This window comes from Pseudomonas sp. MYb193 (genome assembly GCF_002966775.1).
Lineage (GTDB): Bacteria > Pseudomonadota > Gammaproteobacteria > Pseudomonadales > Pseudomonadaceae > Aquipseudomonas > Aquipseudomonas paracarnis.
The window spans coordinates 5,532,501-5,589,452 of sequence record NZ_CP023269.1 but is presented as its reverse complement, the minus strand read 5'-3'; the positions used below and the strand labels follow the sequence as shown (position 1 = coordinate 5,589,452).

At 59.4% G+C, this 56,952-nt stretch carries 49 protein-coding genes, 1 tRNA gene and 1 rRNA gene (2 of these 51 running past the window's edge); 19 read left to right on the top strand and 32 right to left on the bottom strand.

What is annotated here, in order from left to right:
- From pqqF to rpsU, 9 genes are all read right to left on the bottom strand, one after another.
- On the bottom strand, positions 1–1,738 hold the 5' portion of the coding sequence (gene pqqF, locus CLM72_RS25680) for a pyrroloquinoline quinone biosynthesis protein PqqF (protein ID WP_105228757.1). It extends 638 nt beyond the left edge of the window; the window shows 1,738 of its 2,376 coding nt (coding positions 1–1,738); it begins with the start codon at positions 1,736–1,738; the stop codon falls past the left edge of the window.
- A 48-nt stretch (positions 1,739–1,786) separates the two neighbouring features.
- Positions 1,787–2,581, bottom strand: coding sequence for a carbon-nitrogen hydrolase family protein (locus tag CLM72_RS25675; RefSeq protein WP_105228756.1), 795 nt, complete (start codon positions 2,579–2,581; stop codon positions 1,787–1,789).
- A 10-nt stretch (positions 2,582–2,591) separates the two neighbouring features.
- A complete protein-coding gene (locus CLM72_RS25670; RefSeq protein ID WP_105228755.1) occupies positions 2,592–4,295 on the bottom strand; it encodes an NAD(P)/FAD-dependent oxidoreductase in 1,704 nt (567 codons plus the stop codon).
- 147 nt (positions 4,296–4,442) lie between these two features.
- Positions 4,443–4,889, bottom strand: coding sequence for an Lrp/AsnC family transcriptional regulator (locus CLM72_RS25665; RefSeq protein WP_105228754.1), 447 nt, complete (start codon positions 4,887–4,889; stop codon positions 4,443–4,445).
- Positions 4,890–5,001: 112 nt separating this feature from the next.
- Positions 5,002–5,078, bottom strand: a tRNA-Ile gene (locus CLM72_RS25660).
- 15 nt (positions 5,079–5,093) lie between these two features.
- Complete coding sequence (locus tag CLM72_RS25655) at positions 5,094–8,837, bottom strand: bifunctional diguanylate cyclase/phosphodiesterase (RefSeq protein ID WP_105228753.1); 3,744 nt, start codon at positions 8,835–8,837, stop codon at positions 5,094–5,096.
- A 134-nt stretch (positions 8,838–8,971) separates the two neighbouring features.
- Positions 8,972–10,819 carry an RNA polymerase sigma factor RpoD gene (gene rpoD / locus CLM72_RS25650; protein WP_105228752.1) on the bottom strand — a complete coding sequence of 616 codons (1,848 nt, stop codon included), beginning with the start codon at positions 10,817–10,819 and terminating at the stop codon, positions 8,972–8,974.
- Between the two features lie 67 nt (positions 10,820–10,886).
- A complete protein-coding gene (gene dnaG, locus CLM72_RS25645; protein WP_105228751.1) occupies positions 10,887–12,857 on the bottom strand; it encodes a DNA primase in 1,971 nt (656 codons plus the stop codon).
- Positions 12,858–13,299: 442 nt separating this feature from the next.
- Positions 13,300–13,515 carry a 30S ribosomal protein S21 gene (gene rpsU / locus CLM72_RS25640; protein WP_002551877.1) on the bottom strand — a complete coding sequence of 72 codons (216 nt, stop codon included), beginning with the start codon at positions 13,513–13,515 and terminating at the stop codon, positions 13,300–13,302.
- A gap of 203 nt (positions 13,516–13,718) precedes the next feature.
- Between rpsU and tsaD the strand changes: the two genes are divergently transcribed.
- Positions 13,719–14,744: a tRNA (adenosine(37)-N6)-threonylcarbamoyltransferase complex transferase subunit TsaD gene (gene tsaD / locus CLM72_RS25635; RefSeq protein WP_003194748.1), complete on the top strand. Its 1,026-nt coding sequence runs from the start codon at positions 13,719–13,721 to the stop codon at positions 14,742–14,744.
- A gap of 31 nt (positions 14,745–14,775) precedes the next feature.
- Here tsaD and plsY read toward each other — a convergent pair whose 3' ends face one another.
- Positions 14,776–15,345: a glycerol-3-phosphate 1-O-acyltransferase PlsY gene (gene plsY / locus CLM72_RS25630; protein WP_105228750.1), complete on the bottom strand. Its 570-nt coding sequence runs from the start codon at positions 15,343–15,345 to the stop codon at positions 14,776–14,778.
- A gap of 74 nt (positions 15,346–15,419) precedes the next feature.
- Here plsY and folB point away from each other — a divergent pair, with 74 nt between their 5' ends.
- Both folB and folK read left to right on the top strand, forming a co-directional pair.
- The gene (gene folB, locus CLM72_RS25625) at positions 15,420–15,773 is read left to right on the top strand and encodes a dihydroneopterin aldolase (protein ID WP_032895029.1); all 354 of its coding nucleotides are present in this window, start codon (positions 15,420–15,422) and stop codon (positions 15,771–15,773) included.
- Positions 15,764–16,282, top strand: a complete 519-nt coding sequence (gene folK, locus CLM72_RS25620; protein ID WP_105228749.1) for a 2-amino-4-hydroxy-6-hydroxymethyldihydropteridine diphosphokinase — start codon at positions 15,764–15,766, stop codon at positions 16,280–16,282. Before folB ends, folK begins: the two co-directional genes overlap by 10 nt.
- A gap of 134 nt (positions 16,283–16,416) precedes the next feature.
- Here the strand turns inward: folK and CLM72_RS25610 are convergent, their stop codons facing one another.
- The 11 genes from CLM72_RS25610 to CLM72_RS25560 all read right to left on the bottom strand — a co-directional run bounded on the left by CLM72_RS25610 (position 16,417) and on the right by CLM72_RS25560 (position 30,552).
- Positions 16,417–17,646 (bottom strand): multifunctional CCA addition/repair protein, encoded by a 1,230-nt coding sequence (locus tag CLM72_RS25610; RefSeq protein ID WP_105228747.1) that lies wholly within the window; start codon positions 17,644–17,646, stop codon positions 16,417–16,419.
- Positions 17,647–17,709: 63 nt separating this feature from the next.
- Complete coding sequence (locus CLM72_RS25605) at positions 17,710–19,275, bottom strand: SpoVR family protein (protein WP_003194736.1); 1,566 nt, start codon at positions 19,273–19,275, stop codon at positions 17,710–17,712.
- Positions 19,272–20,543 (bottom strand): YeaH/YhbH family protein, encoded by a 1,272-nt coding sequence (locus CLM72_RS25600; RefSeq protein ID WP_034116083.1) that lies wholly within the window; start codon positions 20,541–20,543, stop codon positions 19,272–19,274. The genes CLM72_RS25605 and CLM72_RS25600 overlap by 4 nt, the downstream gene beginning before the upstream one ends.
- A 113-nt stretch (positions 20,544–20,656) precedes the next feature.
- Complete coding sequence (locus tag CLM72_RS25595) at positions 20,657–22,579, bottom strand: PrkA family serine protein kinase (protein ID WP_105228746.1); 1,923 nt, start codon at positions 22,577–22,579, stop codon at positions 20,657–20,659.
- A gap of 285 nt (positions 22,580–22,864) precedes the next feature.
- On the bottom strand, positions 22,865–23,194 hold the full coding sequence (gene glpE / locus CLM72_RS25590) for a thiosulfate sulfurtransferase GlpE (RefSeq protein ID WP_105228745.1): 330 nt from the start codon (positions 23,192–23,194) through the stop codon (positions 22,865–22,867).
- A 9-nt stretch (positions 23,195–23,203) separates the two neighbouring features.
- Positions 23,204–24,055 (bottom strand): symmetrical bis(5'-nucleosyl)-tetraphosphatase, encoded by an 852-nt coding sequence (locus tag CLM72_RS25585; RefSeq protein WP_105228744.1) that lies wholly within the window; start codon positions 24,053–24,055, stop codon positions 23,204–23,206.
- Entirely contained in the window at positions 24,055–24,435 is a 381-nt protein-coding gene (gene apaG / locus CLM72_RS25580) for a Co2+/Mg2+ efflux protein ApaG (RefSeq protein WP_003194726.1), read from the bottom strand. Before apaG ends, CLM72_RS25585 begins: the two co-directional genes overlap by 1 nt.
- Before the next feature lie 232 nt (positions 24,436–24,667).
- Positions 24,668–25,480 carry a 16S rRNA (adenine(1518)-N(6)/adenine(1519)-N(6))-dimethyltransferase RsmA gene (rsmA, locus tag CLM72_RS25575; RefSeq protein WP_105228743.1) on the bottom strand — a complete coding sequence of 271 codons (813 nt, stop codon included), beginning with the start codon at positions 25,478–25,480 and terminating at the stop codon, positions 24,668–24,670.
- The gene (gene pdxA / locus CLM72_RS25570; protein WP_096144471.1) at positions 25,477–26,466 is read right to left on the bottom strand and encodes a 4-hydroxythreonine-4-phosphate dehydrogenase PdxA; all 990 of its coding nucleotides are present in this window, start codon (positions 26,464–26,466) and stop codon (positions 25,477–25,479) included. The genes rsmA and pdxA overlap by 4 nt, the downstream gene beginning before the upstream one ends.
- Positions 26,463–27,797, bottom strand: coding sequence for a peptidylprolyl isomerase (locus CLM72_RS25565; RefSeq protein ID WP_136624693.1), 1,335 nt, complete (start codon positions 27,795–27,797; stop codon positions 26,463–26,465). The genes pdxA and CLM72_RS25565 overlap by 4 nt, the downstream gene beginning before the upstream one ends.
- The gene (locus CLM72_RS25560) at positions 27,778–30,552 is read right to left on the bottom strand and encodes an LPS-assembly protein LptD (protein ID WP_105228742.1); all 2,775 of its coding nucleotides are present in this window, start codon (positions 30,550–30,552) and stop codon (positions 27,778–27,780) included. Before CLM72_RS25560 ends, CLM72_RS25565 begins: the two co-directional genes overlap by 20 nt.
- Positions 30,553–30,682: 130 nt before the next feature.
- Here CLM72_RS25560 and CLM72_RS25555 point away from each other — a divergent pair, with 130 nt between their 5' ends.
- The 3 genes from CLM72_RS25555 to CLM72_RS25545 are packed head-to-tail and all read left to right on the top strand — an operon-like array spanning position 30,683 to position 33,148.
- On the top strand, positions 30,683–31,708 hold the full coding sequence (locus CLM72_RS25555; RefSeq protein ID WP_105228741.1) for an aminoglycoside phosphotransferase family protein: 1,026 nt from the start codon (positions 30,683–30,685) through the stop codon (positions 31,706–31,708).
- Positions 31,705–32,379: an N-acetylmuramate alpha-1-phosphate uridylyltransferase MurU gene (murU, locus tag CLM72_RS25550; protein ID WP_105228740.1), complete on the top strand. Its 675-nt coding sequence runs from the start codon at positions 31,705–31,707 to the stop codon at positions 32,377–32,379. The genes CLM72_RS25555 and murU overlap by 4 nt, the downstream gene beginning before the upstream one ends.
- Position 32,380: 1 nt before the next feature.
- Positions 32,381–33,148, top strand: a complete 768-nt coding sequence (locus CLM72_RS25545; RefSeq protein ID WP_105228739.1) for a TerB family tellurite resistance protein — start codon at positions 32,381–32,383, stop codon at positions 33,146–33,148.
- Positions 33,149–33,224: 76 nt separating this feature from the next.
- On the opposite strand, the gene CLM72_RS25540 is transcribed toward CLM72_RS25545, so the two are convergent.
- Positions 33,225–34,199 carry an alpha/beta hydrolase family protein gene (locus CLM72_RS25540; protein ID WP_105228738.1) on the bottom strand — a complete coding sequence of 325 codons (975 nt, stop codon included), beginning with the start codon at positions 34,197–34,199 and terminating at the stop codon, positions 33,225–33,227.
- A gap of 213 nt (positions 34,200–34,412) precedes the next feature.
- On the opposite strand from CLM72_RS25540, the gene CLM72_RS25535 reads away from it, so the two are divergent.
- From CLM72_RS25535 to trpE, 4 genes are all read left to right on the top strand, one after another.
- Positions 34,413–35,561, top strand: coding sequence for an iron-containing alcohol dehydrogenase (locus CLM72_RS25535; RefSeq protein WP_003194705.1), 1,149 nt, complete (start codon positions 34,413–34,415; stop codon positions 35,559–35,561).
- An 84-nt stretch (positions 35,562–35,645) separates the two neighbouring features.
- Positions 35,646–36,320 (top strand): ribulose-phosphate 3-epimerase, encoded by a 675-nt coding sequence (gene rpe, locus CLM72_RS25530; protein WP_003194703.1) that lies wholly within the window; start codon positions 35,646–35,648, stop codon positions 36,318–36,320.
- Positions 36,317–37,135, top strand: coding sequence for a phosphoglycolate phosphatase (locus CLM72_RS25525; protein WP_034128815.1), 819 nt, complete (start codon positions 36,317–36,319; stop codon positions 37,133–37,135). The genes rpe and CLM72_RS25525 overlap by 4 nt, the downstream gene beginning before the upstream one ends.
- A gap of 69 nt (positions 37,136–37,204) precedes the next feature.
- Positions 37,205–38,686, top strand: a complete 1,482-nt coding sequence (gene trpE, locus CLM72_RS25520; RefSeq protein ID WP_105228737.1) for an anthranilate synthase component I — start codon at positions 37,205–37,207, stop codon at positions 38,684–38,686.
- Positions 38,687–38,808: 122 nt separating this feature from the next.
- On the opposite strand, the gene estP is transcribed toward trpE, so the two are convergent.
- Positions 38,809–40,731, bottom strand: a complete 1,923-nt coding sequence (gene estP, locus CLM72_RS25515) for an esterase EstP (protein ID WP_105228736.1) — start codon at positions 40,729–40,731, stop codon at positions 38,809–38,811.
- 411 nt (positions 40,732–41,142) lie between these two features.
- Between estP and CLM72_RS25510 the strand changes: the two genes are divergently transcribed.
- Genes CLM72_RS25510 through CLM72_RS25495 form a run of 4 tightly spaced genes read left to right on the top strand, consistent with a single transcriptional unit; the run spans position 41,143 to position 44,374 of the window.
- Positions 41,143–41,736 carry an aminodeoxychorismate/anthranilate synthase component II gene (locus CLM72_RS25510; RefSeq protein ID WP_032895052.1) on the top strand — a complete coding sequence of 198 codons (594 nt, stop codon included), beginning with the start codon at positions 41,143–41,145 and terminating at the stop codon, positions 41,734–41,736.
- 9 nt (positions 41,737–41,745) lie between these two features.
- On the top strand, positions 41,746–42,795 hold the full coding sequence (gene trpD / locus CLM72_RS25505; RefSeq protein WP_105228735.1) for an anthranilate phosphoribosyltransferase: 1,050 nt from the start codon (positions 41,746–41,748) through the stop codon (positions 42,793–42,795).
- Positions 42,792–43,628 carry an indole-3-glycerol phosphate synthase TrpC gene (trpC, locus tag CLM72_RS25500; RefSeq protein ID WP_034128811.1) on the top strand — a complete coding sequence of 279 codons (837 nt, stop codon included), beginning with the start codon at positions 42,792–42,794 and terminating at the stop codon, positions 43,626–43,628. Before trpD ends, trpC begins: the two co-directional genes overlap by 4 nt.
- 50 nt (positions 43,629–43,678) lie before the next feature.
- The gene (locus tag CLM72_RS25495; protein WP_105228734.1) at positions 43,679–44,374 is read left to right on the top strand and encodes a lipoate--protein ligase family protein; all 696 of its coding nucleotides are present in this window, start codon (positions 43,679–43,681) and stop codon (positions 44,372–44,374) included.
- Here CLM72_RS25495 and crp read toward each other — a convergent pair.
- Positions 44,371–45,015 carry a cAMP-activated global transcriptional regulator CRP gene (crp, locus tag CLM72_RS25490; RefSeq protein WP_054920677.1) on the bottom strand — a complete coding sequence of 215 codons (645 nt, stop codon included), beginning with the start codon at positions 45,013–45,015 and terminating at the stop codon, positions 44,371–44,373. The genes CLM72_RS25495 and crp overlap by 4 nt on opposite strands.
- A 247-nt stretch (positions 45,016–45,262) precedes the next feature.
- On the opposite strand from crp, the gene CLM72_RS25485 reads away from it, so the two are divergent.
- Entirely contained in the window at positions 45,263–45,685 is a 423-nt protein-coding gene (locus CLM72_RS25485; RefSeq protein ID WP_003194686.1) for an OsmC family protein, read from the top strand.
- 46 nt (positions 45,686–45,731) lie between these two features.
- Here CLM72_RS25485 and coq7 read toward each other — a convergent pair whose 3' ends face one another.
- The 6 genes from coq7 to hemJ form a co-directional block, all read right to left on the bottom strand.
- A complete protein-coding gene (gene coq7 / locus CLM72_RS25480; RefSeq protein ID WP_003194684.1) occupies positions 45,732–46,379 on the bottom strand; it encodes a 2-polyprenyl-3-methyl-6-methoxy-1,4-benzoquinone monooxygenase in 648 nt (215 codons plus the stop codon).
- A gap of 85 nt (positions 46,380–46,464) precedes the next feature.
- On the bottom strand, positions 46,465–46,803 hold the full coding sequence (locus CLM72_RS25475) for a histidine triad nucleotide-binding protein (protein WP_003194682.1): 339 nt from the start codon (positions 46,801–46,803) through the stop codon (positions 46,465–46,467).
- 45 nt (positions 46,804–46,848) lie between these two features.
- Positions 46,849–47,637: an SDR family oxidoreductase gene (locus tag CLM72_RS25470; RefSeq protein ID WP_003194680.1), complete on the bottom strand. Its 789-nt coding sequence runs from the start codon at positions 47,635–47,637 to the stop codon at positions 46,849–46,851.
- A gap of 61 nt (positions 47,638–47,698) precedes the next feature.
- Positions 47,699–48,652, bottom strand: coding sequence for a DUF805 domain-containing protein (locus tag CLM72_RS25465; protein ID WP_105228733.1), 954 nt, complete (start codon positions 48,650–48,652; stop codon positions 47,699–47,701).
- 68 nt (positions 48,653–48,720) lie between these two features.
- Positions 48,721–49,683, bottom strand: coding sequence for a nitronate monooxygenase family protein (locus CLM72_RS25460; RefSeq protein WP_105228732.1), 963 nt, complete (start codon positions 49,681–49,683; stop codon positions 48,721–48,723).
- Between the two features lie 24 nt (positions 49,684–49,707).
- Positions 49,708–50,136 (bottom strand): protoporphyrinogen oxidase HemJ, encoded by a 429-nt coding sequence (hemJ, locus tag CLM72_RS25455; RefSeq protein ID WP_003194674.1) that lies wholly within the window; start codon positions 50,134–50,136, stop codon positions 49,708–49,710.
- 134 nt (positions 50,137–50,270) lie between these two features.
- Here hemJ and argC point away from each other — a divergent pair, with 134 nt between their 5' ends.
- Together argC and erpA are read left to right on the top strand one after the other, a co-directional pair.
- The gene (gene argC, locus CLM72_RS25450) at positions 50,271–51,305 is read left to right on the top strand and encodes an N-acetyl-gamma-glutamyl-phosphate reductase (RefSeq protein WP_060764004.1); all 1,035 of its coding nucleotides are present in this window, start codon (positions 50,271–50,273) and stop codon (positions 51,303–51,305) included.
- 165 nt (positions 51,306–51,470) lie between these two features.
- Positions 51,471–51,821, top strand: a complete 351-nt coding sequence (erpA, locus tag CLM72_RS25445; protein WP_003176443.1) for an iron-sulfur cluster insertion protein ErpA — start codon at positions 51,471–51,473, stop codon at positions 51,819–51,821.
- A gap of 64 nt (positions 51,822–51,885) precedes the next feature.
- On the opposite strand, the gene CLM72_RS25440 is transcribed toward erpA, so the two are convergent.
- Entirely contained in the window at positions 51,886–52,977 is a 1,092-nt protein-coding gene (locus CLM72_RS25440) for an anhydro-N-acetylmuramic acid kinase (protein WP_105228731.1), read from the bottom strand.
- A gap of 3 nt (positions 52,978–52,980) precedes the next feature.
- Positions 52,981–54,393: a peptidoglycan DD-metalloendopeptidase family protein gene (locus CLM72_RS25435; RefSeq protein WP_105228730.1), complete on the bottom strand. Its 1,413-nt coding sequence runs from the start codon at positions 54,391–54,393 to the stop codon at positions 52,981–52,983.
- A 209-nt stretch (positions 54,394–54,602) separates the two neighbouring features.
- Here CLM72_RS25435 and tyrS point away from each other — a divergent pair, with 209 nt between their 5' ends.
- Entirely contained in the window at positions 54,603–55,802 is a 1,200-nt protein-coding gene (tyrS, locus tag CLM72_RS25430; RefSeq protein WP_005791998.1) for a tyrosine--tRNA ligase, read from the top strand.
- A gap of 496 nt (positions 55,803–56,298) precedes the next feature.
- A 16S ribosomal RNA gene (locus CLM72_RS25425) occupies positions 56,299–56,952 on the top strand (it continues 883 nt past the right edge of the window).

Below are 56,952 nucleotides of genomic sequence, written 5' to 3'. Positions count from 1 at the left end.
TCGCGGCTTCACAGGCGGGGGGCAGGCCAGCGCCCAGCGCCTGCCAGCGCGCGGTAGCCCATGATGCTGTTGTCTCCTGAGGCAGGGGCTGAACACCCGCGCAGCAAGCGGGGAACGCCTTGAGCAGTTCCCGGATGGCGATCATCGGCACGGGAGCGGTCGGTGGCAAAGGCTCATCCGAGTCACTCAGACACCGCGCCAACGCTTCGAGCACCGCCGGCATGGGCTCGTGAAGGCCGTGCATCTTCACTTGCCAGTCAGTGGCGATCGTTTCGCAAGACAACTCGACGCCCGCCTGCCGTGCCTGTTCGCGCAACGGCCGCAACAGGCTTTCCAGCCCGGTGGGTACCGCCGAGTCAAACCGCCACTGCAGGTACAGCGCGCCTTCGCCAGTGTCATCCGCCAACGCCTGGCTGAAGGTCAACGCTGACAGCTCCCGTCGGCCCCGTGAGCGATCCTGGGCAAAGGTACGCAAGCCACGGTGGGCGCTGGTTTGGCCGCGAATCAGGCCAGCGCGTTCTTCCTTGGCGGGAGCACGAAGCAAGGGGTTATTGGGCGGCAGTTGCCAAGGGCGGCGGGAGGTAGGCAGGTGCAGTGAGTCGAGCATGGCCTTGAGGGCTACGACGCCTTGTTCCGACAGGTCTTGGGCATCGTTGCGCGCCAACGCCAGGGCGCCTTGGACCTGTTGCTGGCGAGCATTGAGCAAGGCGAACTCTTCGCGTAACGCTGTCCAGTCGCTGTGTGCGAAGAAACTCAGCCAGTCGTGCAGCAACTCTTCGATCGACGTGGCCGGTTCGCGCGCGCTGCCGAGAGTAAAGTCGATATCCAGCACGGCTTGATCCGCGAATTGGTACAGCACGGACGCCTGAAGCGCGGTGGCCAGTCGTCGTGCTTGCAGTTCAGCGAGCAACCCGCCGGGGGCCGAGGCGTTGAGCCAGGTGCAGAGAAACGCCAGCGCTTCCCGTGGCACGTTACAGGTAATGACCTGATGCAGGTGTTGGCCGGCGACGTGCTGATAACGGCGTGCCGGGCCATGCATCAAGGCCGGTGGAGCGGCCTGCGGGTGCAATGGGCCGGGCGTCAGTTGGTCACTGAACTGCTGGGCCAAGGCCTGCAGGTCGGCCAGCGATTGTGGACCGGCGAGGCTCAAGGTCATCTGTCCGCTTTGATAAAAGCGTGCGTGGAACCCTCGCAAGGCATGCTGAAAGTCGTCGCTTTCCACCGGCAGGCTGTCGCGGTTGCCGGCATGAAAACCGCGCAGGGGATGATCCGCCGCCAAGCCTTGCAGCAGCGTAACTTGCTGTTGGGCCTTGGCATCCTGGGACCAGGCGATGAACTCCGCCTCCAGCACTTCGCGTTCACGTTGTTGATCGTCGAGGGCCAGGCGCGGGTGAGCCAGCATATCCGCCAAACGCGCCAGCCCGTCTGCAAAAACCGGCACCGGCAGTTCAAAGAAGAACTCGGTGGTGCGCTCACGGGTGCTGGCGTTGACCTGCCCACCGTGGCGCTGCACGTAGGCCATCAGCCCTTCGCCGGCTGGAAAACGCTCGGTACCGAGAAACAACAAGTGCTCAAGAAAATGCGCCAGCCCAGGCCAGGCCAATGGCACGTCATGGCTGCCGGCAGCCACGTGTAAAACGGCGGCGCAGCGTTTCAAGCGTGGCGCATGGCGCAGGCAAACCCGCAGGCCATTGGCGAGGGTCAGGTGAAGGGGATGAGGGTGAACCGGCGCAGGCATGGGCACTTCCGAGGCGTGGGAAGTGCCTATGCTAGCAAACCCAATGGGTCAGGGCTTGTGCAGTGCGCCGTAGAGTTCGGCGCGACGGTCTTGCAGATAGTGGTTGGCGACGCGGGCGTCGACAATAGATTGGTGATTCAGGGTGCCGACGATCAAGGCTTCATCCAGGCCGGCCTGGGCAATTCGCTGGCCGTCCGGCGCGGCAATGCTGCTTTGCCCGCAGTAGTGAATCTCGCCTTCGTGCCCGCAGTAGTTGGCATAGGCCACAAAACACTGGTTTTCAAAGGCTCGCGCCCGCACGGTGACGTCGGCAACAAAGTCGAACGGCACCATATTGGCGGTGGGCACCAGAATCAGTTCGGCACCGGCGAGGGCCAGGCGCCGGGTGTTTTCCGGAAACTCCAGGTCGTAGCAAATCAGCATGCCTACCTTCCAACCGTTCAATTCCACCACCGGAAAATCATCGGGGCCGGCGCTGAACATCGAGTGGTCAAGATCGCCAAACAAGTGGGTCTTGCGGTAATTGCACAGGCGCGTGCCCTGAGCATCGATCAATTGCACGGCGTTGTAGACCTGGCCGTCTTCGGCCCGTTCCGGGTAGCCATACAGGATCGCCAGCCCGGCACTTTGCGCCAGTTCGGCAATCGCCTGCGCCGATGGCCCATCCTGTGCCTCGGCCAGTGCGCCAACGGCTTCGGCGCCAATGTTATAGCCGCTGAGGAACATCTCTGGCAGCACCAGCACATCGGCGCCGTGTGCCTCATGGGCCAGTTGGTGCAGGCGCTGCAGGTTAGCGGCCACATCCAGCGGCAGCGGCGGGCATTGGTACAGGGCGACACGCATGCTCAACTCCTTATTCTGCCAGGGCGATTGGCCCTATTTCATCGAACACGTCGCCTGGGCCTGGGTTCTCCGGGTGGGTGCTGCCACCGAAGTGGTTCATGATGCCCCATACCGCGTTGAGCGAGGTTTGTACCGCGCCTTCGACCCAGGCAGGCGTCCACGATACATCATCACCCGCGATGAAGATCCCGCGTTGTTCGGCAGGCATATCCTTCTGCATGAAGTGCGCATACATCCGTTGGTTATAGCGATAGTGACCGGGCAAGGCGCCTTTGAAGGCCCCGAGGAAATGCGGGTCGGCCTCCCAGGACACGGTGATCGGGTCGCCGATGATGCGCGCCTTGATGTCGACCTTGGGGTAGATCTTCTTCAGTGCATCGAGGGCCAGTTTCACCCGCTTGTCGATAGGCTGGGGCAGCATCTTCAGTGCGTCGCTCATCCACGAGTAGGACAGGCAGATCACCCCCGGCTTGTCGTCACCGTTATCGAACAGGTAGGTGCCACGGGTCAGGCGGTCGGTGAGGGTCATGCTCATCAGGTCGCGCCCGGTTTGCGGGTCTTTGTCTTTCCAGAATGGGCGATCAACCATCACGAAGGTTTTCGAGGACTGCATGTAGCGAGTGCGGTCCAGGGCCATCCACATTTTTTGCGAGAACAGGGTTTCGTCGCATTCGATCTGGGTGGTCAGCAGCCAGCTTTGGCAGGTGGTCAGCACCGCCGCGTATTCGCGGGTGTCGCCATAGTTGTCGGTAACGGCGAAACGGCCATCGGCGGCGTGGGCAATGCGCTTCACGCCGGCCCGTGGTGCGCCTCTATGCAACGAGCTCAGGCTGGTGCCGGCCGGCCAGTGGGCGCAGCGTTCCGGCACATGGCGCCAGATGCCCATGGGCACTTGTGCCACGCCACCGACGATCAAGTGTTGATGATCATCGCAGTTGGTCATCACCACGCGGAAGATTTCCAGCATGGAGTTGGGGAAGTCCGAGTCCCAGCCGCCGGTGCCGAAACCGACCTGGCCAAACACCTCGCGGTGGTGGAAGGACAATTTGGCGAAGGCTTTGGAGGTGGCGACGAAGTCGTAGAAGGTACGGTCATCCCACAGCGGCACGAGCTTGTTCCACAGCTCCTTGAGCCGTGGCACGTCGCGGTCGCGGATTGCCTGCTGGATATCGCCGAACTGCGAACCGGCCTCCAGGGCGTCGGCCCAGGCATCGGCGACTTCCTGGAACAGTGCCGGTAAATCGGAGAGTTTTTGCGCGTAGTGAGTCTGGCCTTCCAGATCGATCACAGTGCTGCCAGACGCCGGCGTCAGCGGGTTGGGAAAGGGCTTGGTTTCCAGTCCCAGCTTGTCCACGTAATGGTAGAACGCCGTGGACGACACCGGGAACCGCATGCCGCCCAGCTCGGCGATGATGCCTTCGGCGCCTTCAAAGGCCTGCGAGCGCAAGCGGCCACCCATCTTCGAGGCTTCATACACCACGGGCTTGAGCCCGAGTTTCATCAGCTCGTAGGCCGCCACCAGGCCCGCGATCCCGGCACCGACGATCGCCACTTCGGCGCCGTGATTAGCCGCAGGAATACTGCCCAGTCCTGCGGGGTGTTCAATCCAGTCATCAAAGGCAAACGGGAAATCCGGGCCGAAGATAGTGATGGGGTTCTTGCCGTCGCCCGGGTGGCGATTGGGTTTGCTGAGGGTGCTGGACGGAATGCTCATGGCTGACCTTACTGACGGCTCGGCGGGAGGAGGGCCCGTTGAGTATAGGAAAAGATGGCAGCCAGTTTAGGGAACGTTGCGCGCGTTAATAAGGCGCAATATGTCGTCGAATTGCGCTAGTTTTAGTCAATGTGACGAGTTAGGCGGTCAGATTGGTTGTCCGCGATCCAATTTGTTACTGAGGATGATCGAGGTGGTGGTTTTCTCCACGCCGTCGACACTGCCGATCTGGTCCAGCAATTGGTCCAGTTGCTCCGGCGAATCGGTTCGCAGCCAAGCCACGTAATCGAACTCCCCACTCACCGCACACAACTGCTGCACTTGCGCCATGGCGCTCAGCCTGCGCAACACCTCTTTGCCCGAACGGGGTTGCACGGTAATGCCCACATAAGCCTGCAACCCACCATCCGCAACGCGCTGGCCCAGGCGCACGCCGTAACCGGTGATGACCTGGGTTTTCTCCAGGCGTGACAGACGCGACGTGACGGTGGTGCGGGCGATGCCCAACTGCCGGGCGAGCATGGCCACGCTTTCACGGGCGTTGAGCTGCAGGGCGGCGATCAGTTGGCGGTCGATTTCGTCTAGGGCGGGCAAGGGGAGAGCTCCAGTGCGGGAGGGCAGTGAGCAGGCATGTTACAGGCTTGGCCCTGCGGACAAAATCACTCGGCCAGATACGCAAAAGCCGCGCAATGCGCGGCTTTGAGTATGGTGGGCCCAGTAGGACTCGAACCTACGACCAAGGGATTATGAGTCCCCTGCTCTAACCAACTGAGCTATAGGCCCTCAGTAGGTCGCGGATTATAACGATGGTTTGTTCACTGTGCCATCCGAAAAATCCTCCAGCTTCGTGCGAAGGAAGCTGGCGGCAAAAAGCTCCGGCGGCAGGGGCAGGCTGACGATGTAGCCTTGCATCTGTTCACACCCCTCGCTTGCGAGGAATGCTTGTTGTGCCGGGGTTTCCACGCCTTCGGCGATGATGGTGAATTGCATGCTGTGGCCGAGGGCGATGATGGCGCGCACGATGGCTGCATCGTGAGGGTCGTCGGGCAAGCCGCGGACGAAAGATTGATCGATCTTGAGGAAGTCCAGGGGCAGGCGTTTGAGGTAGCTGAGGGACGAGTAGCCGGTGCCGAAATCATCGATCGCCAGCTGTACGCCCAGGCGCTTGAGTTGGTGCAACACCGCCAGTGCTTCTTCGGCTTGGCTCATGATGAAGTTTTCGGTGATCTCCAACTGCAGGCAGCCAGGTTCGAGGCGGTAATCGCGCAGCAGTTGTTCGATGCGTGACAGCAGGTTGGGGTGACGCAGTTGCGCGCCTGCGAGGTTGACCGACAGGGGGCCGAAATCCTCGAAAGCCGCTTGCCAGGCGTGCAGCTGCCGGCACGCCTGTTCCAGTACCCAGTCGCCGATTTGCAGGATCATGCCGTTCTCTTCGGCCAGGGCAATAAAGTGTTCGGGCGGGACCTCGCCCAAGGTCGGGTGGTGCCAGCGGATCAAGGCTTCGGCGCCGATCAGTTGTTGGGTGACCAGGCTGCGTTTGGGTTGGTAATACAGGCTCAATTCTTCACGTTCGATGGCGCGGCGCAGTTCGTGCTCCAGCGCTACGCGTTCATTGGCCTGGGCCGTCAGGTCGCGGGTGTAGCGCTCGACCCGGTTGCGCCCCTTGGCTTTGGAGCGATACATCGCGGCGTCGGCATTTTTGACCAGGGTGGCGACGTCGGTACCGTCTTGCGGATACAGACTGGTACCGATACTGGCGCTGATAAAGAACTCATGCTCGCCGGCCTGGAATGGCGGGGTAAAACAGTCGAGCAGTTTGTTCGCCAAGTGCTGGGCGTCGCTGGCCTGTTGCAAGCCGGGCAGCAGGATGATGAATTCGTCGCCGCCCAAGCGAGCAACGGTGTCCACGTCCCGCAACTGGTCCTTGAGGCGTACGGCGATGTCTTTGAGCAGCAGGTCGCCGACCGGGTGGCCGAGGCTGTCGTTGATGTGCTTGAAGCGGTCGAGGTCGAGAAACAGCACCGCGCCCTGTTTACCACTTTCCTGCTGGCCGTTGAGTGCGGCCTGCAGCCGGTTTTCAAACAGGGTGCGGTTGGGCAGGCCAGTCAATGGGTCGTGGTGGGCCTGATAATCCAGGCGGGCCTGGGCCAGCTTGAGGCTGGAGATGTCGGCAAACACAGCAACGAAATGCGTGACCAATTGCTCGCGGTTACGCACAGCGCTGATGGTCAGCCAGCTCGGATACACCTCGCCGTTCTTGCGGCGGTTGGAGATCTCTCCTTGCCAGTGGCCATGGCTCGTCAACTGGTACCACATCGCCGCATAGAACGCGCTGTCATGCAGGCCGGAGGCAAGCAGGCGCGGGGTATGGCCAAGGGCTTCAACCTCGCTGTAGCCGGTTATCTCCGTGAAGGCGCGGTTGACGGCGCTGATGTTCTGCCGTGTGTCGGTGATCAAGACGCCTTCGGCGGTGCTTTCGAACACCGTGGCGGCCTGCTGCAGTTTTTCCTGCATCAGCTGGCGTTCGGTGATGTCCCGGGCGATGGTCAGCATGCAATCTTCGTCGCCAATCGGCAGTGGGCGGCTGGACACTTCGCAGAGGCGAATCTGGCCATCGGCACGACGGATATGACAGATGAAATCGCGGACAAAGCCGTCGCGCTGCATCAATTCCAGCATGTGCTTGCGTTCGTTGAGGTCGACCCAGATGCCCAGGTCCAAGGCTGATTGGTCGAGTGAAGAGGCGCTGGTGAAGCCGGTCAGGTGGCTGAAACCCTCGTTAACTTCGATCAGCAGGCCGTCGCTCTGGCGGCTTAGCAGTAAGCCATCTGGGGAGGCATGGAAGGCTTTGGCAAACTTTTCTTCGGAGGTTTGCAGTCGCTGTTGGGTTTCCTTGAGCTGAGTGATGTCCCGCACCACCACCACCAAGGCTTCGGTGGTGTCGAGTTGGAATGGCTCGGCTGAGATCAGCCCGGTAAAGGCCTGGCCATTGCTGCGCAGAAAGGGCATTTCCAGGTTACGGATACTGGTGGTCTGTACCCGCTGCAGCAAATCCGGACCGACACCCTGAATGCCCCATATATTCAGATCTGAGGCGGTTTTGCCCACGACCTCATCAAAGCTCAGGCCAATCTGGTCCTCGAATGCCTTGTTGACCTCCAGCAAACAACCATCAGACAACCGAGCAATCACCAGGATGTCCGGACACTGCTGAAACACCGAGGCAAATTTCTGCTCGGACAGTTGCAGGGCTTCCTCGGTGCGCTTGGCTTCGCTGATGTCGATCATCAGGCCGCGCAGCACTGGCTCGTGGCCGTGTTCGATCAGGCTGACAATGTCACGTACCCACAGGCAGCGGCCATCGGCGGTGATGACCCGGTAATCAATACTGTGATCACGGTTAGCACGAGTTTCCCGATAGCAATAGGCCTCGGCGCGGGTCAGGTCAGCGGGATGGATGATGTTGCGCCAGAAGCCTGGAATCAGCCAATGGGCGCGGGGATAGCCGAGCAGGTCTTCGGCATGGGGCGACACATAGCTGTAGGTGAAATCGCTGATGCTTGCTTCCCAGGCAATGGCGGACAAGCTCTCCACCAAGCCTCGATAGTGGTACTCGCTGCTTCGCAGTTCTTGCTCAAGGGCGACCCGACGGGAAATTTCCGAGCTGAGCCGGCGATTGATCCGAATGACGATCGCCAGCACCGTACTCAACAACAGCACCGCTGGCAGGCCGTACGTGAGCAGGTCAGCCCAGAAGGTGCGGTGATCGGTGAAGCTGCCGACCCAGTGTTGCTGGATCGCATCAGTTTCGGCTGAACTGAGATCGGCGAGGACTTTGTCCAGGATGCCCACCAGGATTTTCTCATCCCGCGGCACGCCCATCGCCAGTTGGTAGCGGTAGGGCGTTTCGCCGCTGACGTACAGGCCGTCGAGCTTGAGTTGGCGCAGGCTCCAGACGCTGGAGGCGAGGTCGCCGACGACAGCATCCACTTCATCGGTGGCCAGGGCTTGCAGCGTCGAACTGACGTTGGGCAGGGCGACCAGATTCAGGTCCGGATGGTGGGTACGCAGCAGTTCATGGGGCGCGTAGTTCTCCACCACGGCAATTTTCAGCCCGTACAAATCCTTGAGGCTGCGTGGTTTCGCGCCGCCTTCATGGGCCAGGATGACGATGGGAAAGTCGAGATAAGGGCGTGTGAAGGCCAGGAAGTTTTGGCGCTCGGGGGTGGACATGATGCCCGGCAGCAGGTCGAGCTGATTATTGCGGGCTTGTTCAAGCACCGCGGTCCAGTTAACCGGTTCGATCAGTTTGATTCGCACACCCAGGCGGTCCTGGAGCAGGCGTACGTAATCGGCTGCCAAGCCCTGATATCGTCCATTTTCATCGCGATATTCAAAAGGTGGCCAAGACGCATCCACGCCTAGGCGCAGCTCCTGATGGTCCGCCAACCAGCTACGCTCATCATCCGTAAGAGTCAACGCGCCAGCCGTTGCGGTCCAGGTCAGCAGCGACAGCAGTATCACGGTCGGCAATCTGGGCATAACGGTCTCGTTATGGCACGGGGAATGTCTCGAGTGTAGACGGGCATTGCGAGGGTGGGGTGGTGCGGGGCAGTTAATCTGTCAAAGCAATCGGTAGAAAGCAAAACCCCCGGCCTGGGCCGGGGGTTCTGGTATCACTCGTCGAGGAAGGAGCGCAGATGCTCGCTTCGCGTCGGGTGGCGCAACTTGCGCAGCGCCTTGGCTTCGATCTGACGGATCCGCTCACGGGTCACGTCAAACTGCTTACCGACTTCCTCAAGGGTGTGGTCGGTATTCATGTCGATGCCGAAACGCATGCGCAGTACCTTGGCTTCACGGGCAGTGAGGCCGGACAGTACGTCGCGAGTTGCTTCTTTCAAGCTCTCAACAGTGGCTACATCGATTGGCGACTGCATGGTCGAGTCTTCGATGAAGTCGCCCAGATGGGAGTCTTCGTCATCACCAATCGGCGTTTCCATGGAGATCGGCTCTTTAGCGATCTTTAATACCTTGCGGATTTTATCCTCAGGCATTTCCATGCGTTCGCCTAGCTCTTCCGGGGTCGGTTCGCGACCCATTTCCTGCAACATCTGCCGGGAAATTCGGTTGAGCTTGTTGATGGTCTCGATCATGTGCACCGGAATACGGATGGTGCGGGCCTGGTCGGCGATCGAGCGAGTGATCGCCTGACGGATCCACCAGGTGGCATAAGTCGAGAACTTGTAGCCGCGACGGTATTCGAACTTGTCCACCGCCTTCATCAAACCGATGTTGCCTTCCTGGATCAGATCAAGGAATTGCAGGCCACGGTTGGTGTACTTCTTGGCGATGGAGATCACCAGACGCAAGTTCGCTTCAACCATCTCTTTTTTCGCGCGGCGGGCCTTGGCCTCACCGATCGACATGCGACGGTTGATGTCTTTGATTTCTGCAATCGTCAGGCCGGTTTCGGTCTCAAGCGCGGTCAGTTTCTGCTGGCAACGGATGATATCGGGCTGCAGGCGACCGATGGCTTCGGCGTATTTCGCCTTGCCCTTGGCCAGTGCGTCGCTCCAGCTTTCGTCAACTTCGTTGCCCGGGAACTGGCGCAGGAAATCGGTACGCGGCATGCGCGCATCACGCACACAGAGCTGCATGATCGCACGCTCTTGGGCACGCAGACGCTCAAGAGCACTGCGAACACGCTCAACCAGGCCTTCGAATTGCTTGGGCACCAGCTTGATCGGCATGAACAGCTCAGCCAGGGCCACCAGCTCGGCAATTGCCTGCTTGTTGCCGCGACCGTGCTTCTTCAGGGCCTTGCGGGTGATTTCCATTTGATCGGAAACCGCACCGAAGCGTTGGGCCGCGATGACCGGGTCTGGACCGCTTTCGGCTTCTTCTTCGTCGTCGCTGCTTTCAGCTTCGTCGTCGTCGGAGTCGTCGTCCGCTTTTGCGGCTTTCGCATCAACAGGCGGCGGTACTTCGGCGGCAGGCGGCGCAATGCCGTCGTCCGGGTCGATATAACCGCTCAGGACGTCGGACAGGCGGCCACCTTCGGTGGTGACGCGGGTGTACTCGGCGAGAATGTGGTCAACCGTGCCAGGGAAGTGCGCAATGGCGCCCATCACTTCACGGATACCCTCTTCGATACGCTTGGCGATTTCGATCTCGCCTTCGCGTGTCAGCAGCTCGACGGTACCCATTTCGCGCATATACATGCGCACAGGGTCTGTCGTGCGACCGATATCGGTCTCCACCGCAGCCAACGCGGCGGCAGCTTCTTCAGCGGCGGCTTCGTCGGTATCGGCGTCGGCCAGCATAAGGGAATCCTTATCTGGCGCAGTTTCGAATACGTTGATCCCCATGTCGTTAATCATGCGGATGATGTCTTCCACCTGCTCAGGATCTGAAATATCCTCAGGCAGGTGGTCGTTGACCTCCGCGTAAGTCAGGTAACCCTGCTCACGACCAAGAAGTATCAACTCTTTGATACGAGACTGCTGTTGCGCTTTTCCGGACATAACACCCTATCCACTGAAGGTCTTGGCGGGCAAAAAACAAGCCGAGGATTATACCCGAGCTATGACCTCACACGCCAGCTGAGGTCGGGTTTGATGCGTAAACATTCTGTTTTAAGAGGTCGCGCATCTGTTTTGCTATCTGAATCTGCTCTTCAGCCGATAATCCCGGCTGCCTTGCTCTCTTGATAAGTTCATCGAGGGTCTGAGTGTGTTGACCCGCGGATAACCTATTAATGGTGTCTAAAAACTGTTGTTCAAGGTTGTCGCCGTCAATTAGCCACTCCTTTTCCGCCAGTGCCCGCAATAAACGGCCCTGTTCCGTGCCATGCCAGCGAGCCATCAACTGGATTGAGTTTAGCTTAGGGTTTTTCTGCACGGCTTCGATCAGTGCGATAAGCACCTGAGCATAGGTATTGCTCTCGTTGGCAAAGTGGTCGGCACTTTCAACCTTGCCGGCCAATTGCGGGTGGTGAATCAGTGTGCGCAGTGCAATCAATGTGGGGGCTTCCACCGCTACGGGCGTGCGTGGTGCGTAGGCTTCATCGCGATCACCGCGTTTGCCGTTTTTGCTCCAGGGCTTTTTGTCCCACTTCTTGCCGCCGGCGCCGGGCTTCTTCGGCGTCCATTCCTGCTGGGGGGCGAAGGCCTCCTGAGGTTGGTGGAAGTCGGCATAGTCCGGCATGGCGTCGTAATCCATGCCGGGGTCGTAGACTGGCGGTGCATCCTGCGGGGCGCTGTGCACCAGCTGGCTTACGGCTTCACCGCTTAAACCAGTGATCTCCAGCAGGCGTTGGCGCATCAGCGTGCGCAAATTAGCGCCCGGGACTTTGTCGATCAGCGGCGCCGCGAGGGTGGCCATATGGGCCTTGCCCTCGAGGGAGCGCGGGTCGGCTTCTTCGGTCAGTTGCTGGAAAAAATAATCCGCCAGCGGCTGCGCATGTTGATTGATACGTGCACGGAACGCGTCGGTACCTTCCGAACGCACCAGGGTGTCCGGGTCTTCGCCTTCGGGCAGGAACAGGAAGCGTGCGCGGCGCCCATCCTGCAGGCTCGACAGCGTGGCTTCGAGCGCACGCCAGGCGGCGTTGCGGCCCGCCTGGTCGCCGTCGAAGCAGAACAGCACGCTGGGCACGACACGGAACAGGCGCTTCAGATGTTCTTCGCTGGTGGCAGTGCCGAGGGTCGCGACCGCGTTGCGCAAGCCTTGCTGGGCCAGGGCGATGACGTCCATATAGCCTTCAACCACGATGATCTCGTCGAGGTTGCGATTATTCTTGCGTGCTTCGAACAGGCCGTAGAGTTCCTGGCCCTTGTGGAACACCGGGGTCTCCGGAGAGTTCAGGTACTTGGGCTTGTCATCCCCGAGTACACGGCCGCCGAAGGCGATGATGCGGCCACGGCTGTCGCGGATCGGGAACATCACCCGGTCGCGGAAGCGGTCATAGCGCTTGCCGGTCTCGGCGTTTTCCACCAGCAGGCCGGCATCGATCATGGCCTTTTGCTGGAGGGTGTCGCTGCTCAGGTGTTTATACAGATTGTCCCAGCCCGGCGGAGCGAAGCCGAGGCCGAAGTCCCGAGCGATTTCGCCGGTGAGGCCGCGCCCTTTAAGGTAATCGACAGCGGCCTTGCGCTGCGGATGGCTCTTGAGAGCCTGGCGGTAAAAATCGGCAGCAGCGGTGAGCAACGGATACAGCGGCGAATCGGTGGGTTGCCGCGGTTTGTGCGGCCGGCCACTTTCTTCGCGGGGCACTTCCATGCCGGCGGCTTTCGCCAGGTCCTCGACAGCCTGGGGGAAGTCCAGGTTGTCGTGGTCCATCAGGAAGCCCAGGGCATTCCCGCCCGCCCCGCAACCGAAGCAGTAATAGAACTGCTTGTCGGGGCTAACGCTGAAGGATGGGGTTTTTTCTTTATGGAAAGGGCAGCAGGCGGTGTAGTTTTTGCCGGCTTTTTTCAGCTGTACGCGTGAGCTGACAACATCGACGATGTCGGTGCGGTTCAGAAGGTCGTCAATAAAGCTCTGGGGAATCAGCCCGGCCATGGCGTTCTCGTCATCACTGCGTGTAAATGAGGGCACGTGACGTGTTCAAGCGCACGTATGGAGTGCTCGATCATCATCGTCTGCGTGGGTCATCAGGGAGTGTATCTGCCGAATATTTACTGAGGATAGTTTCTGATCAGTCTTCGGCATGGAAATGTTGCCCGGGCGTCCGGTCTAGGCCAATGGCGGCCTCGGAAACGCATCGTTGGGCACAGCCGATACAGTTGATCGTCTGTTTGAAGAATAGGTGTGCTCGTCAGTAGCCTTGTTAGGCTCGTCAGAAGAGACGTGCACCGCTGGCAAAAGAGCCAGCCCTGACGTGTGAAGCAGTGTCTCGGTCGCATGTGCGGCGTCGACGGTGAAGCATCAAGCGATATCCGCAAATGCCAACAGCCCGGCTGAAGGCCGGGCTTGGCAGAAGCTTGCTACGAACGTCTGTGTATTAGTACAGACGAACGGCGCGGCGCTGTTCGCGCTGAACTTTCTTAGCGTGACGCTTAACAGCGGCTGCTGCTTTGCGCTTACGCTCAGAAGTTGGCTTCTCATAAAATTCGCGGCTACGAACTTCAGCCAGAACACCGGCTTTTTCGCAGGAGCGCTTGAAACGACGCAGAGCTACGTCGAAGGGTTCGTTCTCTTTTACTTTGACGGCTGGCATCCAGAGCTACCTTCTTTCATTACCGGGAATCAACGTTCTCGTCGCAAAAAATTCGCGGCTGAGGTCGTCGGTTTTTAAGGGTTGCGGATGTTAACCCCTCATTGCCCGGAATGCAAAGCCTCTGATCGAAAACCGCTAGTCGGGAGGGGGAGTGGCGACTATTATGCGCGCCTTCGAATTCAGCCTCTACAAGGCGCAAACCCATGCTAGTACTGGGACTTGAAACCTCCTGCGACGAAACCGGAGTCGCACTATACGACAGTGAACGCGGGCTTTTGGCCGATGCACTGTTCAGTCAGATCGACCTGCATCGCGCCTATGGTGGCGTGGTGCCGGAGCTTGCCAGCCGCGATCACGTCAAGCGCATGCTGCCGCTGATCCGCCAGGTGCTGGATGAGGCCGGCTGTGTGGCAACCGAGATCGATGCCATCGCTTACACCGCCGGCCCCGGATTGGTCGGAGCCCTGCTGGTTGGGGCCTCTTGTGCCCAGGCGTTGGCGTTTGCCTGGGGCATTCCTGCCCTTGGTGTGCACCATATGGAAGGCCATTTATTGGCGCCCATGCTGGAAAAAACACCGCCGGAGTTCCCGTTCGTCGCTTTGTTGGTTTCGGGGGGGCATACGCAGCTGGTTCAGGTGGACGGGATCGGCCAATACACACTGTTGGGCGAGTCGCTGGACGATGCCGCCGGTGAAGCGTTCGACAAAACCGCGAAGATGATGGGACTTAATTATCCGGGGGGGCCGGAAATCGCCCGCCTTGCCGAGAACGGCGTTGCCGGTCGCTACACCTTCCCGCGGCCGATGTGTGATCGTCCTGGCCTGATGTTCAGTTTCAGCGGCTTGAAAACCTCTGCCTTGAACACCTGGCAGCAGAGCGTGAGCGCCGGGGACGACGGCCAGCAAGCCCGTTGCGACATCGCGCTGGCGTTCCAGCAGGCTGTGGTGGAGACTTTGACCATCAAGTGCAAGCGCGCCCTGAAACAGGCGGGCATGAAGCGGCTGGTGATCGCAGGCGGCGTCAGCGCCAACAAGGCGTTGCGCAGTTCCCTGGAAAAAATGCTCGGCGACATGAATGGCAATGTGTTCTACGCACGCCCTGAGTTCTGCACTGACAACGGCGCAATGATCGCCTATGCCGGTTGCCAGCGCTTGCAGGCCGGACAGCACGAAAGCCTGGCGATCAGCGTGCAGGCGCGCTGGCCGATGGAACAATTGCCGCCGTTGTAAGGTTCAAGGGCGCCGAGTCCAGGCGGGATATTTAAAAATGCCGTTCGCGCCCGGCAAACAGGTCGCGTAGATTGCCGCGGTGGCGCCAGACGATCAGCAGTGTCAGCACGCTCATCGGTAACAGCGCTTGCGGTTCCTGCCAGGCCAGCAGCGGCAGGGTCAGCGGCGTAGCAATCAGCGCGGCCAGCGAGCTGGTGCGGGTCAGGTAGAACGTCAGCAGCCAGGCGAGCATGGCCAGTAACGCCGCAGGCAGGTAAATGCCCAGCAGCATGCCGGCCGCTGTGGCGACGCCCTTGCCGCCGCGAAAACGGAAGTACAACGGGAACAGGTGGCCCAGGACGGCACATAGGCCTACCCAGGCTTGCTGCTGCAAGCCAAGGCCGACGAGGCTGGCGATCAGCACGGGCAGCAGGCCCTTGCAAACGTCGCCCAGCAAGGTCAGGACGGCGAGTTTCTTGCCGGCCAGGCGCAACATATTGGTGGCGCCGGCATTGCCTGAGCCACTCATTCGCGGATCGGGGTTTCCCGTCAAGCGGCTGAGCAAAATGGCGAAGGACAGCGAGCCGAGCAGGTAGGCGAAAATCGCCAGTGACCAAAACATGCTAACTATTCCGGGCGAGGACGCCCTGATTCTAACGGGGCATCGCGCCCTTGTCGTGCTGCGGAGAAAAGTGCTTGGACAGAGTGTTTATCGAAGGCCTGGAAGTCGACACCGTGATCGGGGCTTACGACTGGGAGCGCGGAATCCGGCAATGCCTGCGCCTGGACCTGAGCTTCGCCTGGGATAATCGCCCAGCTGCGGCCGGTGATGACCTGACCCTGGCACTGGATTACGCCAGGGTGTCTGCGCGTATCCAGGCCTTTGCCGAGCAGTCCCAGTACCAACTGGTGGAAACCTTTGCCGAGCGTCTGGCCGAAGTGCTGATGAGTGAATTCCAGATTCCCTGGCTGCACCTCAAGTTGACCAAGCCCGGCGCGGTACCGGCTGCCAAGGGCGTGGGCGTGGAGATCGAGCGCGGATGTCGTTGACTCAGGTTTACCTCGGGCTTGGCAGCAATATCGACCGCGAGGCTCGTCTATGTGCCGGCTTGGATGCGTTGGCGGGTTTCTTGACGGATATGCGCTGTTCGGCGGTGTTCGAAAGCCAGCCGGTGGGGATCAAAAGTGGGCCGTTTTTCAATCTGGTGGTGTCGGCTTATACCGACCTGACGTTGATGGAGTTGGATCGTCGCTTGAAATCCATCGAGGCTGACAATGGCCGCTACGCGCCAGACCGCAAAGGCCTGCCGCTGGATATCGATGTGTTGTTGTATGGCGATCTGGTGGGCAATTTCGATGGATTGATCTTGCCGCGAGCCGAAATCCTGAAAAACGCCTTTGTGTTGTGGCCGCTGTCGATGATGGCGCCGGACCGTATGCACCCTGAGGCGGGCAAGACAATGGCCGAATTATGGCGAGACGCGCAGATTGCTCAGGTATTGGCACCTGTTGCGTTCGAATGGCAGGGTCAGCCACTCACGCCACGAACTCTTTTGTAGGCGCCGAGCTTGTTGTGGCGAGGGAGCTTGCTCCCGCTGGGCTGCGCAGCAGCCCCACTATCTTGGGAGCGCTTCGCACTGGAGCGCCAGCCCGGTCCCGCGGGAGTAAGCTCCCTTGCCACAACGGCCATCGCCTAAGGAGAGGGGTTTTCCTTGTAGGCTTTCAATGCGCTTAACCGTTCGCGCTTGAGCGCCTCGCCCAGTTCGGGGCCTTTGAAACCCTTTTCTAGCAGCGGCGCGACCGGCACTTCGCGTGCAGCCTTTGCCGCTGCGCGCAAATAATCGGCCTGTGGATAACTGCGCTGTTCAAAACCCTTGCGGCCACGAGCGTCCATTTCGCAGGCCACCACGAACTCTTCAAAGCGTTGTGGCCGACGGTACACGTCGAAGCTTTGCAACAACTCCAGCAATGTCGAGGCCTTGAGCTCAAGCGCACGATGACCGTGGGTATGATATTGCCCCACCAGCAAGGCCAACTCCTGGCAATCCCTCGGCACCTTGAAACGCTCGTTCACCGCTTTGATCAGCTTCAGGCCGCGTTGCTCGTGTGCAATATGCTGCGGCAACTTATCCACAGGTGTCAGGCCTTTGCCCAGGTCGTGCAGCAGGCAGGCCCAGCGCACGCTCAGCGGTTGCTTGTGCAGGGCAGCTTGTTCCAGCACGCTCAAGGTGTGCACGCCGGTGTCAATTTCCGGGTGGTGAGCTGCGGGCTGCGGCACGCCGAACAGCCCATCCACCTCCGGCATCAAGGTTTTCAGCGCGTCGCAGTCACGCAGTACTTGGATAAATACCTGGGGTTGATCTTCCATCAGCGCCCGTGAGATTTCCTTCCAACTGCGCTCGGGGGTAAGGGCCTCCAACTCGCCGGACTCACTGAGTTGGCGCATTAACTCCAGGGTCTCAGGGGCGACTTTGAAGCCAAGAGGCGCATAGCGCGCGGCGAAACGCGCAACGCGCAATACACGGAGTGGATCTTCGGCGAACGCGGGGGAAACATGCCGTAAAATACGCGCTTCAAGGTCGCGTTGGCCCTGATAAGGATCGGTCAGGTTACCCTCGTCGTCCTCCGCCATGGCATTGATGGTCAGGTCACGCCGGATCAGGTCTTCTTCCAGCGTAACGTCGGGGCTCGCATGGAATATAAAGCCGCCGTAACCCCGGCCATTCTTGCGTTCGGTGCGAGCGAGGGCGTATTCGTCACCGTTTTTCGGATCGAGAAATACCGGGAAATCGGCGCCCACCGGTTTATAACCCTTGGCGAGCATCTCTTCGGCCGTCGCGCCAACGACGACGCGGTCTATATCGGTGACCTTGATGCCCAGTAGGCGATCACGCACGGCGCCGCCGACTTTGTAGATTTTCATGAAAAAGCCTCCATTAGCGGCACAGGATAACGCCTGAGCTTGGCCAATGGAGGCTTTGCTGTTTCAGAGATGAACGACAGCCATGTCCAGGCGGCCGTAGTCGTTGTCGTTATGATCGCTGCGCGGTGGCACATGATGGGTTTTCATCACTTGGTCGCCCTGCAGGGTTTCCAGATGAATATCAAAGCCCCAGAGCCGATGCAGATGCTTGAGCACTTCCTCAGTGGATTCGCCCAAGGGTTTGCGGTCGTGCTGCTGGTGACGCAAGGTCAGCGAACGGTCGCCACGCACATCGATGCTGTAGATCTGCACGTTAGGTTCGCGGTTACCGAGGTTGTATTGCGCGGCCAGGGTTTCGCGAATGATGCGGTAGCCGGGTTCGTCGTGGATGGCGGGTACGACCAGATCGTCCTTGAGGTCGTCGTCCAGGATACTGAACAGCTTGAGGTCGCGGATCACCTGGGGCGACAGGTACTGCAGGATGAAACTCTCATCCTTGAAGCTGCTCATGGCGAACTTGATGGTCGATAGCCAGTCGCTGCCGGCGATTTCCGGGAACCAGCGGCGGTCTTCCTCGGTGGGGTGCTCGCACATGCGGCGGATATCGCGGTACATGGCAAAACCCAGTGCATAGGGGTTGATGCCGTTGTAGTACGGGCTGTCGAAGCCTGGCTGGAAGACCACGCTGGTATGGGACGTGAGGAACTCCATCATGAAGCCGTCAGTGACCAGGCCCTCGTCGTACAGGTCGTTCATCAGGGTGTAATGCCAGAAGGTTGCCCAGCCCTCGTTCATCACCTGGGTTTGACGCTGTGGATAAAAATATTGCGCGATCTTGCGTACGATCCGCACGATTTCACGCTGCCAGGGCTCCAGCAGCGGTGCGTGTTTTTCCAGGAAATACAGGATGTTTTCCTGAGGTTCGGCGGGGAAGCGTGCATTGTCTTTGTCGCTGTTCTTGTCGGCGCGCTTGGGGATGGTGCGCCACAGGTCGTTGATCTGTTTCTGCAGGTGCTCCTCGCGTTCCTTCTGGCGCAGGCGCTCCTCTTCGGCGGAAATCGGATAGGGACGTTTATAGCGGTCAACACCGTAATTCATCAGCGCATGGCAGGAGTCCAACAGGTCTTCTACCGCATCGATACCGTGGCGCTCCTCGCACTGCATGATGTATTGCTTGGCGAACACCAGGTAATCAATGATCGAACTGGCATCGGTCCAGGTTCGAAACAGGTAGTTGCCCTTGAAGAAACTGTTATGCCCATAGCAGGCATGGGCCACTACCAGCGCCTGCATGCAGATGGTGTTTTCTTCCATCAGGTACGCGATGCACGGGTCGGAGTTGATCACGATCTCGTAGGCCAGGCCCATCTGGCCGCGTGTGTAGGACTTCTCGGTACTGAGGAAGTGTTTCCCGTAGGACCAATGGTGATAGCCCAGGGGCATGCCCACCGAGGCATAGGCATCCATCATCTGTTCAGCGGTGATGACTTCTATCTGGTTGGGATAAGTGTCCAGGGCATAACCCGCCGCGATACGGCTGATTTCCCGGTCATAGGCCTGGATCAGTTCGAAGGTCCACTCGGAGCCAGTGGAAATGGGTTGGCGCTTGTTCTCTTTTTTGGCGGTCATGTCACTAACCTGCGCTGGAAGAGTTCACGGAAGACCGGGTAGATATCGCCGGCCGAGACCAGTTGCTGCTGGGCGAACGTGTCGGCAAAGGCTTCGCCGATGCGCTCGTATTCGAACCACAGGGCCTGGTGCTCACGGGGGGTGATTTCGACGTAAGTGTAGTACTGCACGAACGGCATGATCTGGTTGATCAAAATGTCCCGGCAGATCGGCGAGTCGTCGTTCCAGTTATCGCCGTCGGAAGCTTGGGCGGCGTAGATGTTCCAATCGTTGGCGGGGTAGCGCTCGGCCATGATCTCCTGCATCAGCTTCAGTGCGCTGGAAACAATGGTGCCGCCAGTTTCCCGCGAGTAGAAAAACTCCTCTTCGTCCACTTCCCGGGCACTGGTGTGATGGCGGATGAACACTACGTCAATCTTGTCGTAGTTCCGTTTCAGGAACAGGTACAGCAGGATAAAGAAGCGCTTGGCGATGTCCTTGGTGGCCTGGGTCATGGAGCCGGAAACGTCCATCAGGCAGAACATCACAGCCTTGGAGCTGGGGTTGGGTTGCTTGACCAGCAGGTTGTATTTCAAGTCAAAGGTATCGAGGAACGGCACGCGGTGGATGCGCGCGCTGAGTTTTTCGATTTCCGCCTCTATTTCCTGGATATCGCCGAAGTTGTCCGGTTCTTCGCGCTTCAAGCGTGCCAACTCTTCCTTGGCCTGCTTGAGTTTGGCGCGGCTGCTGCCGGACAGGGCGATACGCCGTGCATGGGCTGAGCGCAGGGTGCGGATGATGTTGATGCGCGACGGGTTGCCCTCGTTGCTGATCCCTGCACGTACGGTCTTGAAGGTATCGGTGCCGGTCAGGTTGCGTTTGACCAGGTTGGGCAGTTCGAGGTCTTCGAACATGAATTCGAGGAATTCTTCCTGAGTGATCTGGAATACGAATTCATCCATGCCTTCGCCAGAGTTGCCGGCTTTACCCGGGCCTTTGCCGCCGCCACCGCCTTGTGGGCGCTGGATATGTTCGCCGGTGGTGAATTCCTTGTTGCCGGGGTGCACCACGGTCTGTTTGCCGCCGCGGCCATGGTGAAGCACCGGTTCGTCGATGTCCCGTCCGGGAATGCTGATTTGTTCGCCATGCTCCATATCGGTGATGGAGCGGCGGCTGACGGCCTCTTCTACCGCCTTTTTGATGTGGTCACGGTAACGCCGCAGGAAACGCTGACGGTTTACCGTGCTCTTGTTCTTGCCATTGAGGCGTCGGTCGATCACATAGCTCATGGGGAGCCCTCCGGGCAGCTTCACGTTACAAGCTTCAAGCCGCGGGCTGGAAGCTTAGAGACAAGCGGTCAACTGCCAGGCCGGATGCCTGGCAGTGCGCGCTTGCCGCTGCCTTACTGCGATTTGCGAACCCGCAGGTACCACTCGGAGAGCAGTCGTACCTGTTTGTCGGTGTAGCCTCGCTCGACCATGCGTGTGACGAAGTCGTTGTGTTTTTGCTGATCCTCCTTGCTGGCCTTGGCGTTGAAGCTGATGACGGGCAGCAGGTCCTCGGTGTTGGAGAACATTTTCTTCTCGATGACCACCCGCAGCTTCTCGTAGCTGAGCCAAGTGGGGTTCTTGCCGTTGTTGTTGGCACGGGCGCGCAGTACGAAGTTGACGATTTCGTTGCGGAAATCCTTCGGATTGCTGATGCCGGCGGGTTTCTCGATTTTTTCCAGCTCTTCGTTGAGGGCCACGCGATTGAGGATTTCGCCGGTTTCCGGGTCGCGGTATTCCTGATCCTGGATCCAGAAATCGGCGTACAGGACGTAGCGGTCGAAGATGTTCTGGCCGTATTCGCTGTAGGACTCCAGGTAGGCGGTCTGGATTTCCTTGCCGATGAACTCAATGTAGCGCGGCGCCAGGTATTCCTTGAGGAAGCGCAGGTAGCGCTCACGGGTTTCGGCCTGGAACTGCTCTTGTTCAATCTGCTGTTCCAGCACGTAGAGCAAGTGCACCGGGTTGGCGGCAATCTCGTGGGGGTCGAAGTTGAAAACCTTGGACAAGATCTTGAACGCAAAGCGCGTCGACAGGCCATTCATGCCTTCGTCTACACCCGCCGTGTCACGGTATTCCTGGATCGACTTGGCCTTGGGATCGGTGTCCTTGAGGTTCTCGCCGTCATACACGCGCATTTTTGAGTAGATGTTCGAGTTGTCCGGCTCCTTGAGGCGCGACAGCACGGTGAACTGGGCAAGCATCTTCAGAGTGTCGGGCGCGCAATGGGCCTTGGCCAGGGAGCTGTTGAACAGCAGTTTGTCGTAGATTTTGATTTCGTCGCTGACCCGCAGGCAGTACGGCACCTTGACGATATAGATCCGGTCGATGAAGGCTTCGTTGTTCTTGTTGTTGCGGAAGGTATGCCATTCCGATTCGTTGGAGTGAGCCAGCAGGATCCCGGTGAACGGAATCGCCCCCAGGCCTTCGGTACTGTTGTAGTTACCTTCCTGGGTGGCGGTGAGCAGTGGGTGCAACACCTTGATCGGTGCCTTGAACATCTCCACGAATTCCATCAGGCCTTGGTTGGCCCGGCACAATGCGCCCGAATAGCTGTAGGCATCGGCGTCGTTCTGCGGGAATTCTTCCAGCTTGCGGATATCGACTTTGCCCACCAGTGCCGAAATGTCCTGGTTGTTTTCATCGCCGGGTTCGGTCTTGGCCACGCCGATCTGGTTGAGGATCGACGGGTAGAGTTTCACCACGCGGAACTGGCTGATATCACCGCCGAACTCGGCCAGGCGCTTGGTGGCCCAGGGCGACATGATGGTGTTGAGGTAGCGCCGCGGGATACCGAAGTCTTCCTCGAGGATCGCGCCATCTTCCGTGGCGTTGAACAGGCCCAGGGGCGACTCGAAGACGGGCGAGCCCTTGATCGCATAGAAGGGCACCTTCTCGATCAATTGCTTGAGTTTTTCCGCCAGGGACGACTTGCCGCCGCCTACCGGGCCGAGCAGATAGAGGATCTGCTTCTTCTCTTCCAGGCCTTGGGCGGCATGGCGGAAGTAGGAAACGATCTGGTCGATGCATTCTTCCATCCCGTGGAAGTCTTCAAAGGCCGGATAGCGGCGGATCACCTTGTTGGAAAATATCCGCGACAGGCGCGAATTATTGGCGGTTTCCACCAGTTCTGGCTCGCCAATCGCCAGTAGCAGGCGTTCGGCGGCAGAGGCGTAGGTGCTGCGGTCCTGCTTGCACAGCTCGAGATACTCCTGAAGCGTGAGTTCTTCCTGCTGTGTGGACGCGAAGCGTTGTTGGAAGTGGCTAAAGATACTCATGACGTCGTCACCTCGCTCGATACGTGGAGCCGACGCCGGATCAATCAGTCGATGCTGGCAGTCATTGACGCACGCCAATGGCTGTTTTCCCCCCAGAACACCCTGAAACGTTACCGATGACCCGTACGCCGGTGTACCGGCTCTCCCCTGATTCGGATGGCCTGCGCTTAAGGATAGTTCGGAATCCGGGAGGTCAAGGCGCGATGCGCAATTAGTTTGGCTGCGCCGTTCGTCAGAAACGGCGCAAGCCCAAGCGTCACGCGGGGTAGCGGGGTGTGAAAAAAATTATTGCAAATCGCCTGAAGAAATTTCCGCAGGATAGGTCGTACGCCACAGCTCAAACCCGCCGTCCAGGCTATAGATGTCGGAGAAACCCTGGCTGATCAAGTACGCGGCTGCGCTCTGGCTGGAATTGCCGTGGTAGCAGGCGACGATCAACGGCGCATCGAGGTCGGCGGCGCGTATGAAGTCGGCGATGTTGACGTTGTCCAGATGCTGCGCGCCGCTGATGTGGGCGGCGGCGTAAGTAGGCTGGTCGCGGATGTCGACGACTACAGCACCTTGCTCGCGCAGGGCCTGGGCTTGTTCGGGGGGGATACGTTTGAATTCGGTCATGGCGGGCTCCTATGGCTTGGTGGCGGCCGGCTGGGTAATGGAAAGGGGGGATTCGCACTGGCAGTCGTGGCGCTCGCCCGTGTCGATGTTCATCAGGGTCATGGCACCGCCCCACACGCAACCGGTGTCGAGGGCGAACACGCCGGGCTCATCGCACTTGCCTTCCAGCGCGGCCCAATGACCAAAGATGATCTTCGTGTCACGGGTCTTGCGTTCCTTGTAGGCGAACCAGGGCTTGTAGCCGGGGAGGGCGCTGTCGGCGCCTTCCTTGCTCTTGAGGTCCAGTTTGCCTTCGGCCGTGCAGAAACGCATGCGTGTGAAATAGTTGGTGATCACTCGCAGGCGGGCGACGCCTGTGAGCTCGTTGTCCCACTTCACCGGGTCGTTGCCGTACATGCCGTCGAGGTAAGCGGTGTACAGGTTGTCATCGGCCAATGCACTTTCAACTTCGGCGGCGCACTTGAGGGCTTTTTTCAGCGTCCACTGCGGCGGGATACCGGCATGCACCAAGGCCATGTTGCGGTCCTCGTCGTAGTGCATGAGCTTTTGCCGGCGCAGCCAGTCGAGCAGTTGAGCGCGGTCCGGAGCTTCGAGAATTTCCCGCAGGGTGTCGCCTTTTTTGAGGCGCTCGATGTTGTTGCCGGCCGCAAGCAAGTGCAGGTCATGGTTGCCCAGCACGCATACCAGAGAATCACGCAGGCTATAGAGGTAGCGCAGGGTTTCCAGGGACTGGGGGCCGCGGTTGACCAGGTCGCCCACCAACCACAAGCGATCATTTGCGGGGTCGAAGGCTACGCGCTCCAGCAGGCGCTTGAGAGGGTCCAGGCAGCCTTGCAGGTCGCCGACAGCGTACGTCGCCATCAGTGCAGGGCTCCTGGCACGGCCAGGCGGAATGGCTTGATGATTGCGTCGAACAGTTGGCCGTCAGTGGCCTTCATTTGATACGAGCCTTGCATGGTGCCGACCTTGGAGGTCATCACCGTGCCGCTGCTATAAGTGTGACTGGCGCCGCTGTCGATCAACGGTTGCTGGCCGACAACGCCTGCCCCGCGCACTTCCTCGACCTGGCCGTCGCCATCGGTGATGACCCAGTGGCGCGACAGCAGCTTGGCCGGCACCAGCCCGTTGTTCTTCACTGTAATGGTGTAGGCAAAGGCGAAGCGGTTATGTTCGGGTTGCGACTGGTCCGCCAGGAAGCGGGTGACGACGCTGACGTCTATCTGATAGCGAGGATCGGACATGCAAGAGGCCTTAAAAGCGAAGGACAGCAGATGCGGGTCAGTCTAGGCCAAGAGGAGGGCGCTAGGCCAGACATGTGTCGGGCAGCCGGCAAGCGTTATCGGTATAACGCGGAGCAAATGTGGGAGCGGGCTTGCTCGCGAAGGCGGTGCATCAGTTACACATTTGGTGACTGATACTGCGCATTCGCGAGCAAGCCCGCTCCCACATTGGATTGCATCGAGTTCTTACGGCCTATTCCACTACGGATGCAGGCTGGATGGCAAGCTGGTCAGCCAGGCGTACGAACGCGGCCAGGTCCAGTTGCTCGGGGCGCAGGCTTCCATCAACGCCGGCAGCTTCGATCTCGGCATTGCTCAGCAGGGCCTTGAGGGTGTTACGCAAGGTCTTGCGGCGCTGGTTGAACGCCTCCCGCACGACGCGTTCCAGCAGTTTGTGGTCCTTGGCCGGGTGCGGCAGCACGGCATGCGGTACCAAGCGTACGATGGCCGAATCGACCTTCGGCGGCGGGTTGAACGCGCCCGGACCGACGTTGAACAGGTGCTCCACGCGGCAGTGATACTGGACCATGATCGACAAACGACCCCAATCACCACCGCCAGGGCCTGCGGCCAGGCGCTCCACCACTTCCTTTTGCAGCATGAAGTGCATGTCGCGGATGATTCCGGCGTTGTTCAGCAGGTGGAAAATCAGCGGCGTGGAAATGTTGTACGGCAGGTTACCCACCACCCGCAGGCTGTTGGGCGCAGCGCCAAGGCTGTTGAAGTCGAACTTCAGCGCGTCGCCCTGGTGCAGGTTGAAGTTGGATTTGCCGGCGAACTGCTGGTTGAGGATCGGGATCAGGTCCTTGTCCAGTTCCACAACGTCCAGTTGCCCGCCGCTGGCTAGCAGGCCCTGGGTCAGCGCGCCCTGGCCTGGGCCGATTTCCAGCAGGCGGTCTTCTGGCTTGGCGTGGATGGAGCGCAGGATGCGATCGATCACGCCAGCGTCGTGCAGGAAGTTCTGCCCGAAGCGCTTGCGCGCCCGGTGTTGGTAATGCTCAGTCATATACGGGTCTCGGCCATCTGATAGGCGGTTTCCAGGGCCACGTGCAGGCTGCCGGTATCGATCTTGCCGCTGCCTGCGAGGTCCAGGGCGGTGCCATGGTCGACGGAGGTGCGGATGATCGGCAGGCCCAGTGTCACGTTGACTGCGGCGCCGAAGCCTTTGTATTTCAGCACGGGCAGCCCCTGGTCGTGGTACATCGCCAGCACTGCATCGCAGTGCTCCAGATATTTGGGGGTGAACAGAGTGTCTGCAGGCAATGGGCCGCGTAGGTCCATGCCTTCTTGGCGCAGGCGCTCTAGTGTTGGTTCAATGATGTCGATTTCTTCATGGCCCAAGTGGCCGCCTTCACCGGCGTGGGGGTTGAGCCCGCAGACCAGGATGCGCGGTTGGGCAATGCCGAATTTGTGTTGCAGGTCGCTGTGCAGGATGCGCGTGACACGCTCCACACGCTCGGCAGTGATGGCATCGGCGATTTCACGCAGCGGCAAGTGGGTGGTCACCAGCGCCACACGCAGGCCACGGGTGGCGAGCATCATCACCACTTGAGCGGTATGGGTCAGTTCCGCGAGGAATTCGGTATGGCCGGAAAAGGCGATGCCGGATTCGTTGATCACGCCTTTGTGCACCGGTGCGGTGATCATGCCGGCAAAGTCGCCGTCGATGCAGCCCTGGCCCGCACGGGTCAACGTCTGCAGCACAAATGCCGCGTTGGCCGTGTTCAACTGCCCGGCAACCACCTTGGCCTGTAGCGGGGTGTCCCACACATATAGGCTGTCGGCGGGGGCCGGCAGGTCGGGCCAGTTGCCTGGCGCCACGTCCAGCAGGTTGACGGCCACACCCAGCTGCGCGGCCCGCTCAAGGAGCAGGTCGCGGCTGGTAATGGCAATCAGGGGGTGTGGCTGGGGTTGCGAGGCGAGCAGCAGGCACAGGTCTGGACCAATGCCGGCCGGCTCGCCGGGTGTCACTGCGAAACGCTGGGGTTTCACTGGGTTGCCTGGTCGGTGCCTGTTTGCTCGGCGCCTGGCAGCTTGTTCTCTACATAAGCTTCGTCACGGATCTGACGCAGCCAGGTTTGCAGCTCTTCGTCGTATTTGCGGTTACGCAGTACGGTCAGGGCTTGCTGCTCGCGAGCCTGGGTGGTGTTGTCCGTGGCGCGACGGCCAAGGACTTCCAGGACATGCCAACCGTATTGGGTCTTGAACGGCTTGGACAATACGCCTTGTGGCGTGTCGGCCATGACCTGCTGGAACTCGGGCACCAGTGCCCTCGGGTCGATCCAGTTCAGGTCGCCGCCGTTAAGGGCAGAGCCTGGGTCTTCCGAGAAGCTTTTAGCCAGGGTGGCGAAGTCTTCACCGCTTTCAATGCGGTCATAGATCTTCTGGGCCAGTTCCTTGGTTTGTGCTTCGGTGCGGATTTCGCTCGGTTTGACCAGGATGTGACGAACATGAACTTCGTCTTTCAACGAGGTTTCGCCGCCGCGACGTTCCAGTAGCTTGAGGATGATGAAACCACCCGGGGTGCGGGCTGGCTGGGTGATGCCGCCGACTTCCATGGCGCTCAATTCGCGATCAAACGGAGGCGGCAATTGAGCGGCTTTACGCCAGCCCATGTCACCGCCTTCGAGGGCGTTATCGCTGCCGGACTGAGCAATGGCCATCTGGGCAAAATCTGCACCCGCTTTCAGGCGCTCGTAGATCGCCTGGGTTTTAGCGGCGGCGGCATTGAGCTGCTCCGAGTTGGCTCCGTCCGGGGTTGGAATCAGGATATTGGCCAAGTGCAACTCTTCGGAGAGCTGCATCTTGCCCAGGTCCGAAGCCAGGAAGTTCTTCACTTCCTGCTCGGATACCTGAACCCGTTCGGCCACACGGCGCTGGCGCACACGGCTAATGATCATTTCGCGCTTGATCTGGTCACGGGCGTCCTCATAGGACAGGCCATCGTGGGCCAGGGCGGCGCGGAACTGATCAATGCTCATGTTGTTGCGTTGAGCAATGGTGCCAACAGCCTGGTTCAGTTCTTCGTCCGAAATACGAATGCCGGAACGTTCGCCAATCTGCAGTTGCAGGTTTTCGACGATCAGGCGTTCCAGTACCTGAGATTCCAGGACGCTGGTCGGTGGCACCCCACCGCCACGTTTGGCGATGGTCTGCTGAACTTCCTTGACCCGCTGGTCCAGCTGGCTCTGCATGATCACGTCGTTGTCGACGATGGCCGCTACTTTATCCAGCTGCTGAACCGCGGCGTGTGCCGAAACAGTACCCAGAAACAGCGCGCCCAGCACTAGCGGGCGCAAACACTCAGAAAGCTTTGTCTTCACGTTCACGATAACCTTCAATGCCTTTGTCGAGGAAGCTCTCTACCTTAGCGCCGGTCAGGCCGCCGAGTCCTTTGAGGACGATCTGGAAGAAGAGCCCGTGGTCACCCTTTTCGTTAAGCGGGGCGATCTGGGTATATTCGTCGTTGGAAACCCAGTAACGATTGATGACGCGCAGTTTCCAGCAGCAGTTGTCGTACTCGAAACCGCCGAAGGCTTCCAGGGTGCGGTTGCGGGCATAGTCGTACTGCCAGCGGGTGATCAGGTTCCACTGTGGAATGATCGGCCACATCATCGAGAAGTCATGTTGTTGGATTTTGTAGTAATCCTTCACATAGTTCTCTTGGCCTGGCGTGCCGTAGTCTCCACCGAACTGCCATTTGCCGGTCAGTTGGTTGTAGACGACTTGGTCGTTACGGTAGCGATAGCCGAGGTTGACCACCTTGTTCGGGTTGTCCTCAGGCTGGTAGTGGAACATCGCGCTGCCGGAACGTGGGGCGTGGCTTTCGGTGTCCCAGTTGTAGTCAGCTGTGGCGCGCCAGTCGCGGTTGAAGCGGAATTCATATTCCAGTGCTATAGGCGACACATCCGTGCGTGCGTCGTCGCGATCAGCGGCTAATACACCTGGCAGTTGAACTTCGCGATCCTTGAAATACAGTGCCTGGCCGACGGATACACGCTGGCGTTCGAAGCCGTTCTCTTCAATCCAGCGACTGGTTACGCCCAAGGACAGTTTGTTCTCGTCCCCAATACGGTCCGAGCCCGCGAAGCGGTTATCACGGAACAAGGATCCGTAACTAAACGAGTACTCACTGGTGTCGAAGGCAGGAATATCACTCTGATCTTTATTTGGTACGTAGAGATAGTACGCACGGGGTTCAAGAGTCTGATTGTAGTTTTTACCAAACCAATTGGTTTGGCGGTCGAAATACAGGCCGCTGTCAATACTAGCGATGGGTATCGCGCGGTCTTGGGAGCTTTTGAATTTATCTCCCGCAGCCAGTGTGTTCTTACCGAGGGTGTCGAGGTCAAGATCGTATTTGGTGTAAACGTACTTGAGCTTCGGTGTCAGGAAACCGTAACTCCAGTTCATCGGGTATTCTACGGCTGGTGCAACGTTGAGGCGGGTGCCGTTTGCACGGGTCAGGCCTCTGACATATGTATCCAGACGAGGCGACACCAAGCCGTTCTCATCAGTAAAAGTACCGTTTTCCAGATTCCGATCAAAGCGTACTGCCTCAGTCTCATAGCTGAAGTTCAAGCCGCCAGGATGGAATGGCAATTGACCATTGAGGGTGAGCTGCGGCAGCCGGTCATACGGTGTGATCTGAGAAATTGTCGCCAGCTGGTACGCTTGAACATTCAACCTGGCCTGATAGGAGTCCCCCCGGTACGTCAGAGAGCCCTGCTGGTTCAGGAAGTCCTGACTTTCAACCCCTTCCTCATACGACTTCAAATCCTGGAAGTAGTAAGGATCGCTGATCCGGGTGTAATCCACCTGCGACGTCAGACGTGAATCCAACCCACCCTTATGCTGCCAATTGAGCATATAGCGAGTCTTTTCGTAATCAGTCTGGTTCTTCCGCTCGTCGTTATCGTCGTTGAGATACGCCCCACCAAACTGCCCTTCACTCGACTTGGTCAGATAGCGGAACTCGCCCTCCATCAACATGCCGCGCTTGGTCATGTACTGCGGGTACAACGTGGCATCGTAGTTCGGTGCCAGGTTGAAGTAGTACGGCGTTACCAATGTAAAGCCAGTCTCGCTGCCGGTGCTGAAACTCGGCGGCAGGAAACCGGATTGACGACGGTCGTCGATCGGGAAGTAGATGTAAGGGGTGTACAGGATCGGGATGTTCTTGACCCGCAACGTCGCGTTGGTCGCGGTACCGAAACCGGTGGCCGGGTTCAACGTGATGTTGTTGCCCTTGAGCTGCCAGGCGTTGCTGTCCGGCTCGCAGGTAGTGTACGTACCGTCCTTGAGACGGATGATCGCGTTTTCTGCACGCTTGGCGTACAGCGCGTTACCGCGGATGCGTGACTTGTGCATCACGTATTCGGCGTTGTCGATCTGGGCGGCACCGGTGTCGAGCTGGACCTGGGCATGGTCACCCACGATCAGGGCGCCGTTGTCGCGCAGGCGCACCTTGCCGTTCAGCTCGCCACGGTTCTCGGCCTGGTACAGGCTGGCTTCGTCCGACTCCAGCTGCATGCTGCCCTGGCGCATGACCACGTCACCGGCCAGGGTAGCGACCTGCTGCTCCTGCTCGTAACGAGAGGCCTTGGCGCCGATGAAGGTCGGCGCATCGCTCTTGTTCGTCTTGTCGTTCATGCCAGGACGAGTCGGCTCGATGTAGGCGCCGCCGCAGTAAGGGCCGGTTTCGGCCAACTGTGCTGCGGTCAGCTTGTCGCGAGGTACCCAGTCCAGGTGGCTGTAGTCGGCACTGCGCGAACGCAGGCCACGGCCCTTGGCTTCGGTGACCAGCATGGTCTTGGGCTCGGCGTCGACGCTGCCGCCAGCTTTGCCTTGCGGCGTGCTGTTGGCCGAGCTGACGGCAGCACCGTCATGCACCGGGCGCGGTGGCAATGGGGCGGCGGCGGTCTTCGGCGCGCAATCCCAGGCACCCGAAGCAGAGACTGAGCAGTCATACTGTTCCGCGGCGACCACGAATGAGGTGGCGAAAGGTTGCAAGGCCAGCAGACTGCCGGTTACCAGCAACGGAAATTTTCTACGAAACGCGGGGGATTTCAATGCCATCTTATTAGTCCGGGCTTCCTGCGTGCCATCTGCCCGCGGTTTGGGCCGCACGCCTCTCGATGGTCTGAAAAAGATGCGTGATAATAAAGCATGCCCCGCTTGACGGCTAGCGCCGTCGGAGACCCTTGTAATGCCCGAGCAAGATCTACGTTTACAACAGCTGGAAGTCTGGCTGGATGAGCAGTTGCCGATCCTCTTCAACGCTCAGGACTGGGGCCCCGTGCCCCCGGCCACATTGACCGCGGCCAGCAGCGACGCGAGTTTCAGGCGTTATTTCCGATGGGAGGGCGGTGCCCATACGTTCGTCGTCATGGACGCGCCACCCCCCCAGGAAAACTGCAAACCTTTCGTCGATATTGCGCATTTGCTGGCGAAATCTGGAATAAATGTGCCAAAAATTTATGCAGAAGATTTGCCCCGTGGCTTTCTTTTGCTCAATGACCTGGGCAGAAAAACCTATCTGGACGTGATTGACGGTGAAAACGCCGATCAATTATTTGCCGATGCCATCGACGCGCTGCTGGCTTTCCAGCAATTGCCGATGGATGCGCCGTTGCCCAGCTATGACGTGGCCTTATTGCGTCGCGAGCTGGAACTGTTCCCGGAATGGTACGTGCGTCGTCACCTGGGCATCGACCTCGACCCTGAGCAACAAGCCCTCTGGCAACGTGCCAGCCAGCAGTTGATCGACAGCGCCCTGGCCCAGCCCAAGGTATTGGTGCACCGCGACTACATGCCGCGCAACCTGATGATCAGTGAGCCAAGCCCAGGCGTGCTGGATTTCCAGGACGCGGTCTACGGCCCGGTGACCTATGACATTACCTGCCTGTTCAAGGATGCCTTCCTCAGTTGGCCCCAGGCCCGCGTTCGTGAATGGCAGCGCGGCTATTGGCAGCGCGCCGGGCAGCTGGGGATTCCCGTACAGGACGACTTTGAAGAGTTCCTGCGTGCCAGCGACCTGATGGGCGTGCAGCGTCACCTCAAGGTTATCGGCATTTTTTCGCGTATCTGCCACCGCGACGGCAAGCCACGCTACCTGGCCGACGTGCCGCGTTTCTTTGCTTATATAGACGCGGTGCTGGCCGACCGACCTGAATTGAGTGACCTGGGCGAATTGCTCGCCAGCCTGCGCGAACCTGCCGAGGCCAGCGTATGAAGGCGATGATCCTGGCGGCGGGCAAGGGCGAGCGCATGCGCCCGCTCACCCTGCATACGCCCAAACCGCTCGTGCAAGCCGGCGGCAAGCGGCTGATCGAGTATCACCTTGAAGCCTTGGCGAAGGCCGGCTTTACCGAGATCGTGATCAACCACGCCTGGCTCGGCGAGCAGATCGAAAGCTACCTAAGAGACGGTGCCCAGTTCGGTCTGCGCATCCGCTACTCCCCGGAGGGTGAGCCGCTGGAAACGGGAGGCGGCATATTCCAGGCGTTGCCGCTGTTGGGCGACGAACCGTTTCTGGTGGTCAATGGCGATATCTGGACTGACTACGATTTCACCCAGCTCAAGCAGCCGATCCGGGGCCTGGCGCACTTGGTGATGGTCGACAACCCTGCGCACCACCCGTCGGGCGGGGATTTCTACCTGGATCACGGTGTGCTTCATGATGCCGCGCCCGGTGCCGATAACCTGACCTTCAGTGGCATTTCAGTGCTCGACCCCAAGTTGTTCGCGGGTTGCAGCGCCGGTGCCTTCAAGCTGGCCCCGCTGTTGCGCGAGGCCATGGCCAAAGGTCTGGTAACGGGGGAGCACATGGCGGGACGCTGGGTGGACGTGGGGACGCTGGAGCGGCTGGCGCAGGTCGAAACCTTGCTGGCAAAGGGACGCTAGGATGTTGTGGCCAGGGACGCTGATCGGCGCCGGGGCTGGCTTTGCCATTGCCAGTATTCCGGGGGCTTTGTTGGGGGCATTGCTGGGGCAGGCCTTGGATCGTCGCTTGCAATTGCACAGTTGGGCGCAGTTACGTGAACGCCTGGGTGGGCGTCCGGCCTTGCGCAACGACGAACTGTTGTTCGTGCTGCTGGGACGCCTGGCCAAAAGTAATGGCCGGGTTGTCGACGGGCATATCCAGCAAGCGCGCCAGGAAATGCGCGCACTGGACATGAGTGAGCCGGCCCAGCGCCGTGCGATCAGCGCCTTCAACCGTGGCAAGTCCGGCAGTGACCGGGTACGCAGTTACCTGCGGGTGCTCAAGACGCAGCCCCATGCGGCGGAAGGCGTGCTGCGCGCCTGTTGGCGCATGGCGTGGGCGGACGGTCGGGCGGATGCTGCCGAGCGCGACCTGATCGACCAGTGGGGCAAGTGGCTGGGCTGGACGTCGCAGCAGCTGCAGGCATTGGCGACCGATTACGCGCCGGAGCGCAAGCCGGTGGCCAATCGTGGGGGGGCCTACCAGGAGGCGATGCGTATCCTGGGGGTGACGGCAACCACTGAGCCTTCGCTGATCAAGCGCGCCTACCGCCGCCTGCTCAGCCGTCACCATCCGGACAAGATCGCCGGCACGGGTGCCAGCCCCGCGCAAGTGCGAGAGGCGACTGAACGAACCCGTGAATTGCATAACGCTTATGCGTTGATTCGTGAGCGGCGCGATTTTCGCTGAGGCTATCGCCACTCAACTCTATGTGGCAGTGGCAAGCCCTAATTGTAGGAGCGATGTTGCCCCCGATAGCGGAGTGTCAGTCTGCGCCGCCCTGTGGGCTCAACCAGCCGCGAACCCTGCGATACAGCTGCTCCTGCTCTGCCGCGCTATTGCCGGGCAGCGCGGTGAGCGATACCTGTTTATAGCTGTCATTCTTCGAGCGCTTGGCCGCCTGGAGTCGTTCCTGGGCGTTTTTGCGTTCCAGGGCGCCTTCTTGATAGAACACGTCCGCCGTGGGTACCTTCAAGGCCGGCGCCAGTTGCTGCAGGTCCGGTTGGCGAGCTGCGGGCGTCTTGCCGGCCACCATCACCAACCTCTGCACCTGGGAGGGTTGTTTCTCGCTCAGGTAGCGTGCCGCCCACCAGGCCCCGGTGCCATGGCCGAGCAACACCACGCTGCGGGCACTTTGTGTCTGGGCGAAGGCGACGGCGGCGTCGATGCGGTCGAAGATGCGCTTGGCGTCGGTCTTGTCCTGTTCATCCGCCCCCGGCACCACCGCCGGGTCAGTGCCTTCGGCCTCAGCGCTGGCGGCCTGTTCGACCGGCTTGGCAGCGGTACTGCCTTCCTTGCTGCTGGTATCGACTACGGCTTCAGGCGGTTCGATGACCCGTGGCGGCAGGGTGTCCACACTGACGTCAGGCAATGACAGGCTGAGGGTGCCCCAGGCGGCGCCCGGCAACTTGCGCCGCAGAGGCGCAATTGCTTGCGGCCAGTCTGCGGTTTCCCCAGCGCCTGGTACGAGGATCACCACCCCTTCAGCTTCGGCGCTGTTGGCCGGTTTCCACAGCGCCAGGAACGAATCGCTACCAGCCTGCAATTGCTGTTGCTCCTGCTGCGGAACCTGCCGTTCGAGCGCACTGGCTTCTTGTTGGCTACGCTCGGGCAGTGGCTGGCGTTCAGCCGGTTTTTCGACGGCAGGCGAGGGTGCATCCTCGGCCTGAACAGGCAAGACGCTGGTAAACAGGAGTGACAGGCACAGTGCTGGCAGTGCCGAACGGTGAAGAAAAAGCATCGTTGATTCCCGGCCAGAAGTGATTCCAGCAGCCTAATGGGTTGGTCGGTATTTGTCAGGGGTATGAGGCGCGGTTCTCATTACCAACAGGTTATCGGCGGTTTGTTAGCAGCCTTGATGAGCGCGGCGCGGCCATTCAGCCAATGAATGGCAGACAACACGCCAGGTGCGGCTATTCTTGTGCCAGCCCATCATTCATAAGAGGCCGCGCATATGAGTACTTCCTCATTCAAGATCGCCCACAAACTGCTGACCGGCGCAGGTGCCATCGAACAACTGGCTGCCGAACTCACGCGTCTGGATGTGGATAATCCGTTGATCGTCACCGACGCCGCGCTGGTCCAGTCCGGTACCGTAGCGCTGGCCCTGGAGCATCTGGGTGATCGAGCCTACGAAATCTTCGACCGTGTGCTGCCCGATCCGGAAATTGCCATCGTTGAAGACTGCATGCGTGCGTACCGCGAAGGCGGCCATGACGGCCTGATCGGTGTGGGCGGCGGCAGTGCCATCGACATCGCCAAGAGCGTGGCGGCCTATGCCGGTTATCACGGCGCGCTGGCGGACTTGTTTGGCGTCGATCAGGTGCCGCGCAAAGGCCCGCCGTTGATCGCCATCCCCACCACGGCCGGCACCGGCTCGGAGGTGACCAATGTAGCGATACTGTCCGACAAGGCCGCACAGCTGAAAAAAGGCATCGTCAGCGATTACTTGCTGCCGGACGTTGCGCTGATCAGCCCGCAAATGACCTTGACCTGCCCACGGGGTGTCACGGCCGCCAGTGGCGTGGACGCCTTGGTGCACGCCATCGAGTCCTACCTGTCGCTGAATGCCTCGCCGATTACCGACGCCCTGGCCATCGGTGCGATCAAATTGATTGCCAGCGCGTTGCCCAAGGCTTACGCCAATCCGGCGAACCTGCAGGCCCGTGACGACATGGCCACCGCCAGCCTGATGGCCGGCATGGCCTTTGGCAACGCTGGCGTCGGTGCCGTGCATGCGCTGGCTTACCCGTTGGGTGGGCGCTTCAACATTGCCCATGGCGTAAGCAACGCGCTGTTGTTGCCGTATGTGATGCACTGGAACAAGTTGGCCTGCGTCGAGCGTATGCAGGACATTGCCCAGGCCATGGGCGTCAATATCGCCGGGCTGAGTGTGAATGACGCTGCCGACCAGGCTGTAGCGGCGATGACGCGGCTGTGTGCGGCAGTGGAGATCCCGTCCGGCCTGCGCAGTTTCGGCGTGCCCGAGGACGCCATCCCGGCCATGGCCAGTGAAGCCGCAGGCATTGAGCGCTTGATGCGCAACAACCCGCGCAAGCTCAGCGCCGCCGATATCGAAAAAATCTACCGGGCAGCTTACTAACCGTTGAGATAGGTCACGGTGCGCGCAGCAAAGCATGAGGTATACAATGCGCGCCATCGTGATTTAGCTCAAAAAAGGTGCGTCATGCAGCCCTTCGTCATTGCTCCATCGATTCTCTCTGCCGACTTCGCCCGCCTGGGTGAGGAAGTGGACAAGGTGTTGGCCGCCGGTGCCGACTTCGTGCACTTCGATGTCATGGACAACCACTACGTACCCAACCTGACCATCGGCCCGATGGTGTGCGCCGCGTTGCGCAAGTACGGCATCACTGCGCCGATTGATGCGCACCTGATGGTCAGCCCGGTGGACCGTATTGTCGGTGACTTCATCGAGGCGGGTGCGACTTACATCACCTTCCACCCGGAAGCTACGTTGCACGTTGACCGCACCTTGCAACTGATCCGCGAAGGCGGCTGCAAGGCGGGCCTGGTATTCAACCCGGCTACTCCGCTGAGCGTGCTTGAGTATGTGATGGACAAGGTCGACATGGTCTTGCTGATGAGCGTCAACCCAGGCTTCGGCGGGCAGAAGTTCATCCCTGGCACCTTGAACAAGCTGCGTGAGGCCCGTGCGCTGATCGATGCGTCGGGGCGTGACATTCGCCTGGAGATCGACGGCGGGGTCAACGTCAACAATATTCGTGAGATCGCCGCAGCAGGTGCCGATACCTTCGTGGCTGGCTCGGCGATCTTCAACGCCCCCGACTACCAGGCCGTCATCGACAAGATGCGTGCCGAACTGGCGCTGGCGCGTCCATGAGCGGTTTTGAGCAGTTGTTCCCCGGCAAATTGCCACGGCTGGTGATGTTCGATCTGGACGGTACCTTGATCGACTCGGTGCCTGACCTGGCGGCCGCGGTGGACCAGATGCTGCTCAAGCTGGGGCGCAAGCCGGCAGGGGTCGAGTCGGTGCGCGAATGGGTTGGCAATGGCGCACCGATGTTGGTGCGCCGGGCCCTGGCCAACGACATCGATGCCACGGGTGTGGATGAGGTAGAGGCAGAACATGCCTTGGAACTGTTCAATGCCGCTTATGAAAGCAGCCACGAACTGACCGTGGTTTACCCCGGTGTGCGCGACACCCTCAAGTGGTTGAGCAAGCAGGGCGTGGAAATGGCCCTGATCACCAACAAGCCGGAGCGCTTCGTTGCGCCGTTGTTGGACCAGATGAAAATCGGTCGCTACTTCCGCTGGATCATCGGCGGCGATACCTTGCCGCAGAAAAAACCCGACCCTGCGGCGCTGTTTTTCGTGATGAAAATGGCCAATATTCCGGCGTCTCAGTCGCTGTTTGTCGGCGATTCGCGCAGTGATGTGCTGGCGGCCAAGGCGGCGGGCGTGCAGTGTGTGGCCTTGAGTTATGGTTACAACCATGGCCGGCCGATTGCGGAGGAGTCCCCCGCGCTGGTCATTGATGACCTGCGACTGCTAATCCCCGGTTGCTTGGGCGCTGGCGCTGAGATAACGTTGCCCGACATTGATTCGTCCCCTTCTGGAAATTCCATCGTGGTGGTCACTCGCAAACTCTGGATGAAAGTCATCAAGGCCCTGGCCCGCTGGCGTTGGCGCGCCTGACTGATCCTGGCCGCGTTTGCGGCACGTTTGCCTACCTGACTGTTTGACCCTCACACCACGAGGCACCTCATGACCCGCGAAGAATTCCTGCGTTTGGCCGCTGCCGGCTATAACCGTATCCCCATGGCTTGCGAAACCCTGGCCGACTTCGATACGCCACTGTCGATCTACTTGAAGCTGGCCGACGAGCCCAACTCCTACCTGCTCGAGTCGGTACAGGGCGGTGAGAAGTGGGGGCGTTACTCGATCATTGGCCTGCCATGCCGCACGGTGCTGCGGGTACACGACCATCATGTGAGCATCACCCATGATGGCGTGGAGATCGAAAGTCATGACGTAGAAGATCCGCTGGCTTTTGTCGAAACCTTCAAGGCGCGCTACAACGTGCCGACCATCGCTGGCCTGCCGCGCTTCAATGGCGGCCTGGTGGGGTACTTCGGCTATGACTGCGTTCGTTATGTGGAGAAGCGCTTGGGCAAATGCCCGAACCCGGACCCGCTGGGCGTACCGGACATTTTGCTGATGGTGTCCGACGCGGTGGTGGTGTTCGACAACCTCGCCGGCAAGATGCATGCGATTGTCCTTGCCGACCCGGCCCAGGCTGATGCCTTCGAACAAGGCCAGGCCAACCTGGAAGCGCTGCTTGAGAAACTCCGCCAGCCGATCACCCCGCGTCGCGGCCTGGACCTCCGCCGCCCACCGGCGGCCGACCCGGTGTTCCGCTCAAGCTTTACCCAGGATGACTACGAGCGTGCCGTCGATACCATCAAGGAATACATCCTCGCCGGTGATTGTATGCAAGTGGTGCCGTCGCAACGCATGTCCATCGACTTCAAGGCGGCGCCGATTGACCTGTACCGCGCACTGCGTTGCTTCAACCCGACGCCGTATATGTACTTTTTCAATTTTGGCGACTTCCACGTCGTGGGCAGTTCGCCGGAAGTGCTGGTGCGGGTTGAAGACAACCTGATCACCGTGCGCCCGATTGCCGGCACGCGCCCCCGTGGCGCGACCGAAGAAGCCGACGTGGCGCTGGAAGAAGACCTGCTCAGCGACGACAAGGAAATCGCCGAACACCTGATGCTGATCGACCTGGGGCGCAACGACACCGGGCGTGTCTCGGAAATCGGCTCGGTGAAACTGACCGAGAAGATGGTCATCGAGCGGTATTCCAATGTGATGCATATCGTGTCCAACGTCACCGGCGAGCTGAAGGCCGGGCTGACGGCGATGGACGCACTGCGGGCGATTTTGCCGGCGGGCACATTGTCGGGGGCGCCGAAGATCCGTGCGATGGAAATCATCGACGAACTGGAGCCGGTCAAGCGTGGTGTCTACGGCGGCGCCGTCGGGTATTTTGCCTGGAACGGCAATATGGACACCGCCATTGCGATCCGCACGGCCGTGATCAAGGATGGCGAACTGCATGTGCAGGCTGGTGGTGGGATTGTGGCGGACTCGGTGCCGGCCCTTGAGTGGGAAGAAACCCTGAACAAGCGCCGAGCGATGTTCCGTGCCGTGGCATTGGCAGAGCAAACTCCACAAGACTGAAGCTGGAATAAAAAATGTGGGAGCGGGCTTGCCCGCGATGGCGGTGTGTCACTTGAGATATTCAGTGACTGATCCACCGCCATCGCAGGCAAGCCAGCTCCCACATTTGTTTTGCGCAGTATTTAGAAATCCAGACTGACCCCGACATTGATGCCTTGCTGGGTCAAATTGTCATCCTTCCTCAGGTTATACGCCGCGCGCAGTGCCAGGTCCTGAGTCAGCTTGTGGCTGACACCCAGGCTCAAGCGGTCAGAGTTACTGCGAGGCGTATAGCCGTCCAGCTTGAAGTCGATTCCCTGGACGCTGTTGAGCGAAATGTTCAGCTTCTGGGTGTCATTTTCAAACTCATGCTCGTGTGCCACTTCGCCAAAAACCTGGGTTTGCGGCGTGATGCGGTAGCTGCCTTGCAGGCCGGCGCCCAGGCGCTTGGAGTCGCGTTGTTGATCATCAAAGGTCAGGGCGGTGGAGCGGCTGTTTTTCTCCGAGTAACCATTGACTTCAACCCGCGCGTAATCGGCGCTGATGAACGGCGACAGGTGCCAGTCGCTGCCCGGTGTGGCGATGTCATACCCCACGCGGCCGCTCAGTGCCCAGAGCCAGCCATCGGTATCACCTTTCTCCGAGCCTTCACTGACACCTAGGGCGAACTTGCGCTTGAGGCTGTCGAAGTCCAGCTTGCCGCCGGTCAATGCGGCATCGGCCCACCAGTGATTTTGCTGATACTGAGCGAAAGCCGTGCCCATATAGCTGTTGAGCTTGTAGTCCGAATCATTGGCACCGGCTTCGAGGGTCTGCCGATACAGGCCAGCGGCAACGCCCACGCGCCAGTTTTCATCGAGCCGGTAGCTGCCACCGATATTCAGGTTGTAGCCGCTGCCGTCGCCACTGGCCGAGCTGCTCTGATCATCGAAATCCAGGCGTTGGCCGCCGCCGGCCACTATGGCGCGCCATTGGCCGACGGCTTGCCAACTGCCGTTGTCTGCTTGCCATTGGTTACGCAGCTCGTCCTGGTGGGCGCGCAATGTGCCTTGGGCCATTTCCGGCAGCAAGGTCAGTTCCCACGGCGCGGCGAGTAGCGAATAGGCGTAGTCGGCAATCAAGCGTTGCCCGGCCACGGTAGGGTGGACCGAGTCGTTGTAGATCAGCTTGGTCGGGTCCGGATTGGTACCGCCGATGCCGTAGGTTGGGTTGGTGGTGCAACTGTTGCCGCTGAAGCAGGTGCCGGTCAGGTTCTGGCCGGTGGCGAGGCCGAAGCGGGCCGGATCGGCGAAAGCCTCGTTCAATAACAGCGGGATGTTTAGCGGAATAACCTGCGCATCCACTTGTGACAGGCGCTGTACCAGGGACTGGTTGAAAATATTGCTCAGGGCCGAGGTCGCTGCTTGCTGTGGGGTGTCGTTGATGGCCGGCGTCAGCCCCAGGTCGGGTAGCATCCAGACCATGATGTAGCGTGCGCCGGCCTGTTGCAGAGCCTGGGCGCTGTCCGCCAGACGCCCACCTGCGGCGACCGCTTGAGCGGGGCTGAGTACCCGGCCTTGGAGGAAGTCGTTGCCCCCACCGGAAAGGAAGTAGAGCGCGTTCGGGTCAGCTCTCCCACCATTGGCCGGCAAATAGCCCTGCCGGCTGCGCAACACGGTGCCACCACCGGCATTGCCGGGGGGAATCGCAGCATCGGAGACTGAGGTAATAGAGTCGAGGATATTGTCGGTACGGTAACCACCCACTGCCCAGTTGTTTCCGTCTGGCAAACCTTGGGCTGCGCGAACCGGTGAGGTGGAGGCATTCAGGTCGTTGGGGGCTACCCCCAATTTGGCACCCAATAGGGTTGAAGAGACCAGGCCGTATTCACCCTGGAAGTTCGCCCCGGTTCGGTTGGTAAAGCGCAACGTGGCACCGGCCGAACCGTCGGGAAACTGGCCTGCATCAGCCAGGCTGTCGCCGAAAACCACCATGGTTGAATAAGGTGACGGGGCTGCGAACGCCTGGGCGCAGGCCAATGACAGGAGGCAGCCGGCAAGGGGCGTGAAAAACGCTGGTCTGAGCATGCAAGATTCCATTCGGTTGTTTTTATGTTGGAAGTGAAACACTAGCAAAATTTCTAGCATTTTCTGTAGGGATATGTGGAATCTGCCTACGTTGGCCCCCGTATTTGCGGCTCCATATTGCACCGCTGGCGAGCCTACGTTACTGTGCCTGAACGTATGAATGAGACCCTCCCCGTGTTGATCATCAGCAAACTCTTGATGCGAGTAGTCAAGGCACACGCCCGTTGGCGTTGGCGCGCCTGACATTTTTCTCTGCCGGCCTGGCCGGACCTGTACCGATTTGCCTTCTTCACCCGTTGCCTGACGCCCCTTGCCAACTCACCCTGGCAACCGGAACGTGCGTCTGGCAGCGGGTCACACTCTTGGAAGGCGGTCATTTGAAATCAGTGAATTCAAGAGGTTTGAACCCACATGTTGCTGATGATTGATAACTACGACTCCTTTACCTACAACGTTGTGCAGTACCTGGGCGAGCTGGGTGCTGAGGTCAAGGTGGTGCGCAACGATGAACTCACTGTTGCCGAAATCGCCGCGTTGAACCCCGAGCGCATCGTCGTCTCACCTGGCCCGTGCACGCCGACCGAAGCGGGCATCTCTCTGGAAGCTATCCAGTATTTCGCCGGCAAGCTGCCGATCCTGGGCGTCTGCCTGGGCCACCAGTCCATCGGCCAGGCGTTTGGCGGTGACGTGGTGCGCGCGCGGGAGGTCATGCACGGCAAGACCAGCCCGGTGTTCCATCGTGACCTGGGTGTGTTCCACGGCCTGAACCTGCCGGTGACCGTGACCCGTTACCACTCACTGGTGGTCAAGCGTGAAACCTTGCCCGAATGCCTGGAACTGACCGCCTGGACCCAATTGGAAGACGGCTCGGTCGACGAGATCATGGGCTTGCGTCACAAGACTCTGAACATCGAAGGGGTGCAATTTCACCCTGAATCAATCCTGACCGAGCAGGGCTACGAGCTGTTCGCCAACTTTCTCAAGCAGAGCGGCGGCACGCGCTAAGGACTTTTCATGGATATCAAGACTGCCCTGAGCCGTATCGTCGGCCATCTGGACCTTAGCACCGCGGAAATGAGCGATGTGATGCGCGAGATCATGACCGGCCAATGCACCGATGCCCAGATCGGCGCCTTTATGATGGCGATGCGCATGAAGAGCGAAAGCATCGACGAAATAGTTGGTGCGGTGTCGGTGATGCGTGAGCTGGCGGACAAGGTCGAGCTCAAGACTCTCGACGGCGTCGTCGATGTGGTGGGCACCGGCGGTGACGGTGCGAATATTTTCAACGTGTCGACCGCCTCATCTTTTGTGGTGGCCGCCGCTGGTTGCACCGTCGCCAAGCACGGTAACCGTGCAGTGTCTGGCAAGAGCGGCAGTGCCGACTTGCTGGAAGCGGCCGGTATTTACCTGAACCTCACGCCGGTGCAAGTAGCGCGCTGCATTGACAGCGTTGGTATCGGCTTCATGTTTGCCCAGTCCCATCATGGCGCAATGAAACACGCTGCCGGCCCGCGTAAGGACCTTGGCTTGCGTACCCTGTTCAACATGCTCGGCCCGCTTACGAATCCGGCCGGTGTGAAGCACCAGGTGGTAGGCGTGTTCAGCCAGGCGCTGTGCCGGCCGCTGGCCGAAGTCTTGCAACGCCTGGGCAGCAAGCATGTGCTGGTGGTGCATTCCAAGGATGGCCTCGACGAATTCAGCCTGGCGGCGCCGACCTTCGTGGCGGAGCTGAGGAACGACGAGGTCACCGAATATTGGGTCGAGCCCGAAGACCTGGGTATGAAAAGCCAGAGCTTGCACGGCCTGGCGGTGGAAAGCCCGGCAGCTTCGTTGGAATTAATTCGTGATGCCCTGGGGCGTCGCAAGACCGAAAACGGTCAGAAAGCTGCGGAAATGATTGTGCTCAATGCTGGCGCAGCCCTTTACGCCGCCGACCATGCCTATAGTCTCAAGGAAGGTGTCGCCTTGGCCCACGATGCGCTGCACACCGGCCTGGCTCGTGAGAAGCTCGAAGAGCTGGGAGCATTCACCGCCGTATTCAAGATGGAGAATGAAGGATGAGTGTGCCAACTGTTCTGGAAAAGATCCTGGCCCGCAAGGCTGAAGAAGTGGCCGAGCGCCGCGCCCGGGTGAGCCTGGCCGAGTTGGAAGCGCAGGCGAAAAGCGCCGAGGCACCACGCGGCTTTGCCAATGCCTTGATCGCCCAGGCCAAGCTCAAGCAGCCGGCCGTGATCGCCGAGGTCAAGAAAGCCTCGCCGAGCAAAGGCGTGATTCGCGAACACTTCGTACCCGCTGAGATCGCCGTCAGTTACGAGAAGGGTGGGGCAACCTGCTTGTCTGTGCTGACGGATATTGACTACTTCCAGGGTTCCGACCCGTTCCTGCAACAGGCGCGCGCTGCGTGCAAGCTGCCGGTGATCCGCAAGGATTTCATGGTCGACCCGTACCAAATCGTCGAAGCTCGTGCCTTGGGGGCCGACTGCGTGTTGCTGATTGTCTCGGCATTGGATGACGTGAAGATGGCCGAGCTGGCGGCCGTGGCCAAAAGCGTCGGCCTGGACGTGTTGGTCGAAGTGCATGACGGCGACGAGCTGGAGCGCGCATTGAAGACCCTCGATACTCCCCTGGTGGGCGTCAACAACCGTAACCTGCATACCTTCGACGTCAGCCTGGAAACTACCCTCGACCTGCTGCCGCGTATTCCGCGCGATCGCTTGGTGATTACCGAGAGTGGCATCGTCAATCGCGCCGATGTGGAATTGATGGAAATCAGTGGTGTGTACTCGTTCCTGGTGGGCGAGACCTTTATGCGCGCCGAGAACCCGGGGGCGGAACTGCAGCGTTTGTTCTTCCCGGAGCGCGGTACGACGATCAGCGGTTCGACACTAGACTGATTTGAAATACGCTCCTACATTGGTTTTGTGTTTATTCAGGTAGGTGTTCGATGCTCCAGCCCGTGATCATGACTGTCGAAGCTGGCCTTGCCGCCGAGCAAGACCTATTGGCAGCCGTTTGCGCGGGTGAGCAGGCATTCGGATTGCTGTTCTGGCAGCCCAGTGACCAAGCGCTGGTCATGCCGCGCCGTTTGAGCCGGCTGCCGGCATTCGCGGTGGCGAGCCAGGTTTCGGCCGATGCGGGTTGGCCGGTATTGCTGCGTGAAACCGGCGGTGAGCCGGTGCCGCAGTCCGGCGCCACGGTCAACATCGCCCTGGTCTATGCCCCGCCGCGTAGCGAAGGCGACCAAGGGCGCATCGAAACCGGCTATCAGCGCTTGTGCCAACCGATCTGTGATCTGTTGATCGAGTTGGGTGGCGATGCGTCCGTCGGCGAAATTGACGGTGCGTTTTGCGACGGTCGTTACAACGTCAACCTCAATGGCCGCAAAATGGTGGGCACTGCCCAGCGTTGGCGGCAAAGCGGTGGCCGCCCGGTCGGGTTGGTGCACGGGGCGATGTTGCTGGAGAATGATCGTGAGGAATTGATTGCGGCGGTCAACCGCTTCAATCAAGCCTGCGGTTTGGAGCAGCGGGTTCGCGCCGATAGCCATATCGCACTGCACGAAGCGTTTCCCGCGCCGGACGCGATCAGTCGGCTCGACACGTTGTACCGGCAGATGCTGGCTGGCTTCCTGCCGGTTTAACGGGTACCAAATACCACCATTGTCTTGCCTTTGACATGCACCAGGTTGCGTTCTTCCAAATCCTTGAGCACGCGGCCGACCATTTCCCGCGAACACCCGACAATACGTCCGATCTCCTGGCGCGTGACTTTGATCTGCATGCCGTCGGGATGGGTCATGGCGTCGGGTTGTTTGCATAATTCCAGCAGGCAGCGAGCGACGCGGCCAGTGACATCAAAGAACGCCAGGTCGCCGACCTTACGCGTGGTGTCGCGCAGGCGCTGGGCGATCTGACCGCTCAGGGCGTACAAGATGTCCGGATCATGCTGGGCCAATTCGCGAAATTTCGCATAGCTGATTTCGGCCACTTCGCACTCAACTTTGGCCCGTACCCAAGCACTACGTTCCTGCTCTTTGCCTGCTTGTTCAAACAAACCCAACTCACCGAAGAAGTCTCCGGCGTTGAGGTAGGCAATGATCATCTCACGGCCATCCTCATCCTCGATCAGGATGGTGACCGAGCCTTTGATGATGAAGAACAGTGTTTCCGAACGCTCGCCGGCGCAGATGATGTTGTGCTTGGCCGGATGACGCCGGCGCTGGCAGTGCAGCAGCAGCTTGTCGAGGTTTTTGATCTTGGATGTGGGAGTAAGAGCAACCATGGTTGTATCCCGAAAAAGACTGCGCGGTGTCGTTGGCGTTGTTTTTATCCAGCGGCATCTCATTGATACACGCCGTACAAGACATGGCAATGCGCCATTCATTTGGCGCCAGCTTACCAGACACCTTCTGTCGCGATTAGCCAATTTAGCGGGCAAACGCTGTCATTTATCGATTTTATGCAGGGCGCTGCTGTTTCAAGGCCCTGTGCTAAGCTGGCGACCCTTTTTTAGCAGTGGAGTCTGGGCGATGAAGGCACGCATCCAATGGGCGGGCGAAGCCATGTTCCTCGGTGAGTCGGGCAGCGGCCACGTGGTGGTTATGGATGGCCCGCCGGAAGCCGGCGGTCGGAACCTGGGTGTACGCCCCATGGAAATGTTGCTGCTGGGTGTGGGCGGTTGCAGCAATTTCGACGTGGTCAGCATCTTGAAGAAGTCCCGGCAAGCCGTGGAAAGCTGCGAAGCCTTCCTGGAAGCCGAGCGCGCCACTGAAGACCCCAAGGTTTTTACCAAGATCCATATGCATTTCGTGGTCAAGGGCCGGGCGCTGAAAGAAGCCCAGGTCAAGCGTGCCATCGAGCTGTCGGCCGAGAAGTACTGCTCAGCATCGATCATGCTGGGGGCCGCGGGCGTGGTCATTACCCACGACTACGAAATCATCGAGCTGGGTTGATTACAGCAGGCAAAAGAAAGGGCGCTTCGAGCGCCCTTTTTTCGGTTCAGATTCGATAGGTGCTTTTGGTCATGACCTTGGCCAACAGGCTCATGCCGAACCGTACCGGGGCTGGAAAGCGGAAGCCGCCCGCGTCCAGCGCGCTCTCTGCGTGGTGTTCTTCATCGATGCGCATCTGCTCAAGAATGGCCCGTGACTTTTCGTCTTCGGCCGGCAGTTGCTCCAGGTGTTCATCCAGGTGCTTGCACACCTGATGTTCTGTCGCGGCCACAAACCCCAGGCTGACTTTGTCGCTGATCAGCCCGGCAGCCGCGCCGATACCAAACGACAAGCCATAAAACAGTGGGTTGAGCACGCTGGGATGGCTGCCCAACTGGCGGATGCGTTGTTCGCACCAGGCCAGATGGTCGATCTCTTCCTCTGCCGCATGCTCCATCGCCGTGCGTACCTGTGGCAACTTGGCGGTCAGCGCCTGGCCCTGGTACAACGCCTGGGCACAGACTTCGCCGGTATGGTTGATGCGCATCAGTCCAGCGACGTGACGGGTATCGGTCTCGCTCAGCTGTACATCCGGCTGCACGATGGCGGGCGAGGGACGGTAGGGCTGGCCGCTGAACGGCAGCAGGGTGCGCATGGCCATGTCGGCTTGCAGCAACAGACGGTCAATTGGCGAGTAGTGACGTTGGGTAGTCATGCTGACCTCCGGGAAGAATCTCGGCGGCCAGTTTACCGCAAGAGAGCGTCCAGCGTTTGTGCTGAGTCAATTTGCCCTTGTGCACTCAGCCCGGTGGCCAGTTCATCTGGCGCTGACCCAGCACGTGCATATGGATGTGGTAAACGGTTTGCCCGCCGTCTTCATTGCAATTCATCACCACACGAAAGCCTTTTTCGCAGCCTTGTTCCACGGCCAGGCGTTGGGCGGTGAACAGGATATGGCCGGCCAGCGCCTTGTCGTCCTCTGTCAGGTCGTTGAGGGTACGAATGGGCTTTTTCGGGATAACCAGGAAATGCACTGGCGCCTGCGGGGCGATATCGTGAAAAGCCAGGACTTGGTCATCTTCATAGATGATCTTCGCCGGTATTTCCCTGTTGATGATCTTGGTGAACAGAGTATCCACAGCTGTATCTCCATCGTGAAAAGTGAGGTGAGTGTACGTAGGCCATCAGCGTGGGCAATAGGCCTTGTTGATGGCGCCGGCAATTTTGCGGGTGAGCCAGCGGGGGCTCAGGCGTGGGCTGAACGTCAGCCAACGATTGCGGCGCCCGGGAATGATGATGGCCTTGTTCTTTTCCAGCGCCCGCACGGTGTAGAGCGCGACTTCTTCCGGGCTCATCAGCTGCTGGCTGCGGTCGAGTTTCGCCGTATCCATCTGCGCGGTGCCGAAGAATGCGGTGCGCGTGGGGCCGGGGCACAGCACTGAAACCTTGATGCCGCAGGTCTTCAATTCTTCACGCAGCCCTTCGGAGAAGTGCAATACGTAGGCTTTGCTGGCGTAGTAGCTGCTCATCCACGGCCCAGGCTGGAAGGCGGCGACCGAAGCCACATTGAGGATTTGCCCGCCGCCATGCAGGGCCATGGCATTGCCCAGTGCGTGGCACATGCGGGTCAAGGCCAGGATGTTGACTTCGATGAGGTCCTGCTCGGTCATCCAGTCCTGGGCCAGGAACGGCCCGCTGGTGCCGATGCCGGCGCAGTTGACCAGCAGGTCGATCTGTCGCTCACCCTCTTCGAGCTCCAGCAAAAAGCCGGACAAACGCAGCGGCTCGCCCAAATCACAGGCACGAAACAGCACCTCGACGCCGAAGCGTTGGGTCAACTCCAATGCAATGCTTTCCAACTGATCACGCTGGCGGGCCACCAGAATCAAGCTACGGCCGCGCCGTGCCAAGGCCTCGGCCAATGCCAGGCCGATGCCACTGGAGGCGCCAGTGATCAGAGCGTAACGGGTCATGCCTTTCTCCATCGCAACGCCACCGGCCTATGACAGTGCGTCACAGGCGGCGGGCGTTTCTTCACTGTTCTGGAGAGTCTACAGGTTCGGCTGCGTCGTCAGCACTTTGCGCTTCGGCTTCGTCAACGATAGCGCTTTGATCGGCCTCTGCATCGGGAGTAATGGAGCTGCTTTCGTAGCTGCTGTCCATGTTGGCTTCAAGCTGGTCCAGGTAGCCATTCATGCCCAGGGTGACGACGATGATGAGCATCAAGGGAATGAACGCCAGCCACAGCGAGGCCAGGACTTTCACCGCAGTAGAGTTGCGTGGTGGTGGCGCGCCGTACTGGTTGGCGCCCGTATTGCCTGGCAATACCAGCAATAGCAGTGGGAATACGCTGTTTACCAGCGGAACCAGGTTGAGCAGGTACAGCCAGCCAGACCAGCCCAGGTCATGCAGGCGCTGCACGCCGATTTGCACGCTCACCACTACCAATGCCACAAACAGCGCGAAACCCAGCAGCGAGCCAATAATGATGGCGATGGTTGGCGAGGCTGTCGCCACCGCGAAGCCCACCGTACTGATGATGCCCGCTGCCACCAGCATCGCGACGGTCAGTGCCAGCGTCCAAGCCAGGTAGCGCAGGCGCCCGATGCGCCCGTGGATGGTGAATACCTTTAGGGTGGCGAACTCCGGCAGGTCGTCGCCAACTGCGGCGCGTGGCGGTGCATAAGGTGACGCAGCGCGGTCAGAGGTTGACGAGTCCGTCTCGTGGGTTTCTGCAAGGTTGAACGCCACGGGTTGTTCGGCCTCGATGCGAGCGTCGATCCCGGCATTGTGCAGTGCCGTCAGGTAAGTTTGCGCGTCGGGCTGGGACAGGTCGCGCTTGAGCGCGACGGGGCGGCCGGTGAAGAGTTTTTCGATTGCTTCGACATCGCTTTTGAATAACTCGGCGAGGTTCAGCTTGGCGGTGGTGCTTTCGACACCTGGGCGCAAGGCTCCGTCAAACACAATCTTGAAACGGCTGTCGCTCATGCGGGCATCCTTGTCACTTAATCAGGGAGAGTATGCAGGCCTGTCCAGTTGGCAGGCCCGGCAGTGGGTCAGCGTGGCCAGCGCAGTTGCGCGGCGTGCTCGCGTGCTTTGCGGTATTCGGCATCCAGGCGCGCTATGAGCTCATCCACAGTGGGTACGTCATTGATCTCACCGACGCCTTGGCCAGCAGACCATACAGTTTTCCACGCTTTGGCCTCATCGCTCAATGGCTTGAGCTTGGAACCGAAATTGACTTCACCCTTGCCTTGAAGCGCAGCAAGGTCAAAACCGGCATTTTCCAGGCTCTGGCGCATGAAGCTTGCAGGTACGCCGGAGACTGCAGGAGTGTGCACGATGTCGGCAGCGCGGGATGTGAGCAGCATCTCCTTATAGGCATCCGGTGCCTGACTTTCAGTGGTGCCGATAAAGCGCGTACCGAAATATGCCAGGTCTGCCCCCAGCATCTGGGCGGCAAGAATTTCGTGCCCATGGTTAAGGCAGCCCGCCAGCAGCAGGGTTTTGTCGAAGAACTGGCGAATTTCGGCAATCAGCGAAAAGGGGCTCCAGGTGCCAGCGTGGCCACCCGCGCCAGCGGCTACGGCAATCAGGCCGTCTACGCCGGCTTCAGCGGCTTTTTCCGCATGGCGTCGGGTAGTAACGTCATGAAATACCAGGCCGCCGTAGCTATGAACCGCGTCCACCAGTTCCTTTACCGCACCGAGGCTGGTGATGACGATGGGCACCTTGTGCTCGACGCAGATCGCCAGGTCAGCCTCCAGCCGCGGGTTGCTCTTGTGCACGATCAGGTTCACGGCATAGGGCGCAGGATTGTCCAGCAGCGCCAAGCCCGCTTCGATTTCTTCCAGCCAGGCCTTGAAGCCGCTGCTTTCGCGTTGGTTGAGCGCCGGGAAACTCCCCACTACCCCGTTGCGACAGCAGGCCAGGACCAGTTGCGGATTGGAGATCAGAAACATCGGCGCGGCCACCACGGGCAGGCGCAGACGTTGTTCCAGCAGAGCGGGCAGCGACATTGGAGGTTCCCCGAGTAATTGACGTTAGAACGGTTTGACCACGACCAAAATTACGATAGCCAGCAATATCAGAACCGGGACCTCATTGAACCAGCGATAAAAGACATGGCTGCGGGTGTTTTCGCCACGGGCGAAGCGCTTTACCTGTGCGCCGCACATGTGGTGATAGCCAATCAGCAGGACGACCAGGGTCAGCTTGGCGTGGATCCAGGCGCCCGACTGGAAAATGCCTGGGTTGAGGGCCAGCATCCAGATGCCGAAGACCAGTGTGGCAACCATCGCCGGGCCCATGATGCCACGGTACAACTTGCGCTCCATGATGCTGAAGCGCTCCTTGCTGACGGTGTCTTCGCTTTGGGCGTGGTAGACGAACAGGCGCGGCAGGTAGAACAGCCCGGCAAACCAGCAAACGATGCTGACGATATGGAAGGCTTTGACCCATAGATAGAGCATTTTAGTTATTCCCAGGTTCACGGTAGCGAAGATAGTAGTGGCTCATGCGCCCGTACGTCACGTTGACGGTTGTCGCAGGACGATACGGCCCCTATTATCGACGGCTTTCCAGTGGGTTCGTTGAGGGCAGGTTTATGGTCAAGGTCGGTATCGTCGGCGGCACGGGTTACACCGGTGTCGAATTGCTGCGTCTGTTGGCTCAGCATCCGCAGGCTGAGGTGGTGGTCATCACTTCCCGATCCGAAGCCGGGCTGGCCGTGGCCGATATGTACCCGAACCTGCGAGGCCACTATGACGGCCTGGCGTTCAGTGTGCCGGACACCAAGACCCTGGCTGCCTGCGACGTGGTGTTCTTCGCCACGCCTCACGGTGTGGCTCATGCGTTGGCCGGCGAGCTGCTGGCGGCCGGCACCAAGGTTATCGACTTGTCGGCAGACTTCCGTCTGCAAGACGCCGATGAGTGGGCCAAATGGTACGGCCAGCCCCATGGTGCGCCGCAGCTGTTGGAAGAGGCGGTTTACGGCCTGCCGGAAGTCAATCGTGAGCAGATCAAGCAAGCGCGCCTGATTGCCGTGCCGGGTTGCTATCCGACGGCGACGCAATTGGGCTTTCTGCCATTGCTGGAAGCTGGCTTGGCGGATGCGTCGCGCCTGATCGCGGACTGCAAGTCGGGCGTCAGTGGTGCGGGCCGTGGTGCGGCGGTAGGTTCGCTTTACTCCGAAACGTCGGAAAGCATGAAAGCCTATGCGGTAAAAGGTCATAGGCACTTGCCGGAAATCCGCCAGGGTTTGCGTCGCGCTGCCGGCCAGGATGTGGGGCTGACCTTCGTGCCGCACCTGACACCGATGATCCGCGGGATTCACTCCACGCTGTATGCGACCGTCACCGATCGCTCGGTAGACCTGCAGGCGCTGTTTGAAAAGCGTTATGCCAATGAGCCGTTCGTCGATGTGATGCCGGCCGGTAGCCATCCGGAAACGCGCAGCGTGCGTGGTGCCAATGTGTGCCGTATTGCGGTGCATCGTCCGCAGGATGGCGACCTGGTGGTGGTGTTGTCGGTGATCGACAATCTGGTCAAGGGCGCTTCGGGCCAGGCGGTGCAGAACATGAACATCCTGTTCGGCCTGGACGAGAAGTTGGGCCTGTCCCACGCGGGGATGTTGCCTTAACGCGGGCTCACCGTTGCGCAAAAGGCCCGTTGATCGGGCCTTTTGCATTTTTAATGGTCGCTGGGCGGATTGATATACCGTAACAATAGTTGACCGCTTTTCTAGGAGAAGCGGATAATACCGGCCATTACGCATATGGCGGCGCTACGCCGGGAGATTATCAGCATGAGCGTTGAATCCTTCACCCCCACGGCTTTGCAATTCACCCACGGTGCTGCGCACAAGGTGAAGAGCCTGGTCGATGAAGAGGGTAATGATCGCTTGAAGCTGCGCGTATTCGTTACGGGCGGCGGTTGTTCAGGGTTTCAGTACGGTTTTACCTTCGATGAAGATGTGGCCGATGACGACACTATCGTTGAGCGCGAGGGTGTGAGCCTGGTCGTGGATCCGATGAGCTTCCAATACCTGGCAGGTGCCGAAGTGGATTATCAGGAAGGTCTGGAAGGCTCGCGTTTCGTGATCAAGAACCCTAATGCCACCACGACATGTGGTTGCGGGTCTTCGTTCTCGATCTGATCGGTAGCAGGTACAAAAACGCCGCTTGGCTTTTACGGGCCAAGCGGCGTTTTGCTGTCTGGGGTCAGGCGGGGTAGATCGCGCCAAGCACTCGAAGCCCACGTGCGCCAGTGACGCTGGGGCGATTGGCGGCGATGCCTTCCAGGCAGCAATGTGCCAGCCAGGCGAAGGCCATTGCTTCCACCCAGTCAGGATCTACGCCGTAGGCCGCTGTAGTGCTGACATGAGTGGAAGGCAGCAACGTTGTCAGCCGGCTCATCAGTGCCCCGTTGTGGGCGCCGCCGCCGCAGATCAGCAAGGTTGTTGTGTCAGTCTGGGCGCTTTGCAGGGACTCGACGATGGTCAGGGCCGTCAGCTCCAGCAGGGTGGCCTGTACGTCTTGGGGTTCAAAGGCGGGCAAATGGCCAAGGTGCTGCTGCAGCCAGGCCAGGTTGAACACTTCGCGGCCCGTGCTTTTCGGGCCTTTGGTCATGAAGAACGGATCGCTGAGCAACGTATTGAGCAGTTGGGGCTGGACCTCGCCGCTGGCCGCCCATTGCCCGTTCCGATCAAAGTGTTCGCCGCGCTGCAGGTTAATCCAGGCATCGAGGAGGACGTTCCCCGGGCCGCAGTCGAAACCGGCGACAGGCGTGCCCGTCTCAATCAGGCTGAGGTTGCTGAACCCGCCGACATTCAATACCGCGCGATTGCCCGTCTGTTCGCCGAACAAGGCTTCATGAAAGGCTGGAACCAAAGGAGCGCCTTGGCCGCCGGCAGCGACATCGCGGCTGCGGAAGTCGCTGACGACGGTGATGTCTGTCAGCTCGGTGAGAAGGGCAGGGTTGCCGATCTGAACGGTAAAGCCTCGGGCGGGTTCATGGCGAATCGTCTGACCATGGCTACCAATCGCCCGAATGTCCTGAGGCTTGAGGTTCTGTTGATCCAGCAAGGCGTTGATGCCTTGCGCAGCGAGCGTTACCCATTGTTGCTGTGCGATTGCCGAGCGGGCGATTTCATCCGGGCCACTGGCGCATAGGCTCAGCAGTTCTGTGCGCAAGGCGTCAGGCATCGGGATGTAGTGGGTGGCGATCAGATTGACCGCCGCGTCTTGTTCGATAAGGGCGATATCCAGGCCGTCGAGGCTGGTCCCGGACATCACACCGATATAGAGCGGCATACCTTAACGCTTCGCCGAAGCCAGCATGGTGGAGCGCTCTTGATCCATGCGTGCCATTAGCGGCTGGCTCTGCGCCATGAAGCGCGCGCGTTCGGCCTTGGCAATCGGGTCCGCCATCGGCAGCTTCTGGCCCAATGGATCGACGTGTACACCGTTGACCTGGAACTCGTAGTGCAAGTGCGGGCCGGTGGAGAGGCCGGTAGTGCCGATGTAGCCGATCACTTGCCCCTGTTTTACGTTGCCGCCAGTCTTGACGCCCTTGGCAAAGCCTTGCATGTGGCCGTACAGCGTGCGGTAAGTGTTGCCGTGCTGGATGATCACCGTATTGCCGTAACCACCACGACGCCCTGCCAACAAGACCTTGCCGTCGCCCGCCGCTTTGATTGGCGTGCCACGCGGCGCGGCATAGTCGACGCCCTTGTGTGCGCGAATTTTGTTCAGAATTGGATGCTTGCGGCCCATGGAGAAACGCGAGCTAATACGAGCAAAGTCAACGGGGGTACGGATGAAAGCCTTGCGCATGCTGTTGCCATCAGCTGTGTAGTAGCTGCTGTTGCCTTGTTTGTTGGTGTAGCGCACGGCGGTGTAGGTTTTGCCACGGTTGGTGAAGCGTGCAGACAGGATGTTACCAGTGCCCACGACTTTTCCGTTGGCTACCTTCTGCTCGTAGATCACGTCGAACTCATCGCCTTGACGGATGTCCTGAGCGAAGTCGATGTCGTAGCCAAAAACGCTGGCCATGTCCATGGTCATGCTGTGCGACAGGCCCGCACGAGCGGCCGATTGCGACAGGGAACTGTTGATCACGCCGTGTACGTAGGCGGAACGCATGACGGGTTTGGTAGTGATTCGGTTGAATGCGAAGCCTTTGGCGCCTTTGCTCAGGCTGATGCTTTCCAGGTCGCTGATATTGGTGTGCAGGTTGTTCAGCTGGCCGTCTGGCGTCAGCTCAAACTCGAGCTTTTGGCCACGTTTGAGCTGAGTGAATTGCTTGGCTTGCTTATCGCTGGCGAGCACTTCATTTACAGCGGCGGCAGGCAATCCAACCTTTTCGAACAGGGTAGATAGTGTGTCGCCTTTGCCCACGATGACTTCGCGGTGCTGGGGATTCTTGGCTGCGGTTGCCGCAGGTGCTTCCTGGGTGGCTTGTTGAGTGTCTTCTGAAGCGCTTTCGATCTGTGCGAAAGGTGATTCGGCCGGAGCATTTGTGGCTTGTTGAGCGTCGGAAGCGTCTTGATCTTGTGTCAGTTGTTCAACTGGGCTTTCCAGATCGAGGCTCAGGGATGTTCGTTTGGCTTCAACGTCGCTGGAAGGGAATACCAGCAGTGCCAGGCTGAGAAGGGCGGCGATACCACTTGCGGCGAGCAGGTGGGTCTTCGGGTAAAGCGGCGGCGCTTTAGACGGTTCAGTGGTCATAAGTAATTTTGACTTTGAAGATGAAATGGAAAAGATGAATGACATGATGAAGATGAAATAACTGTATAAAATATAACCAAATCATCTGTGGCGCAAGCTCGCGAACGCTGGGCTTGCTGAACGGTGTCCGTGCGCAGGGCAAAACTTGTAATTAGTCCCTGATCTTGTATGGTTGGTTCCCTTTTGAATCTGAGCCTTGCGGGTCTGTTATGAAGTCGGTTGAAGAGCAGCTAGCGCTGATAAAACGTGGTGCGGAAGAACTGTTGGTCGAGGCCGAGCTGATCGAAAAGCTCAAGCGTGGCCAACCCCTGCGTATCAAGGCTGGCTTTGATCCGACTGCGCCGGATCTGCACCTGGGTCATACGGTGCTTATTAATAAGCTGCGTCAGTTCCAGGAGTTGGGCCATCAGGTCATCTTCCTTATAGGTGACTTCACCGGGATGATCGGTGATCCAAGCGGCAAGAGCGCTACGCGCCCGCCGCTGACTCGTGAGCAGGTGCTCGATAATGCCGAGACCTACAAGACCCAGGTATTCAAGATCCTTGATCCAGCCAAGACTGAGGTGGCGTTCAACTCCACTTGGATGGACAAAATGGGGCCGGCAGATTTCATTCGTCTGACGTCCCAGTACACCGTGGCGCGCATGCTCGAGCGCGATGACTTCGACAAGCGCTACTCGACCAATCAGCCCATCGCCATCCATGAGTTCCTTTATCCGCTGGTTCAAGGGTACGACTCGGTGGCACTGCGCGCGGACGTTGAGTTGGGTGGCACCGATCAGAAGTTCAACCTGCTGATGGGGCGCGAATTGCAACGCGCCTATGGTCAGGAGGCTCAGTGCATTCTGACCATGCCGCTGTTGGAAGGCTTGGATGGCGTCAAGAAGATGTCCAAGTCTCTGGGGAACTATGTCGGTATCCAGGAAGCGCCAGGTGTGATGTACGGCAAGTTGGTGTCTATTCCAGATGCGCTGATGTGGCGCTACTTCGAGCTGCTGAGCTTCCGCTCGATGGACGAGATCAATGCGCTGCGGGCGGATGTCGAGGCGGGCGCTAATCCTCGCGATGTGAAGATTAAGCTGGCTGAAGAAATCGTTGCGCGTTTCCATGGTGAGGAGGCTGCAGCCAGCGCTCACCGCGCGGCAGGTAATCGCATGAAAGACGGCGAGCTGCCTGACGATCTGCCGGAGATTGAGTTGACTGCTGCCGAGGCGATGCCGATTGCGGCTGTGCTTAATAAGGCTGGCCTGGTGAAGAATTCGGCGGTCGCGCGTGATCTCTTGGGGTCGGGTGGTGTACGTATAGATGGTGAGGTGGTTGACCGCACCTTTATATACGAGCTGGGCGCCACTCACGTTTGCCAGGCGGGGAAGAAGGCATTTGCGCGTATTACGCTCAAATCCGAATAAGTCGGAAAATAGGTGTTGACGGCGAATTATATCTGTCTATAATTCGCCCCACTTCCGGCGCAGTCGAAACGGAAAACTCCTTGGTAAACAATGAGTTATGCGGTTTTCGGCAGCAAGTTGCTTCAGTTCATCGAAGCCAAAAGGAAGTTGAAAAAGAGGTGTTGACAGCAGCGTGTAACGCTGTAGAATTCGCCTCCCGCTTACGAGAGATCGCAAGCGCAAGTGGTTGAAGTTGTTGAAGAAATCTTCGAAATCTTCTGAAAATAACCACTTGACAGCAAATGAGGCTGCTGTAGAATGCGCGCCTCGGTTGAGACGAAAGATCTTAACCAACCGCTCTTTAACAACTGAATCAAGCAATTCGTGTGGGTGCTTGTGGAGTCAGACTGATAGTCAACAAGATTATCAGCATCACAAGTTACTCCGCGAGAAATCAAAGATGTAACCAACGATTGCTGAGCCAAGTTTAGGGTTTCTTAAAAACCCAAAGATGTTTGAACTGAAGAGTTTGATCATGGCTCAGATTGAACGCTGGCGGCAGGCCTAACACATGCAAGTCGAGCGGTAGAGAGAAGCTTGCTTCTCTTGAGAGCGGCGGACGGGTGAGTAATGCCTAGGAATCTGCCTGGTAGTGGGGGATAACGTTCGGAAACGGACGCTAATACCGCATACGTCCTACGGGAGAAAGCAGGGGACCTTCGGGCCTTGCGCTATCAGATGAGCCTAGGTCGGATTAGCTAGTTGGTGGGGTAATGGCTCACCAAGGCGACGATCCGTAACTGGTCTGAGAGGATGATCAGTCACACTGGAACTGAGACACGGTCCAGACTCCTACGGGAGGCAGCAGTGGGGAATATTGGACAATGGGCGAAAGCCTGATCCAGCCATGCCGCGTGTGTGAAGAAGGTCTTCGGATTGTAAAGCACTTTAAGTTGGGAGGAAGGGTTGTAGATTAATACTCTGCAATTTTGACGTTACCGACAGAATAAGCACCGGCTAACTCTGTGCCAGCAGCCGCGGTAATACAGAGGGTGCAAGCGTTAATCGGAATTACTGGGCGTAAAGCGCGCGTAGGTGGTTTGTTAAGTTGGATGTGAAATCCCCGGGCTCAACCTGGGAACTGCATTCAAAACTGACTGACTAGAGTATG

What these genes read in the sequence shown, in the direction of transcription:
- CLM72_RS25540 (WP_105228738.1), bottom strand. Translation starts at nt 34,199, where the DNA reads ATGCTTTTTCTTCACCGTTCGGCACTGCCAGCACTGTGCCTGTCACTC.
- tsaD (WP_003194748.1), top strand. Translation starts at nt 13,719, where the DNA reads ATGCTAGTACTGGGACTTGAAACCTCCTGCGACGAAACCGGAGTCGCA.
- rpsU (WP_002551877.1), bottom strand. Translation starts at nt 13,515, where the DNA reads ATGCCAGCCGTCAAAGTAAAAGAGAACGAACCCTTCGACGTAGCTCTG.
- murU (WP_105228740.1), top strand. Translation starts at nt 31,705, where the DNA reads ATGAAGGCGATGATCCTGGCGGCGGGCAAGGGCGAGCGCATGCGCCCG.
- CLM72_RS25605 (WP_003194736.1), bottom strand. Translation starts at nt 19,275, where the DNA reads ATGACCGCCAAAAAAGAGAACAAGCGCCAACCCATTTCCACTGGCTCC.
- CLM72_RS25470 (WP_003194680.1), bottom strand. Translation starts at nt 47,637, where the DNA reads ATGACCCGTTACGCTCTGATCACTGGCGCCTCCAGTGGCATCGGCCTG.
- CLM72_RS25465 (WP_105228733.1), bottom strand. Translation starts at nt 48,652, where the DNA reads ATGAGCGACAGCCGTTTCAAGATTGTGTTTGACGGAGCCTTGCGCCCA.
- CLM72_RS25435 (WP_105228730.1), bottom strand. Translation starts at nt 54,393, where the DNA reads ATGACCACTGAACCGTCTAAAGCGCCGCCGCTTTACCCGAAGACCCAC.
- trpC (WP_034128811.1), top strand. Translation starts at nt 42,792, where the DNA reads ATGAGTGTGCCAACTGTTCTGGAAAAGATCCTGGCCCGCAAGGCTGAA.
- CLM72_RS25585 (WP_105228744.1), bottom strand. Translation starts at nt 24,055, where the DNA reads ATGGCGACGTACGCTGTCGGCGACCTGCAAGGCTGCCTGGACCCTCTC.
- CLM72_RS25525 (WP_034128815.1), top strand. Translation starts at nt 36,317, where the DNA reads ATGAGCGGTTTTGAGCAGTTGTTCCCCGGCAAATTGCCACGGCTGGTG.
- CLM72_RS25460 (WP_105228732.1), bottom strand. Translation starts at nt 49,683, where the DNA reads ATGTCGCTGCCCGCTCTGCTGGAACAACGTCTGCGCCTGCCCGTGGTG.
- CLM72_RS25610 (WP_105228747.1), bottom strand. Translation starts at nt 17,646, where the DNA reads ATGAAAATCTACAAAGTCGGCGGCGCCGTGCGTGATCGCCTACTGGGC.
- CLM72_RS25600 (WP_034116083.1), bottom strand. Translation starts at nt 20,543, where the DNA reads ATGAGCTATGTGATCGACCGACGCCTCAATGGCAAGAACAAGAGCACG.
- dnaG (WP_105228751.1), bottom strand. Translation starts at nt 12,857, where the DNA reads ATGGCCGGGCTGATTCCCCAGAGCTTTATTGACGACCTTCTGAACCGC.
- CLM72_RS25545 (WP_105228739.1), top strand. Translation starts at nt 32,381, where the DNA reads ATGTTGTGGCCAGGGACGCTGATCGGCGCCGGGGCTGGCTTTGCCATT.
- CLM72_RS25485 (WP_003194686.1), top strand. Translation starts at nt 45,263, where the DNA reads ATGAAGGCACGCATCCAATGGGCGGGCGAAGCCATGTTCCTCGGTGAG.
- CLM72_RS25595 (WP_105228746.1), bottom strand. Translation starts at nt 22,579, where the DNA reads ATGAGTATCTTTAGCCACTTCCAACAACGCTTCGCGTCCACACAGCAG.
- rpe (WP_003194703.1), top strand. Translation starts at nt 35,646, where the DNA reads ATGCAGCCCTTCGTCATTGCTCCATCGATTCTCTCTGCCGACTTCGCC.
- trpE (WP_105228737.1), top strand. Translation starts at nt 37,205, where the DNA reads ATGACCCGCGAAGAATTCCTGCGTTTGGCCGCTGCCGGCTATAACCGT.
- rsmA (WP_105228743.1), bottom strand. Translation starts at nt 25,480, where the DNA reads ATGACTGAGCATTACCAACACCGGGCGCGCAAGCGCTTCGGGCAGAAC.
- CLM72_RS25510 (WP_032895052.1), top strand. Translation starts at nt 41,143, where the DNA reads ATGTTGCTGATGATTGATAACTACGACTCCTTTACCTACAACGTTGTG.
- argC (WP_060764004.1), top strand. Translation starts at nt 50,271, where the DNA reads ATGGTCAAGGTCGGTATCGTCGGCGGCACGGGTTACACCGGTGTCGAA.
- CLM72_RS25655 (WP_105228753.1), bottom strand. Translation starts at nt 8,837, where the DNA reads ATGCCCAGATTGCCGACCGTGATACTGCTGTCGCTGCTGACCTGGACC.
- estP (WP_105228736.1), bottom strand. Translation starts at nt 40,731, where the DNA reads ATGCTCAGACCAGCGTTTTTCACGCCCCTTGCCGGCTGCCTCCTGTCA.
- trpD (WP_105228735.1), top strand. Translation starts at nt 41,746, where the DNA reads ATGGATATCAAGACTGCCCTGAGCCGTATCGTCGGCCATCTGGACCTT.
- crp (WP_054920677.1), bottom strand. Translation starts at nt 45,015, where the DNA reads ATGGTTGCTCTTACTCCCACATCCAAGATCAAAAACCTCGACAAGCTG.
- folK (WP_105228749.1), top strand. Translation starts at nt 15,764, where the DNA reads ATGTCGTTGACTCAGGTTTACCTCGGGCTTGGCAGCAATATCGACCGC.
- apaG (WP_003194726.1), bottom strand. Translation starts at nt 24,435, where the DNA reads ATGTCCGATCCTCGCTATCAGATAGACGTCAGCGTCGTCACCCGCTTC.
- glpE (WP_105228745.1), bottom strand. Translation starts at nt 23,194, where the DNA reads ATGACCGAATTCAAACGTATCCCCCCCGAACAAGCCCAGGCCCTGCGC.
- erpA (WP_003176443.1), top strand. Translation starts at nt 51,471, where the DNA reads ATGAGCGTTGAATCCTTCACCCCCACGGCTTTGCAATTCACCCACGGT.
- CLM72_RS25560 (WP_105228742.1), bottom strand. Translation starts at nt 30,552, where the DNA reads ATGGCATTGAAATCCCCCGCGTTTCGTAGAAAATTTCCGTTGCTGGTA.
- rpoD (WP_105228752.1), bottom strand. Translation starts at nt 10,819, where the DNA reads ATGTCCGGAAAAGCGCAACAGCAGTCTCGTATCAAAGAGTTGATACTT.
- CLM72_RS25535 (WP_003194705.1), top strand. Translation starts at nt 34,413, where the DNA reads ATGAGTACTTCCTCATTCAAGATCGCCCACAAACTGCTGACCGGCGCA.
- CLM72_RS25675 (WP_105228756.1), bottom strand. Translation starts at nt 2,581, where the DNA reads ATGCGTGTCGCCCTGTACCAATGCCCGCCGCTGCCGCTGGATGTGGCC.
- CLM72_RS25495 (WP_105228734.1), top strand. Translation starts at nt 43,679, where the DNA reads ATGCTCCAGCCCGTGATCATGACTGTCGAAGCTGGCCTTGCCGCCGAG.
- coq7 (WP_003194684.1), bottom strand. Translation starts at nt 46,379, where the DNA reads ATGACTACCCAACGTCACTACTCGCCAATTGACCGTCTGTTGCTGCAA.
- CLM72_RS25440 (WP_105228731.1), bottom strand. Translation starts at nt 52,977, where the DNA reads ATGCCGCTCTATATCGGTGTGATGTCCGGGACCAGCCTCGACGGCCTG.
- CLM72_RS25555 (WP_105228741.1), top strand. Translation starts at nt 30,683, where the DNA reads ATGCCCGAGCAAGATCTACGTTTACAACAGCTGGAAGTCTGGCTGGAT.
- plsY (WP_105228750.1), bottom strand. Translation starts at nt 15,345, where the DNA reads ATGTTTTGGTCACTGGCGATTTTCGCCTACCTGCTCGGCTCGCTGTCC.
- hemJ (WP_003194674.1), bottom strand. Translation starts at nt 50,136, where the DNA reads ATGCTCTATCTATGGGTCAAAGCCTTCCATATCGTCAGCATCGTTTGC.
- CLM72_RS25670 (WP_105228755.1), bottom strand. Translation starts at nt 4,295, where the DNA reads ATGAGCATTCCGTCCAGCACCCTCAGCAAACCCAATCGCCACCCGGGC.
- tyrS (WP_005791998.1), top strand. Translation starts at nt 54,603, where the DNA reads ATGAAGTCGGTTGAAGAGCAGCTAGCGCTGATAAAACGTGGTGCGGAA.